The sequence below is a fragment of the Shimia ponticola genome, from assembly GCF_007995215.1.
GTDB lineage: Bacteria > Pseudomonadota > Alphaproteobacteria > Rhodobacterales > Rhodobacteraceae > Shimia_B > Shimia_B ponticola.
The window spans coordinates 576576-632913 of sequence record NZ_VCDK01000003.1 but is presented as its reverse complement, the minus strand read 5'-3'; the positions used below and the strand labels follow the sequence as shown (position 1 = coordinate 632913).

The following is a 56338-nucleotide window of genomic DNA, read 5'->3' as shown; positions in this document are numbered from 1 at the left end:
GGTGCCGTCGTTGCAGTTGTTGGTGTAGACGCAGATATTGTCGAAGCCGATCATGTGGTGATACGCGACCCACTCGATGAGGTTGTGACCCTCATCCTTCATCATCGAAAACAACGTGTACTTATGCTTGGGGGCCATACTGCCTCTCACTAGCGTCGGCGTCTAAAAACGATCCGCGCGATACTGCCTCTTGCTGATGCCGATCCGGTCACCGCTCTCACTTGCCTGGGTTTGTCGCATGTTGATGAACGTCAGGTGTCCGGTCGCGATCTACCCTGCCGCTATTTGTTGCGGCTTTGATGCCAATGATACCGATTTGGTGGGAATTGTCGAGAATCTATGGATCGTGGCTTCTGCCCTTGACGTTCTTTCGTCGCCATCAACATAAGCCTAGTATAACTTTTTGACGACAGGAGCCGCCCATGGCCTTCGAACTGCCCGATCTCCCTTATGCCCACGACGCGCTGGCTGACAAAGGGATGTCGAAAGAAACGCTCGAATATCACCACGATCTTCACCACAACGCCTACGTCACCAACGGCAATAAAGCGATTGAAGGCACCGAATGGGCCGACAAGTCGATGGAAGAGATCATCAAAGGCACCTACGACGCGAACGCTGTCGCCCAGAATGGTATCTTCAACAACATCAGCCAGCTTTGGAACCACAATCAATTCTGGGAAATGATGGGGCCAGGCGAAAGCAAGATGCCAGGCGAGTTGGAAAAGGCGCTGGTCGAAAACTTTGGTTCGGTCGACGAATTCAAATCGCAGTTCTCGGCTGCCGGTGCTGGTCAGTTCGGTTCTGGCTGGGCGTGGCTGGTCAAGAACGCTGACGGCTCGCTGGCTGTGACCAAAACCGAAAACGGTGTGAACCCACTGTGCTTTGACCAAACGGCACTGCTCGGCTGCGACGTGTGGGAGCATTCGTACTACATCGATTTCCGCAACGTGCGTCCAAAGTATCTGACGAACTTCCTCGACAACTTGGTGAACTGGGAAAACGTCGCTTCGCGTATGTAAGCGCAACGACATCAAACGATTGAAAGGGCTGCCCCAATGGGCGGCCCTTTTCCTTTTTCGGAACCCTCTGGCGGGGTTCGGGTTTTCCTTTTGCAAAGTAAAAAGGAGTTCCCAATGGTAGAGCGCCACCGAAGCAAAGACGGCACACGCGAAACCGATGACTTTATCGGCGACGATGCGACACCCGGTCAGCAGGGCCGCAGCGATGGCAATCTGGCCCGGCAGGTCGGCACCAAGGCTGCGCTGCGCCGCGTGGAAAAGGGTGAAGACGAGACCACCCGCGTCACAAAATCCGACAAGATTGCAGAAGGGGAGGACACGCAGCATGACTGATCTTGCACAAGGCACATGGGTTGTGGTTGCCGACGGTGAGAAGGCTTTGTTTCTCTTCAACAAAACCGACGGGCAAGACCCTTATCTTGAGGTGTTCCGCGAAGAAGAGCAGGACAATCCGAAGGACATCGACCAGTCCGCGAACCGTCCGGGCCGCATGCCCGATAACGGGCAAGGGCAAAGATCTGCCTTGGACGACACGGATTGGCATGAACTGGCCAAGGACCGCTTCGCCTCTGAACTGTCCGACATCCTGTACAAACAGGCACACAAAGGCCGCTTCGAAAAACTGGTGATTGCCGCCGCGCCTGCGACGCTCGGCGAATTGCGCAAGCAGCTTCATCAAGAAGTCTCAGACAAGTTGATCGGTGAGATTCCAAAGGTTCTCACGAACCACCCCGTCGATGAGATTGAAGACATCGTCAAAGAAGAATTGGCAGCATAACACGCTGGCCAGCCTGCGGTGGACCTTCTAGGTCGCCGCAGGCCTTCGTTGCTTATTGGGTGGCTTTTTGGTCCAGCATTGCAATGGCGTCGCGGCTGCTGTCGGCAACTGAGAATAGGGACATAACACTTTCGCCCGCAAACCCATGATCGACAGTGTGCTTGATGAGGTCGATCAACGGGTTCCAATAGCCACCGACATTCACCAGCACGATTGGTTTGTTGTGCAAACCAATCTGCGCCCAGGTCAAAACTTCGAAAAACTCGTCCAGCGACCCCGCTCCGCCGGGCAGCACAACAATGGCGTCGGCATTCATGAACATGACCTTTTTGCGTTCATGCATCGTTTCTGTCACGACGTATGAATCCAGATCGTACTTGCCAATCTCGCGCTCGACCAAGTGTTGGGGAATGACCCCAAAGGTTTGCGCGCCCGCGTCCTGAGCGGCCTTCGCCACCGTGCCCATGAGGCCAACATCGCCCGCGCCATAGACAAGCCGCCACCCTTGGCCACCCATAGCGGACCCAAAGTCCTTTGCGGCCTGTTCACACTCAGGGTCGCGTCCACTGCGTGAGCCACAAAAAACACAGACGGAAAAAGGTATTTGGGCCATGGGGGACTCACGATTGGGAAGCTTTGACCCTGCTTAGCGGACCCGCTAGGGTCGCCGCAACGATTGGGGCACGGGAATAAAAGCCCCGGCAAAGGGGAATTGCATGGCAAAACTTGCGCTTGGCGCTGGCACGACCGTCGCGGGGGCGGCAACGACTGTGGTCGCTGTCGTCGGAGGTGTGGCTTGGTTTGCAGTTCAGGAACCCAATGATTCCCCGGCAACGCCTGAGGTCATTGAAGCCGCGCAACCTGCGCCCATAGCGGAACCGGCCGAGACCGAAGCGGTAGCTGAAAGCACCGCAGAAGAAGAAACGGTTCTGCCAAACCCAACCTTTGATGTGGTGCAGGTGGAAAACGATGGTCAGACGCTTGTCGCCGGTGTGGCTGAACCAGGAGAAGCGGTCGACATCCTGATCGACGACGTGGTGGCTGGGACCGCGACAACCGATGGCACGGGGCGCTTTGTTGCATTTCTGTCTGTGGAGCCTTCTGACGACGCGCGTATCATGGAACTACGCGCCGGGAGAGGCGATGCCGCACGCCGGTCGGACCAGACAATCGTGATCTCGCCCTTTGCTGCGCCCGCCGACACGCAGGTGGCGGCACTTCCAGAGGCACCGGTCGTCGATGAGCCTTCGGTTCAACCAGAGACCGAGGTCGCTGAGGCGGAAGTTGTTGCGTCTGAAGAAGAAAGCCCAGAACCCGAGGCAGTGGCCGACCTGGCGCCAGCGCCTGAGGCGCCGCAACCCGAGCCAAACGTCCTGGAGACAGCTGAAGCTGAGCCTGTAGAAGACGCAGAGCCATCGGTCGATGGCGAACAGACTGTTGTGGAAGTGGCTGAAGCACCTGCTGCAAACGTGGATGCGCCGCAAGTGCCTAAGGCGGACCCCGTGGAAGAGGCTGAGGTCGCTGAAGCGCCTGTAGAAGACCCTGAAGCTGTTGAAGAAGTTGTTGAAGCCGCCACAGAAGAGGCCGAAGTGCCTGTGATTGTTGCAGAAGCCGCACCTGAACCAGAACCGGAAGTGGCGTCTGAACAAGAGGCAGCACCCGCTGCGCCATCCGTTCTATTGGCGGATAGCGAGGGCGTTCAAGTCCTGCAATCGTCGCAACCTTTGATCAGTGTCGCGTTGGATAGCATCACCTATGATCAAGCTGGCGAAGTGAGCCTTGGGGGCCGCAGCACAAGCGAAGGATTCGTGCGGGTCTATCTTGACGATCAGCCTGTGACCGTGTCGCGGATCAAACCCGACGGGCGTTGGCGCACTGATTTGCCTTCGGTTGATACGGGCGTCTACCAACTCCGCGTGGACGAACTCGATACCGATGGAAATGTCCTGTCGCGCATCGAAACGCCTTTCAAACGCGAAGAACCCGAACTCGTCGCAGAACTTCAGGCCGAGCAACTGGACACCGGCATTGTCACGCAGGATGTTTTGACCGTGCAGCCGGGGGCCACGCTTTGGGCAATCGCGCGCGAGCGCTATGGCGAAGGCACCTTATTTGTGAAAGTGTTCGAAGCTAACCGGGATCGCATTCGCGACCCTGACCTGATCTATCCCGGACAGGTCTTTGATTTGCCCAACTAAACTGCTGCCAAGGGGTGCGTTCTAAATCGTGAAATCGCTTGGCGACAATCCAGAGTCCGAAAACCATCAGGCCGAAATCAGGGTCATAGCCAAGGTCGCACCTTACCTTTGGCCAAAAGGACAGACATGGGTGAAACAGCGCGTGGTGATCGCTGTTGGCGCGCTTCTGCTGGCCAAGGTCATCGCCGTCGCCACCCCGTATTTCTACAAACTGGCTGTGGACACGCTGGCAGGCGAAGCCCCCGATGGGCCATCGTTATTCGTGATGGGCGCGGTCGGTTTGACCATCGCCTATGGCATGACCCGCTTTCTCAACATCCTGTTTCAACAATTGCGGGATGTCGTCTTTGCCAAGGTCGCACAGCGCGCGCTTCGAGTGATCGGTGTCGAAACCTTTGAACATATCCATAGGCTTTCGCTGCGCTATCACATCAGTCGCAAAACCGGCGGTCTTAGCCGGGTGATGGAGCGCGGAGTAAAGGGAGTGTCCTTCCTTCTCCGGTTTCTGCTCTTTTCTATCGGTCCGCTGATCCTTGAACTTGCATTGATCTCAGCGGCTTTGGTCGTGTTCTTTGACTGGCGCTATCTCGTCGTTATCGTCATCGCGATCATTGCCTATGTCTGGTTCACGACGGTCGTCACCGAGTGGCGCGTGAAAATCCGCAAGGAAATGAACGCACAGGACACCGACGCCAATCAAAAGGCCATCGACAGTCTGCTCAACTTTGAGACGGTCAAATACTTTGGCGCGGCGGGCCGCGAAGCGCGGCGCTATGACAGCGCCATGGAGGGGTATGAAGACGCAGCACTGCGCACGTCATATTCCTTGGGCTTCATTAATCTGGGACAGGCGCTGATAATCAACGGGGCATTGGTTGTCGTGATGGTGATGGCCGCCCGCGACGTCGCAGCGGGGACGCAAAGCGTGGGCGATTTCGTCATGGTCAACGCCTACATGATGCAGATCATGATGCCGCTGAACATGCTGGGCTTTGTGTACCGCGAAATCCGTCAGAGCCTTGTGGATATGGCGATGATGTTCTCGCTTCTGGAGGAAACCCCAGAGGTGCAAGATAAACCCGATGCCCCCGATTTGGATGTGACCGGCGGGCAGATCGAATTGGATGACGTTGTCTTTTCCTACGACACCGCCCGGCCCATTCTGAAAGGCATCGACCTTTGTGTCCGACCCGGCGAAACCGTCGCAATCGTGGGGCCATCCGGTTCTGGGAAGTCGACCATCGGGCGTTTGCTGTTCCGGTTCTATGACGTGTCTGACGGCGCCTTCCGCATCGACGGTCAGGATCTACGCGACGTGACCCAAGACAGCCTTCACGCCGCCATCGGCGTGGTTCCGCAGGACACGGTGCTGTTCAACGACACCATCTACTACAACATTGCCTACGGGCGCGAAGGCGCAACCCGGTCCGAGGTAGAGGCAGCGGCAAAGGCTGCTCAAATCCACGATTTCATCATGAGCCTGCCAGAGGCCTATGACACGACCGTCGGTGAAAGGGGTCTTAAACTCTCAGGCGGTGAAAAACAGCGCGTGGGTATTGCGCGCACCCTTCTCAAGAACCCGCCAATTCTGCTGCTCGATGAGGCGACAAGCGCACTCGACACGGAAACCGAGCGGGACATTCAGGATGCTTTGGCCCGCGCCTCCGAAGGGCGCACGGTGCTGACCATAGCGCACCGTTTGTCGACCGTTATCGACGCGGACCGGATCGTGGTGCTTGAGGCTGGCGTGATCGTCGAAGAGGGCACGCATGACGAATTGCTGCGGCGTGATGGACGCTATGCTCAGCTATGGCATCTGCAGCTTCATGATGAAGAGGCCGCCGCCTAGGCTCTCGTCTGCATGATGCAATGGCGTTTGCGCGTGTTAAGGTCGCCTATACACCCGTATTCGCGTTCTCCACGACCTTGAGAGGTGGCCGTCTCAAGCCGGAAAAAATCACGCCTATTTGGACCAAAGGAAAAGGCCCGGTCGTGAACCGGGCCTTTCCAATTATTCTGCGGGTGTCGCCGCTGGTGGCGGCGTGTCTTCCCAGATGATCTCTGGATTCTTCACCCTGCGGGCTTCGCGCTTCAGGGCGAAATCACGCGCAATGCGACTGGTCCGGCGTGATCCCATGCGACCGAGAAAGTTTGCGAACCAGATCACATAGGTCGTGGCCCAAACGCGCAGGGCGAGCATCGACGGCGTAAAGACCAGCGTCAGCATGGTCGCCACGCCCAGTCCCCAAACCACGGCAGTGGCCAACTGGATCCACCACAGAGATGTCGGGCTTTCGATGGTGTAACCACCCCCGATGAAATCGAGCGAGAGACCAAACATCATCGGCGCCAGCCCCGCCATCGTCGTGATCGTCGTCAACAGAACAGGACGAATACGGGCCTCGGCGGTGCGCACGATGGCTTCGATCCTTGGCATGTAGCGGCTGTATTCCTGGAAGGTGTCGATCAAAACGATGTTGTTGTTCACGACAATCCCCGCAAGCGCGACGATGCCTGTCCCGGTCATGATGATCGAAAACGGCTGGTTCATAACCAGCATCCCAATCAGGACCCCGGTCGTCGACAAGACCACGGCCAGCAAGACCAGCGTCGCATTGTAGAAGCTATTGAACTGCGCCAGCAGAATGATGAACATCAGGCCGAGGGCCCCGGCGAAGGCATTCTGCAGGAACGCGCCCGACTCTTCTTGGTCTTCCTGATCGCCGGTCCACTCGAATTCTATGCCAACGGGCAGCGGGTTCGTGGCAAGCCACTCGTTCAGGGTTTCGATACGTTCATTGGCTGTGACCGGGATCGCACCGACGCCAAAGTCATCAGGCAGGTTCGAAAGCCCCTCGGCGAAATCACGTGTGAACTGTTCGCGACTTGGCATGTCATTCAGCGCAGAGGGCAGGGTCTCTTCCACGTCTGCGATCAAGGTGTCATAGACCCGGTTCAGATCGGCGGGTTGCGAAGACGTCCCTTCAGAGATCAACCGATAGGTCTCACCCCGAAGCGTAAATTCCCCTGCTGGATCGGGCGTGCCGTATCCAAGAACAACACCATCCAGCGCGGTGAATTTGACCAGGTTTGGCGCTACGTCGGCCTTGAGATCATAGTAGCGTTTTTGATCGACGCGGTTGATCTGACCCAAGCGCGGGACAGGCTCGCGGCTGATAAAGTTCGACAGTGGAACCAACCCCTGTGGCGTGCGGACCTTCAAGGTGTCTAGCGTCGAAAGAACACGCGCATCTTCTGGAAAGCGGACGCGGATTTCGATTTCTTCGTCGGAACTGTCGACGCGCATCGTGTCCAAGAGGATGCCGCGCGTCACAAGCTGCACCATACCGCCCACGGTTGCCACGTCGGCGCCGTAACGGCCTGCCTGTTCCACATCCACGTCGATCTGCCAATCGATGCCGGGTAGGGGCAGGTTGTCTTCGATGTCGATCAATCCTGCGGTGGATTCAAACTTTGTCCGGGCCACCGACACGGCTTCTTCGATGACCGACAGACTGTCGCCCTTCATGCGCAAATGAACGGGTTTGCCGCTGGCCGGACCCATGGCGAGGTTCAGGATTTCGACCTGAATGCCCGGGATCATGCGCAGTTCGGTTTCCAATTCGTTCAAAACGCGGTCGCCATCAAACCGTGGGTCAACCTGAGCGGTCTCGAATGGCACAACACCCAACAGTCGGGTGATCTCTGTGTCCACGGGACGGTTTTCCCAAGGGATCAATTCGATCTGAGCCTGACCAATCGTGTCCAATGGCCCTGAGGCACCGCCTGTGTTCGAGTTCAGGCCGCCTGCGCCCGCAAAGGAGAAGGTCGAGTCCACCGCCGGATGGGCAACAATGACCTCTTCTGCCTGACGCAGCAGACGATCCTTTTCTTCAAGCGACAGGTTCCCGCGTGCCCGCACGTAGACGATGGCTTGCTCGGGTTCAGTCGCCACAAAGAATTCGACACCGTTATTGTTCTCGCCAAAGTAGGAGAACACGTTGATGACGATCATCACGACGCCGACCAAGACCACAATCGGCATGATCGGATTGCCCGCGATGAACTTGATGAACATCCCGAACCCGGTCCGGCGGTGGCCCGAATAGACGCGCCTTTCCCGACGACGGATTTCTGCGGCGCCCATGACGATAGACGTCAGGATGCAGCCCAGAACGAATAGGACCGCTCCGGCAAGATAGCCGGTGGCACCTGCATCCGGACCCATCAGGTAGGATGGGTTGATGGTCTGCATCGCGCCGATGAACATCACCATGATGGCCGGTGGCACCAAAAGCACGCGGATCACCCACGGCAGGGCACGGCGCAATGCTTCGGAAATGTTCACAATGGTGCGGCTGACACGTCCTGTCACGCCGCCCAGAACCGGCAGATAAACCAGCGCGACGACCAAAGACGCGGACAAAACAAAGATCAATGTGACAGGCAACATCCCCATGAACTCACCTGGCACGCCCGGCCAGAACAACATGGGCAGAAATGCACAAAGGGTTGTCGCCGTGGACGACACGATGGGCCAGAACATGCGTTTTGCGGCGTCGGTATAGGCCTCCATCGGGCCGGCCCCTTCGCGGATACGCTTGTCGGCGTATTCGACAACAACAATGGCCCCATCCACCAACATACCAACCGCAAGGATCAGGCCGAACATCACGATGTTAGAAATCGTGATCCCCATGACGGCGAGGAAGGCAAAGCAGAGCAGGAACGACGTCGGGATCGCAAAACCCACAAGCAGGGCAGGGCGGGTGCCAAGCGCAGCGAGCACCACGATCATCACAAGCGCGATGGCTGTCAGCACCGAGCCTTCAAGCTGGCTGACCATGGACGCCACAACGCGGCTTTGGTCGTTGGAAATCGTCACATCAACGCTGTCGCGCAACTCTTGCGGCCACGTTTCCTGTACAGATTCGACCAAGGTGCGGACCTCGGCGGAGGTGTCGATCAGGTTAAAGCCTTTACGTTTGACGACCTGAAGCGCGACCGTGTTGACAGTATCAAACCGGGCGGTGCCTTCGCGGTCCTGAAACGTCAGGCGTATGTCGGCAATATCACCGAGCGTGACGACCCGGTCGCCATTCGTTTTGACCGGCAGATCGAAGACGTCTGTAGGCTCATCAAAGGAGGATGGAATTTTGACGGCAAAAGAAGACGTGTCGGTATCCACCGCACCAGCCGGGATCAGCTGGTTGTTGTTGACTACGACGTTGATCAATTCGCCCGCGGTGACGTTGTAGGCCTCAAGCTTGAGCGGGTCGATGATCACCTCAAGCATCTCGTCGCGGTGGCCCGCAAGCGACGCCTCAAGCACGGCATCCATGCTTTCAATCCGGTCCTGCAGGTCCTTGGCGACACGCAAAAGCGTGCGCTCCGGCACGGCCCCGGACAGGGATACAATCAGGATTGGGAATTCGGAAAAGTTGATCTCTTCGATGGTGTAGGCATCGCCACCGCTTGGGAAATTCGCTTCGGCCTTTTGCATCGCGTCGCGCACATCAGCGAGCGTTTGAGATTTGTCCCACCCGAATTCGAATTCGAGCACGATATTGGCGTAGCCGTCCACGGCGGTGGAGCTCATGCTTTCAAGCCCGTCGAGCGAGGCAAGCTCTGCCTCCATCGGCTTGACCAGTAGTTTTTCACTGTCTTCAGCGGAAATGCCTTGGAATGGCATCGACACGACGACAGCCGGGATATCGATATCCGGTTCGCCTTCTTTGGGCAGCGACACATAGGCAAACCCGCCGACCACAAGGGACAGCAGGATGAATGCCATGACCATACGGGCGCGTGATGCGGCCCAATCGACGATACCCGTCATGTTATTGCGCCTCCTCAAGCGTCACATCGACGGGAACGCCGTCCGTGACGTATTCCTGACCCACGGTGATGACGCGCGCGGTCTCGGGCAGGCCGCTGACCAAGACGCCATCGGGCGTATCGCGCAGCAATGTGACAGGCACAAATTGTGCCAAATCATCTGTATCGGCGATCCGAACGCCCAGATTGCCCCCATCATCCAGCGTCAATGCAGACCCCGGCAGCTTATGTGCCTTGGTGCCTTCGGCGGCGATCAGGATTTCGACCGTCTGACCATCGCGGATCGACAGATCATCGTTTTGGACCTCGACCTCGACGCGGAAAGTGCGGGTGGTTTCATCTGCCGAGCGGGACAGGAAAGTCACTTCGCCCTGAACCTGACGGCCAGAAACCAATTGTGCGCCGGCGCGTGCGCCGACTTCGACCCGGTCGACATCGATCTCGGGGATGAACCCAACCAGCTTGATTGGATCAAGCTGGATGATCGTGGCACAAAGAGCGCCTGTTTGCAGAAGCGCACCCAATTCGGCTGTGTCGCTTTCCAAGAGACCACCGAACGGCGCGTGCATTTCCAGACGCTCGATTTCCTTTTCGGCAGCAGCCACAGACGCAGCCGCGCTTTCGATCCCGGCTTGCGTTGAGCTTAGCCCGGATTGCGCGGATTGCAGCGCTGCACGTGCGGATTGCACCGTGGCCTTGGTCGACGCCACGCGGGTTTCCGAAGCAAAACCACCTTCGGACAAGCGGGATGCCGCGTTGTCATTGATCAGGGCTTCTTCCAGCCGGGCTTGCGCTTCGATCACGCGCGCCTCGCTTTCAGGAACGCGGGCACGGGCCTCGGATAGGCGCGCGCGGGCTTCGGCCAATGAAGCAGAGCGCGTGCCAGGGTCGAGTTCGCACAACAATTGGTCTTGCGAGACGATCGCGCCGCGCCGAAGCGGCTCGGACGTGACGAGGCCGGTTGTCTCGGCGCGCACGTCCACCTGCCGCGCGGCTTCTGTCCGGCCACGGACCTTGACTGCGTTGTCGATATCCTGAGCGGTCGAATTCACGGCGACGACGCGGACACGCGGGGTATCCGAAATCTCAGTTGCTTCGGTGGCGACTTCATCCGCGCCGGGTTCTGCCGTCGGCTCGGCCATCGCCGCCTCAGCGGGGCTGGAGCCCAGATTGCGGAGCGTCTCACGCTCGAAAACCAGCATGTAGAGAAATCCACAAACCAGAACGGCGGTCAGGATCGGAAGGAGGCGCATGACCGGGAAACCTTTTGTCATAAATTCTTCTGCGGAGCAGCTGCCCTGTGAAAAGGGCGCACTAAACCGATGAGTTCAGAATAGGGCGTACACCAAAGCGCTTCAAGGTTTCGCGAGGGAATGTTGACATCAAAGCGCAGGTTACAGCCATCTGCGCCTAATTTGATGCATTTCGGGGTGTCTTGCCCTCCTTTGGAAAGTCGCTGTATCAAGCCGCAACTGGTGTGGAGGCCCCAATGAGCAATACCGACAGCTTCATCAGCGAGGTTGATGAGGAACTGCGCCGCGACCGCATGAAAGACGCCCTGCGCAAGTACGGGTGGATCGCGGCATTGGTCGTGGCAGGCATCGTGGGTGGCACCGCCTATAATGAATACCGCAAGGCCACGACCGCAGCCGCAGCCCAAGCCAAGGGCGATGCAATTACGGCCGCGCTTGAGGTATCTGACCCGGCTGAAAGCGCGCAGACCCTCGCCGCGATTTCTGGTCCCGAAAGCGTCGTGACTGGCCTGTTGGCAGCGGCCCAATTCGAAGCAGCAGAAGATGTCGCTGCGGCCGTCGAGACCCTGCAGGCGATTGCGGAAAACGCAGAGAACGATGCGATCTACGCCGATCTCGCCTCTATCAAGGCGCTTTTGATCGGGCCTTCAGATGACCCCGACCGCGCGCTGACCTTGCAATTCCTGTCCCGGCCCGGTGGCCCATACCGGACGGTGGCTCTGGAAATGATTGCGCTGGACAAGATTGCGACCGAAGGCACCGACGCTGCCGTGGCCGATTTGCAAGCGCTGCTGCAGGATGCGGAAACAAGCGGTGTGCAACGCCAAAGGCTGGTTCAGTTGATCACCGCACTTGGCGCGACGCCCGAGTTGGCAAATCTGCCGTTCGATGCTAACGATTTGGCCAACGGCCAATAATAAGCAGGCGGATCAAGCGGTGGCAACGTATCTGGATGGGCTAAAGAAGCTGGGCCATCGTACTGGTCTGATACTGGGATTGGCGGGTTTGCTCGCTGCCTGTGCCGAACAGGACCCTGCACTGGTCGGTCCGCGCGAAGAGGTGCGCATCGGTCCTTCGAAAGATGCCATCATTGCCGAGCAAGCTGCTCAGGTTGCCGCAACGCCCGTGCGTTTGCCCAGTGTCACCCAAAATGCCAATTGGACCCATCGCGCTGGATCAGCCTCGCACTTGATGCCACATGCGGCGTTGTCGAAAACTCCGGCCCAGGTCTGGTCAACGCGCATCGGAGACGGCGACAGTCGCCGCAACCGCATCACGGCGGAGCCAATTATTGCCGGTGGCCTGATCTACACCATGGACAGCACCAGCACCGTTTCTGCGACCAACACTGCGGGTGAGCGGATTTGGTCCGTTGATCTCACACCGTCTATAGAACGCGCCGCGCAAGGTGGCGGCGGCGGTCTGGCCTTTGGCAATGACATGGTTTTTGCCACCACCGGTTTTGGTGAGGTTGTCGCGCTCGACCCGGCCAGCGGCGGTGAAATCTGGACACAGGACCTCGATGCCTTCGGCGGTGCTGCGCCAACCTATTTCGATGGCCGCGTCTATCTTGCCGCCCGCGACAGCATCGCATGGGCGATCAATGCCGATAGCGGTCGGATTGATTGGCAGGTGATCGGAACCCCCAGCGGATCGAATCTCTTGGGCGGACCGGGCGTGGCGGTCAACGACACGATGGCTGTATTCCCGTTCCCGTCTGCCGAATTGGTCGGCACATTCCGTCAGGGCGGCGTGCGCCTTTGGAATGCGGCCGTGCTCGGCAGCCGTAAAGGCACGGCTCTTGGCCAGATCAGCGATATCGCCTCCGACCCTGTGATCGCAGGCGAGACCGTCTACACGGCGAACCCGTCGGGGCGCATGGTCGCTCTTGATCTACGCACAGGCGAGCGGCGCTGGACTGCGAATATCGGTGCATATGGCGTGCCTGTCGTTGCCGGAACCGCGCTCTTTGCAGTCAGCGATGACAATAAACTGACGCGTCTGGACCGCGACACCGGGGCGATTGCTTGGCAGCGTGAGTTGCCGTTCTTCACCTCTGATCGAGACCGCAGGAAGCGCGCCATCTTTGCGCATTACGGCCCCGTCTTGGCCGGTGGTCAGTTGTGGCTGGCTTCGACGGACGGGCTTTTGCGGGCTTTTGATCCGGCAAGTGGCAGTCTCGTACAGACCCTGCCAATTCAGGGCGGGGCGGCCTCTGCACCTGCTGTGGCTGGTGGCACGCTTTATGTGGTTTCCAAGCGTGGACAACTCTTGGCTTTCCGTTGAGCCTTTGATGATGTAACGGAGCCGGTCTATCCGTTCCGAGGACACCCATGACCTTTTCGCTGGCCATTGTGGGCAGGCCCAATGTGGGCAAATCCACACTTTTCAACCGCCTCATCGGGCGCAAGCAGGCGCTGGTTGATGACCAGCCCGGCGTGACGCGTGACCTGCGCGAAGGTCAGGCGCGGCTTGGCCACCTGAAATTCACCGTAATCGACACCGCCGGTCTCGAAGACGCGACCGACGACAGCCTGCAGGGACGCATGCGCCGCCTGACAGAGCGCGCCGTCGATATGGCAGACGTTTGCCTGTTCATGGTGGACGCACGCGCCGGCATCACGGCCTCGGACGAAATGTTTGCCGATATCCTGCGCAAGCGCGCCGAGCACGTGATCCTTGTCACAAACAAGGCCGAAGGCCATGCGGGAGAAGAGGGTATGCTGGAGGCCTACTCTCTGGGTCTTGGCGAGCCCGTACCAATTTCCGCCGAACATGGTGAAGGGATGGCTGACCTTGCCGCTGCTCTGACCCCATTCGAGGACCTCTTCAAAGGTCGCGATGAGGAAGAAGCGCCTGTCATCGACGCTGACCTTGAAGAAGAGGCATCTCTGGTCACTCGCGGACGGCCGCTTCAGGTGGCTGTCATCGGACGGCCCAATGCGGGCAAATCGACGCTTATCAACAAGATGCTCGGCGAAGACCGTTTGTTGACCGGACCAGAGGCTGGAATCACGCGTGACGCGATCTCATTGACCATGGAATGGGCCTCTGACGAGGGCAACATCCCGGTCCGCATTTTCGACACCGCTGGCATGCGCAAGCGGGCCAAGGTGCAGGAAAAGCTTGAGAAGCTGTCGGTCAGTGACGGCCTGCGTGCCGTGAAATTTGCAGAGGTTGTGATTGTCCTGCTCGATGCGGCGATCCCGTTTGAGCAACAGGATCTGCGCATTGCGGACCTAGCCGAACGCGAAGGACGCGCCGTCGTGGTGGCCGTCAACAAATGGGACGTCGAACCCCACAAACAGGAAAAGCTCCGCGATTTGAAAGAGGCCTTTGACAGGCTTCTGCCGCAGCTGCGCGGCGCGCCGTTGATCACAGTGTCAGCCAAAACCGGGCGGGGTCTCGACCGTCTGCAGGCGGCTGTGATCCGGGCCTATGATGTTTGGAACCGCCGTGTGCCGACGGCTGCCTTGAACCGCTGGCTTACTGCCATGATCGAAGCGCACCCGCCGCCTGCGCCTGCGGGCCGCCGGATCAAATTGCGCTATGCCACGCAGGCCAAAACGCGCCCGCCGGGGTTTGTCGTGATGTGTTCGGCGCCCGACAAGATGCCGGACAGCTACAACCGCTACCTGATCAACGGGCTGCGCGATGACTTTGACATGCCGGGGACCCCGATCCGGTTGACGATGCGCGGGCAGGGGGATGCCAATCCCTACAAGGACAAAAAGAAATCGACCCCATCGCGTTTGCGCAAACATATCAAGGGGCGTGGCAACCCGCCGGGCCAATAGGGGCTCCTTGGCTTAGGGTGTGGGCCGGATTTAGGGCGCCTTTCGGAAATTGTCTTGATTTATCAGTGTGCTGACGGCTAGCTTTTGGTCGTCAGTTTATTGATACACATTTCTTTTTCCGGGACACTTATGACTATCAGAGAGTTTTGCAGGCAATATACAGATCGCGACGATCGGATCGCGACGATTGAGTTGGTTTGGACCGTCGCGGCCTATTGCGCCGCCGTATACGGCGCGATCGCATTTGCGCCAAATTGGTGGATCACCGCTCCACTGATGCTGGTGATCGCGGCAACCGGCGTGCGGATTTACATGCTGCAACACGACTGCATTCACGGAACGCTGTTTTCCAGTCGTCGGTTGAATGATGTCGTCGGCACCCTGTTATCACCCATTGCGTTGACGCCTTATCAGGCCACGAAATACGCCCATAATCGGCACCACGCCTACGTGAGTGATCTAGATCATCGTGACGCCTTTGAAATCCATGTGATGACGGTGGCCGAATATGAGACCGCGCCGCTTTGGAAAAAGCTGCAGTACCGTCTGTATCGCAGCGCCTTCACGTTGGTCTTTACCGGGCCGTTCCTGATGTACATGGTGCTGCGCCGGTTCCCGAAACACGCCTTCAAGACGGGCATTTGGGACGTTATCCTGCACGATCTTATGATCGCGGCGTATTTCTTTGGCGTGTATCTATGGGCCGGTTGGCTCGGGCTTGGTGTGCTTCTTGGCGCGATTTATATCGGCTGCACGCTGGGCGTGTTGATCCCCTACGTGGTGCATAATTTCGAGCATATCGAATGGGGTCGTCGGCCCGATATGGATTTTGAGACCGCCGCTTTGAAAGGGTCTTCTGTCCTCAACTTCGGTTGGTTCTTTGACTTCATGACGTTCAACATCGCGTATCACGACCTGCACCACCTGAACGCCAACATTCCCAGCTATCATATTAAGCGCTGCCATCAGGACCTCGAAGCGGCAGGTCTAATCGAGAGCACCAAGATCGGTTTGTGGGAGGCGATCAAATGCCTGCGATGGAAGCTTTATGATGAGCCGAACAGCCGGATGGTGCCTTTCCCACCGTTGATGCAGGACATGCGCAGCGCGAGCGGTGTGGTGCCTGCTGAGTAAATGAACACCGACGCAGTGGATCGCGGGGCCGGAGGCGATGCGCAGGCAGCTAGAGCAGCTGTTCCGCGCGGATAAGCCTAGCCCCCATCACTCCAACGCGTCCGGTACAAATCCGTCCGTCTGTCGCGCAGGTTCCGCACCGACCCGTGCGCCCGCGCCCAATGGATCTGCGACAGGTCCAGATCGGCCACGGTGATCATCTCGACATTCTCGCTCGCTTCGGCGGCGATTCCATCTCGTGCAAAGGGGAAATCGCAGGGGGTGAGGATGGCGGAGTGCGCATATTGGATGTCGATGTTTGATACATTGTCGAGGTTGCCAACCATTCCCGCGGTGACCACGTACATCTGGTTTTCAATCGCGCGCGCCTGGGCGCAATACCTTACACGCAGATGCCCATGCCGCGTGTCCGTGTTGTAAGGCACGAACAGGATGCGCGCGCCCTCGTCGGCAAGCCTGCGCACGACCTCCGGGAACTCACAGTCATAACAGATCGTCACGCCAATCGGGCCGCAATCGGTGTCGATCACGTCGATGACATCGCCGCCCGTGATGGCCCATGCGCTGCGCTCGTCAGGCGTTGGATGCAGCTTTTCCTGAGCATGCACCGCGCCATCGCGTAGGAACACGTAGCAGGTGTTGCGCATATCACCGTCCGGCGTCTGGGTCGGGTGCGAGCCACCGATGATGTTGATATTGCGAGATATCGCCATTTGTTTCAGGCGCTTGGTGAACTCGTCGGTATGCTCGACCATCCTTTGGATCGCATCCGACGGCGCGCGCGGCTTTTCGCAGGACAAAAGCTGCAGTGACACATATTCCGGGAAAACCACGAAGTCTGCGCCATAGTCGGATGCCACGCGCGCGAAGTAGTCGACACTGTGGTAAAACTCTTCCGGTTTGGTGATCGTACGGGCGTCCATTTGGACCGCTGCGACCCGGACCGTCACCGGGTCAGGGCGCGTCACGGGTTGGTCTTCGATGATCTCGGCATAGTTCGGGTTGCGCCAGGCCATCAGCGCGGCATGCCCACCGGATGGCAGGTCATCGGGCGCATAGCCGGGCAGGGCGCGTATGACCTCGAACCCTTGTTTCATCTGGAAACTCAGCACCGGGTCACGTAGGTCGCCGGATTTCACGGCCTCAACATAGGCGTCAGCCGTGGGGAACTTCGCGCGATTGCGGCGGAAGCCGGGGATGCGGCCCCCAAACGCAATGCCCTTGAGGCCCAGATCGGTGCAAAGCCGCTCACGCGCCTGATAAAGACGGTTGCCGATCCGGAGACGACGGCGCGCCGGGTCGACCATGACCTCAACCCCATAAAGCCAATCTCCATTGGCATTGTGCAAGCTGCCGTAGCCACCACCGGTCACGGTATTCCATGTATGCAGGGCCATGACCGTGGCTTCGCGAAGCACCGTCGAGGCGGCATAGCCGACGATCTCGCCATCATAAAGCACGACGAAATTCCCGCCGGGAAACGCGTTGACCTGTCCAGAGATCATGCCTGCGGTGTAAGGTGGTTCCTCGGTATAGACGCGCTTGGACAAGGCGACGATGCCGGGGATGTCTTGTCGGTTCGCGGCGCGGACTTCGAGTGTGGGTTTGGGTGATGTGGCCATGGGATCAGGACGCGATGGCAGGGCGACGGCTGCGCAGAAACGCAGCAATCGCAAGGAGTGCTGCACTGCCACCGGCAAGGGCCGCGACGGTGATAAGATCATCCGCGTTTTTGACTGTGATCGCGACCAGCGCCCAGATCACAGCGGCGGCGTAGGGGATAGACCCTGTGGCCCAGAGCGCACTCAGTGCCACAATAGCGGCCACGGGAATGCCGATCATGGCCCATGTCGTGGCGTCCGGCCCGATCCCATAGCCCGCCAGCAAGACCGCCAGCGCGACGAATGAGGCAGCAGTCAGCCATCCGGCATAAAGGCCGATCGGCCACGCAAACCAAGGGCCGTCAGACTTGGGCGCGCGGTACAATGCCCAAAGCGCGGTTATCAACATGCCCCAGATGAAAACGGTCGCCCAGATCACCGAGTTCTGCGCGATCCAGAGCCATGGTGTTCCGAAGGCGAGCGAGGCGATCAGCGCAGGGCGCGCGGCGTCCCATGCTGGGTCTTCGCGGCGTTTCCAGACGCCAAAGGAGGCAGACACCACCAGCCAGATGTAAATCACGCCCCAAATCGAAAACGCATAGCCCGCAGGCTGAATCGGCGGGTTGGTTTGTTCAATGGGGGTCTGCCCGGCTGAAAACCCGGAAAACGACCCCGACCAAAAGGGCGAGGTCACGAAGGCGAGGGTGGCAAGAGCCGTCAAATATGCGCGCATGTATGGGAAACCCCGGCGTTACGCCAAGGTTCCCTCGGCGGTGATCATTGTCTTGCCACCAAGATAAGGCGCAAGCGTTGCGGGCAAGGTGACGGAGCCGTCCTCGTGCTGACCGTTTTCCAAAACGGCGATGAGGCAACGCCCGACGGCAAGGCCCGATCCGTTCAACGTATGGACAAATTGCGGCTTGCCGCCCTCGGTCGGTTTGAAGCGAGCATTCATGCGGCGGGCCTGAAAATCACCTGTCGTCGAGACCGAGCTGATTTCGCGGAAGGTGTCTTGGCCAGGCAACCAGGCTTCGATGTCATAGGTGCGGCGTGCGCCAAAGCCCATGTCGCCCGTGCACAGAACGACGGTTCTGTAAGGGATTTCAAGCCGTTCCAGGATGTCCTCGGCGCAGCGCAGCATGCGTTTCTGTTCGGCCTCGGAATGATCCGGATGGGTGATCGACACCATCTCGACTTTTTCGAACTGGTGCTGGCGCAGCATGCCAGAGGTATCGCGACCCGCGGAGCCGGCTTCGGACCGGAAACACAGAGAATGCGCGGTGTAGCGGCGGGGCAGGTAGCTTTCCTCGATCACGTGGTTTGCGGCGATATAGGTCAGCGGCACCTCAGAGGTTGGGATCAGCCACATGCCCTCTTCGGTGCGGTAGCTGTCTTCACCAAATTTCGGCAGCTTATCCGTGCCATACATCGCCTCGTCCCGGACGAGCACGGGTGGGTTCACTTCGGTCATGCCGTTGTCGGTCACGTGGGTGTCGAGCATGAACTGCGCCAAGGCGCGGTGGACGCGGGCGACAGCACCGGACAAAAGGACAAAGCGGCTGCCAGAGATTTTGGCGGCGGTTTCAAAGTCCATGGACGCGGCGACGCCTGCGATGTCGAAATGCTCTTTGGGTGTGAATCCGAAGTCGCGCGGCGTGCCCCAGCGATTGACTTCGACGTTATCGTTTTCGTCTGCACCCTCGGGGACATCGTCATAAGGCAGGTTCGCGATCCGGGCGAGCGCATCGGTCAGCTTGGCATCCAGTGCCTTGGCCTCATCATTCAGCGCGGCGATTTCCGCTTTCTTTTCAGAGACAAGCGCGCGGAGGCGTTGGAATTCATCCTCATCCCCACGCCCCTTGGCGGCACCGACTTCCTTGGCGGCCTTGTTGGCATCCGCCTGCGCGGTTTCAGCGGCAAGGATCGCCGCTCGGCGCGCTTCATCCATGGCCAAAAGGTCCGACGACACAGGCGCATCCCCACGGCGAGACAGTGCTGCGTCGAACGCAGCCGGGTTGTCGCGGATCAGTTTGATGTCGTGCATCTTGGCCTCCTTTGATGTTGCGCGGAGCGATAGCGGATTGGTGCGCAGGGGGGAAGGGGCGGTGTGTTAACCTGTGGGGTGATGGTGCGCAGTGCGCACCCTACGGTGGGGGCGCAAGTGATGCACAACCCATGCACAGTCCATACATACACGACTGGCGCACATGGGGGTGCGGGGTTTGCTTAATTTGTGCGGTCGTTTTCCATGCCTGGCAAGCTTTCGCTAACTTCTACGGGGCTAGCCGCCATTGTCATGTCCGTCCCATCTGTGAATAGACCCTGGACAGATGCACCTGCGAAATGTGCAAGTGTCACATCACAGTGCGAAATGCGCGCGTTGGACAAGTCGGACTGACCAAAAACAGAGCCGAACAAGTAACATGAATGAAACGATGACCGCGCGAGGTTCGATTTATAGAACGATGCGTAGCAAAGGTTACTGCCAAGAAAGCTCGCTCCTTCGAAGTTCCCCAGGCTGAAATCAAGGTTGCCCAGATACGAGTAACTTAGATCGAGGTAAAACGATTGAACCCGCTCAGTTTCAATCTGTTGAGGACTCCGACGCCCCATTACTCTAACGGCCGTTTGGATGTCTGGTCTTGATGGTGGACTGTCCGAGGCGTTCTTTGTGTCGGGTAAGGATGCATTGGACCGTACATACGCACTGATCATTTCCATGATTTGAACGTGGTCTCTTAGGCTATCTTTGGCTATCCGCTCCAAGGAGAACAATGATCCGATCCGCACTTCTAGGTTAGGTACGCTCATTTCAGCCGCCGGTTGTTCTTGGCCATCTTGCGTCCGAGCTACCTTGATTGTTTTCTCCGCACCAAGCCCCTCTACAGCTTTGTTAATGCGGTCAGTAATCATTCCTTGTTCGGCAGTTTGGGCACTTCGTTCGTTTAGCCACAGGCGAATTGGTTGGAAAAATAGAGTTGCGGACGCAGCGAGAACGCCGACGAAAGCCGCGATGCCGTAGGCGTAGTTGCGGAAGTCTTCGGGTTCGATTTCACCGTCAGCGATCTCGTCTCCCAAGATGTTTACTGCGCGACCTACGATTAGGCCCATCTCGAAGAGGTAGAACGTGGTGGCGGCGGCGAGGAGGGTGGCGACGGCTCCGAACACGACGAAGGGGTAGTTTTTGCCGAGCCAGTTGGCGTCGATGACTTTGCGCCGGGGTGTTGGTTTGACCGATTGCAGGATCAGGAGCGTGAGCCCGAAGAGGGCGGCGAAGCCTGCCATGATCCAGAGGGAGGGTGTGTTTGCCCAGGACGTGAGCCAATCGTTAAACGAATCCATGCACTCAGCCTACGCGTGTGGGTGGGGTCGGCAAGTGGTGGTGTGTGGGGTGTGAGGTCCCGGATCGGGGTCCGGGACTGCGGTGGGTTTTGTGTTGCGTTTGTTCGGGTGTCTTGCCCGGTGGGGACCACCGGGCCGCGCCCGAACCGGCCCTCTCTTGTGAGTTGGCGCTTTGCCCTCGCTTCGATCAAGCGCACCGCGCGATGGGAACCATCGCGCAGCCCCCGACCGCCCCCACGGGCGGGGGCTTCACCCCCACCCTCGGTCGGGGCCTGCGTTCAGCGCTTCAAACAACCCAAAAACCCACCTTTTCCCCCACCATTCCTTGCCTTCGCCGCCCCCCATCGTTAACTGCCATCCAAACCAAGACCCCGACCTAGACGAGGACGCCCAATGGAAGCCTTTGGACAGCTGCTGTTTCCAATCCTGATCATCGCGATTTTCTATCTGCTGGTGTTCCGCCCGCAGCAGCAAAAGATGAAAGCCCATGCCAAGATGGTCGAAGAACTGCGCCGGGGCGATCAGGTGGTCACTCAGGGTGGGCTGATTGGCAAGGTCGCCAAGGTGAAAGAGGACAATGAGATCGAGGTCGAACTGGCCGAAGGTGTCAAAGTGCGAGTCGTGCAAAACACTATCGCGCAGGTCCTGAACAAAACCGAACCCGCGAAGGGCAAGTAATGCTTCAGATCCCCGCCTGGAAACGGGTCCTGATCTGGGCCGCCTGTGCGCTGGGTCTGATCCTGGCTTTGCCGAATGGGTTTTACGACCGCGTCGAGCGCTCGAACGATGCCGAGGCGCGGATCGAGGCGGGGTTTGTGACCGATGAAAACACCGCGGATGCGGGGCTTTGGCCATCGTACCTGCCGTCTAGCCTCGTGAACCTTGGTCTTGACCTGCGGGGCGGGGCGCATCTGCTGGCTGAGGTGAAGCTCGAAGAGGTTTACGAGACGCGGCTCGAAGGCTTCTGGCCCGAGTTGCGCGATGCGTTGCGGCCTGAGCGGGACACCATTGGCACCATTCGGTTGCAGCCCTCCAGCGGGAATGAGCTGCGCGTGCGGATTTCGCAGCCGGAGAACATGGCGCGGGCCATGGAGGTTGCGCGCGGGTTGGCCAATCCTGTGCAATCGCTGACGGGTGCCTTGGAAAACGACATTGAAGTGACAAGCGACGGGACCGACCTGATCGTGTCTCTGTCCGAGGCGGAACGTCAGGCGACCGACCAGCGCACCATGGCGCAGACGCTGGAAATCGTACGCCGCCGGATTGATGAGGCGGGCACGCGCGAACCCACCATTCAGCGCCAAGGCGCGGATCGGGTTTTGATCCAGGTGCCGGGTATTGGGTCGGCGCAAGAGGTCAAGGAACTGATCGGGAAACCTGCGCTTTTGACCTTCCAACCCGTTGTCACGCGCACCGAGAATGGCGAAACAAACCCCGGACCGGGCAATGAGATTTTGCCGTCGATTGACGGGTTTTCGGCGTTCTACGTGCTGGAGCGAACGCCTGTCGTGACAGGCGAGGACCTTGTGAACGCGCAGCCGTCGTTTGACCAAAACGGACGGCCTGCGGTGGATTTCCGTTTCAACACGTCAGGCGCGCGCAAGTTTGGCGATTACACGGCTGAGAATGTCGGATCACCCTTTGCCATCGTGCTGGACGGTGAGGTGATCAGCGCGCCCGTCATCCAGACCGCCATTCGCGGCGGGTCGGGGCAGATCACCGGTGACTTTGACGTGGTCGAAAGTACCAACTTGTCGATCCTGCTGCGGGCGGGGTCGCTGCCTGCGGGGCTGGAGTTCCTTGAGGAACGGACAATTGGTCCAGACCTAGGGCAAGACAGCATCGACGCAGGGACCATTGCCTGTATCGTGGCCTTTGCGGCGATCCTCGTGTTTATGGCGTTGAGCTATGGCCTGTTCGGGATCTTCGCGAACATTGCGCTGATCATCAACGTCGGTTTGATTTTTGGCTTGCTCAGCCTTGTCGGCGCGACGCTGACACTGCCGGGGATCGCGGGGATCGTTCTGACGATTGGTATGGCGGTGGATGCCAACGTGCTGGTGTTCGAACGCATCCGCGAAGAGCTGAAGACAGCCAAAGGCCCGGCGCGGGCGATTGATCTGGGCTATGAAAAGGCGCTGAGCGCCATTGTCGACGCCAACATCACCACGTTCATCACGGCGCTGATCCTCTATGCGATGGGCTCGGGTCCAGTGCGCGGGTTTGCGATTACTCTGGGGCTGGGGATCATCACGTCTGTCTTCACGGCGATCTTCGTGACGCGTGTGATGGTCGTGATGTGGTTCGAGCGCAAACGCCCGAAAACGATTGAGGTCTGATCCATGCGACTGAGACTGGTTCCCAAACAGACGTCGATTGATTTCTTTGCCAAGTGGAAGCTGTGGCTGGGCATTTCGGCTTTGCTGATGGTCGTCGCCTTTGCGTCCTTCCTCTTTCAAGGGCTGAACTTCGGCATCGACTTCCGCGGTGGGACGACCATCCGGACCGAAAGCACGCAGCCTGTCGATGTGGCCGCCTATCGCGAGGCGCTGGCGGCGCTTGAGTTGGGCGATGTGGCGATCTCTGAGGTATTCGATCCGACCTTCGGCCCGGATCAGAACGTCGCCCAAATCCGTATTCAAGCCCAAGAAGGCGGCGAGGCTGTGTCGCCCGCTGTCATCAATGACGTGGCAGATGCTTTGGCAGCCGTTGATCCGGGCCTCAAGCTGCCCTTTCCCAGCGTGGAAAGCGTTGGGCCGAAGGTATCAGGCGAGCTGATCCAGACGGCGGCGCTGGCGGTGGTTTTGGCCATCGGCGCGGTTCTTATCTACATCTGGTTGCGGTTTGAGTGGCAGTTTGCGCTGGGTGCGGTGGCCGCGTTGGTTCACGACGTGATCCTGACTATCGGCATCTTCAGCGAATTGCAGATCAAGTTCGACCTCGCCATCATCGCGGCGCTTTTGACCATCGTGGGCTATTCGCTTAACGACACGGTGGTTGTGTTCGACCGGGTCCGTGAGAACCTGCGTAAGTACAAGAAAAAGCCGCTGAACGAAGTTCTGAACATCTCGATCAACGAGACGCTGAGCCGGACGATGATGACCTCGGTCACGACGCTCTTGGCGTTGATTTCGCTCTTTGTGCTGGGCGGTGACGTGATCCGCGGGTTCGTCTTTGCGATGATCTGGGGTGTGATTGTCGGGACCTATTCGTCGATCTTTGTGGCGTCTGCGATCCTGCTCTTTTTGGGCGTGAAGCGTGATTGGTCCAAGAAAGACCCAAGCGCAGGCACACGGTTTGGCGACATCGATGCCTGACGGGCTTGCCACGGCGCTGATGGTGCCGGGGCTCGTCTGGGTGGTGCTGGTCACGTTTGTTGCCGGTGTGGTCTATGGCTTTGCGGGCTTTGGAGCGGCGCTGATATTCATGCCGGTCGCGGTGGTTTTTCTGGAGCCACCGCTGGCTGTCGCGGCGTTTTCGGTTTCGGCTGTGATTTCTCTTTTTACCGTGGTGCCAAGGGCGTGGCGTGAATGCGACCGGCCTGCGACTGTACAGCTGATTATTGCGGCCTCTGTAACTGCCTCGATTGGGCTCTACGGACTGGCCAATTTTGATGTGACGCTTGTGCGTTGGTTGGTGCTTGGGGTGACAACCGTCACGCTCCTGGCCTTGATCGCAGGCTGGCGCAGGCAAACGGACGCAACGACCCCTGCTAGGTTGGGGATTGGTGCGGCGACCGGGCTGGTTGGGGGGCTGACCGGCTTGATGGGGCCGATTGTGGTGCTCTTTCAACTGTCATCGGCGGATGGTGCAGGGCGCAGCCGAGCGAATACGATTGTCTTTCTCACCGTGACCAGCATCCTTTTGCTGCCGCTTATGGCCTTGCAGGGCGTTTTGACCGGGGCGGCGATCTGGCTGGGTATGATCCTGCTGCCGGCCTATGGGTTGGGAACAGTTCTGGGTCAAAAACTGTTCACTCCGGGCAGCGAACGGGTATACCGCACGGTAGCCTATGGGATCATAGCGGCGGCCATCGCGCTGGGCCTGCCGATTTGGGAGTAGACAGATGCAGTTCAACGAAGTGACCAGCTATTCCAGCCCCCATGTCGAGGGTTATGGCGACGGTTTTTTCCGCGTCGCAGGAGAGGTCGTTCAAGGTCCGATGCTGCTGTTGCCATCTGGGGCGACTGCTTGGGGCGGGACGGATGACCTTGAGCTTATTCTGGCGGCCGCTGACGATATCGACGTGCTGTTTCTGGGAACCGGACCAGAGATAGCCTATGCGCCTGCGCCTTTGCGTGCAGCCTTGGAAGACGCCGGGATAGGGGTTGAGGTCATGGCAACTCCAACGGCTTGCCGCACATTCAACGTGCTATTGGGTGAAGGTCGCCGGATCGGCTTGGCCGTGTTGCCGGTCTAAGTCTCTTGGACGCTGTTGCCATCACCAATCTGACCGTTGCCCGCGGGGGTGTGCCGTTGTTGCATGGTGTGTCTCTGAGTGTCGCACCGGGTCAGGCGGTGGCACTGAGCGGGCCGAATGGGTTGGGCAAGACCACGTTGCTGCGCACCGTTGCTGGCTTGCAGCCCTCTCTGGGCGGGCAGGGCTTGCCTGATCCCGAGATAGTTGCCTATGCGGCGCATTCTGATGGGGTGAAGGCGACTCTGAGCGTCGAAGAAAACCTGCGGTTCTGGGCGCGGGTCTATCGTGGACGGGATGTTGAGGACGCGATCGAGGCGTTTGATTTGGGCGGTCTGCGGGGGCGGCTTGGTGGAACGCTCAGCGCCGGACAAAAACGTCGCTGTGGCCTCGCACGGCTGGTCTTGTCCGGTCGACCCCTGTGGCTTTTGGACGAACCCACTGTGTCACTGGATAGCACCGCGCAGGGGATGCTGGCGGATGCGGTCGCCGCACATCTCAAACAGGGTGGCATGGCGATCCTGACGTCGCATGTGCCGTTGCCGATGGAGACCGGGCGGCTGGATTTAACGCCATTCCGGGCCACCGCAGAGGTAGCGACCCTTGAAGCCTTTGGCGAGGCGCTGGAATGATTGCGGTGTTGCGGCGGGACCTTGCGCTTGCGCTGCGATCGGGCGGAGGCTTTGGCCTTGGCCTCGCGTTTTTCTTTGTTGTTGTCGTGTTGACCCCGTTCGCGGTTGGACCTGATCAGGGTAAGTTGCAGATCGTGGCAGTGGGCATCCTTTGGATTGGAGCGCTTCTGGCGGCGCTGCTGACACTGGACCGCGTCTTTGCGCTGGATTGGGAAGATGGCACGCTGGAGCAACTGGCGCTATCTGGCCTGCCGCTGGAAAGTGTTGTGATGGCCAAGGCGGCGGTGCATTGGATCACCACAGGGGCGGTTCTGACAGTATTGGCCCCGGCTCTGGGTGTATTGCTCAATCTTGCGCCCGGTGGGTATTGGCCGCTCGGCCTGTCGCTGCTTTTGGGCACGCCTGCGCTGTCGCTGATCGGGACATTTGGTGCGGCGCTGACCGTGGGGATCAAGAGAGGTGGTTTGCTCTTGTCGCTGCTGGTGTTGCCGCTCTACGTGCCGACGTTGATCTTGGGGGCGGAAGCTGCGCGGCGCGGGGCGGCAGGGTTGGCCTATGAAACGCCGCTGATCCTGCTGGCGGCACTCAGCCTCGGCGCGATTGCAGCGCTACCATTTGCAGGCGCTGCGGCGCTAAAGGTCACACTTCGGTAAGCCCCCTTTTCTGTTTCGCGAAGCGCGGTTACATCGGACACATGTCAATTTGGGAATATGCAAATCCGCGCGCCTTCATGGGCTGGACCGGCAAGGCGCTGCCATTGATCTGGGGCCTTGGGATCGGTTTGACGGTTCTGGGTCTGGTCTGGGGATATTTCTTTACCGGTGACGATTTCCGCATGGGATCGACGGTTAAGATCATATACCTGCACGTGCCGTCGGCGCTGATGGCGATCAACGGGTATTTCCTCATGTTTGTGGCCTCGCTGATCTGGCTGATCCGGCGGCATCACGTCAGCGCGCTGGTGGCCAAGGCGGCGGCGCCTATTGGTCTGACCATGACGCTGATTGCGTTGGCGACGGGCGCGATTTGGGGGCAGCCGATGTGGGGGACCTGGTGGGTCTGGGACCCGCGTCTGACATCGTTCCTGATCCTGTGCCTGTTCTACATGGGCTACATTGCCCTGTGGGAGTCTGTGTCTGATCAGGACCTAGCTGCCGACCTGACATCCATTCTGGCCATGGTCGGATCGGTCTTTGCGGTGCTGAGCCGTTACGCCGTTCAGTTTTGGAACCAAGGCTTGCACCAGGGCACGTCGGTTCCTGTGGTAACGGGCGAACGGTCTGTGGATGATATCTATTTCATCCCGCTGGCGGTCTCGATGGCCGGGTTCTTTTTCCTGTTTCTGGCGCTGACGCTGGTGCGGGCGCGGGCAGAAGTTCGGGCGAGGCGTCTGGGTGTGCTGATCCGGCGGGAGCAGATGGCATGATGCCTGAACTTGGGAAATACGCGGTCGAGGTGACGGCGGCTTACGCAGTGTCGCTGCTTCTGCTCGCTGTGATCATCCTGTGGACTGTGATGCGCGCGCGGCGGGTGAAAGCCGAACTGGACGCGGCCGAAGCGCGCGCAGGCAAGGAGGCTATGGATGCGTAACTGGCTGATGGTTGCGCCGCCGATCATTTTCGCGACGCTGGCGGTCACGTTCTACATGGGTATGCAGCGGGAAAACCCGAATGACCTGCCCTCGGTCATGGTCGGGCAACCTGCCCCGCCTGTGGCGCTGACACCTTTGTCTGGTAAGGTTCCGTTCACCGACGCGGTGTTTGCGGATGGCGAGGTCAAGCTGGTCAACTACTGGGCCAGCTGGTGTGCGCCGTGCCGGGTCGAACACCCGAATTTGCAAGCGCTGGCCGATGCGGGCGTGCCAATCTACGGCATCAATTACAAGGATGCCCCTGACAAGGCGTTGGCGTTTCTGGATGAACTGGGCGATCCCTATGAGGCGATTGCGCAGGATGACACCGGTCGCGTCGCTCTCGATTGGGGCGTGTACGGCGTGCCTGAGACCTATGTGCTTGACGGAGACGGAACCGTTCTGGCCCGTGTCGCCGGACCAGTGACGGTGCGCACCTATGAGGCGCAGATTAAGCCGGTTCTCGAAGAAGCCGGTGTCCAGCTGCCGTTTTAGCAGGACACCGATCCCAAAGCTTGATTTACCTGCGAGGTGGGAGTGGGGGCCAGCCCCCACACCCCCGAAGTTATTGCAGCAAGAAGAATATGCGGCCTATTCCGCCGCCACAGGCTCTTTCGCCAGATTGCGCAGCACGTAGTGCAGGACGCCGCCGTTTTCGATGTAGTCGACTTCAACGCCCGTATCGATCCGGCATTTGAGGGTGATCTCTTCGGTCGTGCCGTCGGTACGGGTTATGGTGGCGGGGACCTCTTGCAGAGGCTGGACGCCTTCTAGCCCGTGGATATCTACGGTTTCCGACCCATCAAGGCCCAGAGTTTTGCGGGTGACGCCGCCGGTGAATTCAAATGGGATCACGCCCATGCCGACAAGGTTTGAGCGGTGAATGCGCTCAAATGACTCTGCAATGACGGCCTTCACGCCAAGGAGTGCTGTGCCTTTGGCTGCCCAGTCACGCGACGAGCCTGCGCCGTATTGCTCTCCGCCGATGACAACAAGCGGCGTACCTTGTTCCTGAAACGCCATAGCCGCTTCGTAGATCGAGGTCTGTTCCCCGTCAGGGCCAAGCGTGTAGCCCCCTTCGACGCCATCCAACATCTCGTTCTTGATGCGAATATTGGCGAAGGTGCCGCGCATCATGATCTCATGGTTGCCGCGGCGCGACCCGTAGCTGTTGAATTCGCGCGGCGGCACCTGCCGTTCAGTGAGGTAGCGACCTGCTGGGGTGCTTTCCTTGAACGATCCCGCAGGGCTGATGTGGTCGGTGGTGATCATGTCACCCAGCAGGGCCATAATCCGCGCGCCTTTGATATCTTCGATCTCTTTTGTGTCCATGGTCATGCCTTGGAAGTAAGGCGGGTTCTGGACGTAGGTCGAGGTCGCGGGCCAGTCGTAGGTTTCCTGTTGAGGAACCATGACGTCTTGCCATTTCTCGTCACCGGTAAAGACCTCGGCATATTTTTCGAGGAAGGCGGCACGCGTCACGGTCTTTTCGACCAGTTCCGCGATTTCCTGTTGCGAGGGCCAGATGTCCTTGAGGTAGACGTCTTTGCCGTCCGGGGTTTGGGCCAGCGGTTCGGTTGTCAGGTCTATATCCATCGTGCCTGCGAGCGCATATGCCACGACCAATGGCGGCGACGCGAGATAGTTCGCGCGCACGTCGGGCGAGATGCGACCTTCGAAGTTGCGGTTCCCCGACAAGACCGAGGTTGCGACCAGATCACCTTCTGCGATGGCGTCTGACAGTTCCTTTTGAATCGGGCCCGAGTTGCCGATGCAGGTCGTGCAGCCATAGCCCACAAGGTTGAAGCCGATGGCGTCGAGGTCATCCTGAAGATCTGCGGCCTCAAGATAGGCGCTGACGACCTGAGAGCCGGGAGCGAGCGAGGTTTTGACCCAAGGTTTGCGGTTGAGGCCCAACTCGCGGGCTTTCCGCGCCACAAGGCCTGCGCCGATCATCACGTAGGGGTTTGAGGTGTTGGTGCAGGAGGTGATGGATGCGATGACGACGTCGCCGGAGGACAGGGTGTAATCCTCGCCCGCAACGGCGACCTCTTTGTCCATCGGACGTTTGAAGGTTTCTGCCATTTCGCGGGTGAACGCCGATTTGGCATCTGTGAGGGCGACGAAATCCTGCGGGCGTTTGGGGCCCGAGATGGCTGGCACGATTGTGCCCATGTCGAGGTGAAGCGTGTCGGTATAGATCGGCGCGTAATCGTCGCCGCGCCAGAAGCCGTTTTCCTTGGCATAGGCTTCGACCAATGCGATGCGGTCTTCGTCCCGGCCGGTTTGGCGCAGGTAGCGAAGGGTCTCATTGTCGATGGGGAAGAAGCCGCAGGTCGCTCCGTATTCCGGGGCCATATTGGCGATGGTTGCCCGGTCGGCGAGTGGCAGGGTGTCGAGACCAGCGCCGTAGAATTCGACGAATTTGCCGACAACGCCGCGTTCGCGCAACATTTCCACGACCTTTAGCACAAGGTCGGTGCCGGTCGTGCCTTCGACCATCTTGCCGGTGAGCTCAAAGCCGACGACTTCGGGGATCAGCATCGAAATGGGCTGGCCCAGCATCGCGGCCTCGGCCTCGATCCCGCCGACGCCCCATCCGAGGACGGCTGCGCCGTTGACCATGGTCGTGTGGCTGTCGGTCCCGACAAGCGTGTCAGGATAGGCGACCATTTCGCCGCTCTGATCCTGATCTGTCCACACGGTTTGCGAGAGGTATTCGAGGTTCACTTGATGGCAGATGCCGGTGCCGGGCGGCACGACACGGAAGTTGTTGAACGCGGATTGGCCCCATTTCAGGAACGTGTAGCGTTCCATGTTGCGTTCATATTCGCGATCCACGTTCATCTGGAACGCACGCGGATTTCCGAATTCGTCGATCATGACCGAGTGGTCGATCACAAGGTCAACAGGGTTCAGCGGATTGATCTTCTGCGGGTCGCCGCCCAATGCCTTGATGCCGTCCCGCATCGCGGCGAGGTCCACCACGGCGGGTACGCCGGTAAAGTCCTGCATCAGCACGCGGGCGGGGCGATAGGCGATCTCACGCGGGTTCTGGCCGCCTTTGTCCGCCCACTCGGCGAAAGCCTTGATGTCGTCCACGCTGACCGTGCGGCCGCCATCCTCAAACCGGAGCATGTTTTCCAGAACAACCTTAAGCGCGGCTGGCAGGCGGGAGAAATCACCTAGCCCGGCCTCGGTCGCGGCTGGGATCGAATAATAGGCAAATGATGCGCCGCCTGCGGACAGTGTACGGCGCGTTTTGGCAGTATCAGAACCAACCTGAATGGTCATCGGGGTCTCCTTTGCTGCGAATGCGGATGGGTGGATCACTCAGATGTGCATGACGACTGCCCCACGTTCAAGGGGGCGCGCGGCTTTGACCTAGATGCGCCGGTGGCTGAATTTGAGGGATGTGTCAGTCAATTCATAGAGTTGCGCTGGGCGCGCCGTTGCCTTGCTGAGCTGACCGGGCAGGGGGGTTACGAAACCCGATTCCTCGATTTTGCGGCGGAAGGCGGCGTCATTCAGCGGCTGCCCAAGGACCTGTTCATAGGTGCTGCGCAATTCAGAGAGCGTAAAGGCAGCCGGCAAAAAGAAGGCGGGCAGGTTGCTATAGGCGCCCTTGCCGCGCAGCCGTTCAAGCGTTGCGGCAATCAGGCCATTATGATCGAACGCCAAAGGGCCGGGCGCAGCCGCCGGACGCCATTTGAGCGGGCTGTCTTTCGGAACAGCACCGCGCACCAAAGCATAATGCACCACCGTGGCTGACCATCCGCGCGGATCACGCTCTGGGCCCGAGATCGTGGCCAGTTGTTCGCAATAAACGTCTTGCAGCCCTGCCTTGTCGCGCGCCACCCGTCGTGCGGTGGCCGTCGTGTCAGCATCGGTGTCGGTGTGGATGTAGCCGCCAGGCAAGGCCCACTCGCCTTGGAACGGGTCCTTGTCACGCCGGGTCAGACCGACCTGAAGCGCGCCATCGCGCAACGACAACAGCACCACGTCGACTGTCAGGATGGGCAGGGGATGATCGTGCATGGATCAAGCCTTGACTTAGATGCAAGCAACATGCAACTTGCAAATTGCAATTTAGTGGAGTCGCGTTGAAAATTTGGAGGTCTCAATGACCCAATCTCCGTTCGTCGTGCTGTGGCGCGTGATGAATACCTGCAATCTGGCTTGCCCGTTTTGCGCCTATGACAAGCGTTTGGCCTTTCCCCGTTCCGTCGTGGATACGCAGGAGGTGGCGCGTATGATTGACCTGTTGGGGCAATGGCGGCCAGGGCGTCCTGTCGTACTGAGCTGGCTGGGCGGGGAGCCGACGATGTGGCAGGATTTTGAGACCATGACGGCGCGTGCGGCGCACGCCGGGCTGCGGCAAAGCCTTACGACCAATGGGACCACCTTGGGCTCACGAAGGATGCGGGCCACCTTGGCCGAACGGTTTGACGAAATCACGATCAGCGTGGACGCCATCGGCACCCGGCACGAAGAGTTGCGCGGCTGGCCCGGCGGATTTGCCAAACTGGCCCGCTGGGTGCCCGAACTGGTCAATGCGGCCCCTGATCTGATGGTGAGGGCCAATGTTGTTCTGATGCGCCAGACTGTGGATCAGTTTGAAACGCTGTGCGAGACACTGGCGGGTTGGGGGGTGCGGACGATCACCTTCAATCAGTTGGGTGGGCGTGATCGTCCGGAATTCTTTCCAGCACACCGCTTGCGCCCTCAGGATGCGGCGCGGCTGCGGGCCGCTTTGCCAGCGTTGCGCCAGCGGATGCACAAGCGGGGTGTCGCGATCCTTGGCGGAGATCCCTACGTGGATCGCATCCTGCAATCTGCTGAGGATGGGCAATTGCCGATCACATCCTGTCAGGTCGCGCGCGACTTTCTGTTCATAGACGAAGCGTGCCGCGTGGCACCGTGCGCCTTTGTCGAGGACCACTTTGGAATCCGGACCGACCAGTTGCTGTCAGTGCGCGACCTTGATGCCGTCAGCGGCAGGCTTTGCGCGGATCAGGCCAACCGCCCGCATGATGCCTGCGAAAACTGCATGAGCACGCAACAATTCTCAAAATTCGCAGCCTGAACTTGCGGCTTGCGGGTCACGGTCATGCGAGGTGTGACAGCTCCTCGCATATCCTTGATTGGTCTTTGAGTTGGGTGTCCACTAGGTCAGGGTGCGTAGAGAGAGGAACACCATTCATGCGCAAGCTTATCGCGACAGCTTTTTTTGCTGTGATGTCCATGGCGGCATCCGTTCAGGCTCAGACGACCACCGTGGTGGAGTTGTACACGAGCCAGGGCTGTTCAAGCTGTCCGCCTGCGGATGCGTTTCTGCATGAATTGGCGAAGCAGGACGATGTGATCGCGTTGGCACTTCATGTCGACTATTGGGATTACATCGGCTGGAAGGACGAGTTTGCCAGCCCGGCCTATACCGAGCGCCAAAAGGCGTATGCGCGTGTAGCGGGCTCGCGCACCGTCTACACGCCGCAGATGGTCATTGGCGGTGTGGATCACGTCGTCGGGACGCGGCCTGAACAAGTGGCGGCCAAGCTGACCGAGCATATGATGAAAGAAGCCTCCGTTGATCTCACCGCAACGCGCGATGGCGACAAAGCGACCGTCATGATTGGGGCTGTGCCGGGTGCGACCGAGGCGATGGTGGTTCAGCTTGTGACGTACAACCCATCAGCGACGGTCGATATCAAACGCGGTGAGAACGCAGGCAAGACGCTGACATATGCCAATGTTGTGACGTCATGGACGGCACTTGATGCATGGAACGGGAAATCTCCTCTGACGCTGACGGCTGACATTCCAAATGGTGAGCCAGCGGTGATCATCGTCCAACGGCAGGGCCCCGGCGCGATCATGGCAGCAGCCAAGGTCGAGTAAGGACAGAGACCTGACTGGCCCGTGATTTGGGCCCGTCGACATGTCATCTAGTAAGAGACCACGAACCGGACGTCGGCACGTGGTCTTTTCATATTCCTAACTGTGTAGCGCCGTGGTGATCGGAACGAAGTCCAGGTTCAGGCTTTCTGCCACCGCTGCGTTCGTGACCTGACCGTTCCAGACATTGAGGCCGTCGGCAAGATTGGCATCGTCACCGAGCGCTGCGCGCCAGCCTTTGTCGGCGATCGAAAGCACATGGGGCAGGGTGACATTGTTCAGCGCGTAGGTAGAGGTCCGTGCCACAGCCCCCGGCATGTTAGCCACGCAGTAATGCACCACATCATCAACCACAAAGGTCGGGTCAGAGTGGGTTGTCGGCTTTGAAGTCTCAAAACAACCGCCTTGGTCAATCGCTACATCGACCAGCACAGCACCCCGCTTCATCGTGCCGAGCATATCGCGTGTCACCAAACGCGGGGCTGCAGCGCCTGGAATAAGCACCGCGCCGATCACGACGTCTGATGTGCTGACGCAGTCCTGAATAGTGGTCGCGTTGGAAAACGGCGTTTTGGCCTGAACGCCAAAATGGCGCGACAAAGCTTCGAGCGCTCTGGGGCTTCTGTCCAGAATGGTGACGTCCGCGCCCATGCCGACGGCCATCTGTGCGGCATTGAAGCCCACAACACCGCCGCCGATCACCGTGACCCGCGCAGGCAGCACTCCGGGCACGCCCCCCATCAGGACACCACGCCCCGATTGTGCTTTTTCCAGGCAATGCGCCGCCGCCTGAATCGACATGCGCCCGGCTACCTGACTCATGGGTTTGAGAAGCGGTAATCCACCCGTGGCATCGGTGACGGTTTCATAGGCAATACAGATCGCCCCAGACGCCAACAGGTCGCGCGTCTGATCTGGGTCCGGTGCTAGATGCAAGTAAGTGAACAGGATCTGATCATCGCGAAGCAGGGCGCGTTCCGATGCCAGTGGTTCCTTGACCTTGACCACCATCTCGGCCTTGGAAAACACCTGGTCCGAGGTATCGACGATCTGGGCTCCGACCGCTCTGTAATCGTCGTCAGTGGCCCCGATCCCCAGACCAGCGCCGCTTTGAACCATGACTTCATGACCGTGGCGAACCACCTCTCCGGCGCTTTCCGGTGTCAGTCCGACGCGGTATTCGTGATCCTTGATTTCTGTGGGAACTCCAACACGCATGTTTGCCTCCCCTGAGTATGAGTCCTGTTCTCAGTATACCGAGCTGAGATTGGAGATCTCACGATAGTTAGGCGCAGGAAGGATGGATTTTAGAATTTTATTCGACAAAATTTGCGTAATCGTTCAGAACGTTCGCGATTTGACCATCATTGTGGGATTTATGCCTTCACCGCCGGGAGTTGCGGAAATGGCTGATCTCCCTCCCGCACTCTCTACGCGGTCTCGTACAGCCCCGGCACAAGGGACTCGGCGAGCGACTTGAGCTTTTGCGGCTCGGTCCCGCTCTCTTGGACCGGACCGTAGTGCACATCGTAGGTGCCGCCGAGTTTTGCAAACAGCTCTGACGGGTACCGCAGGGACGCCACACGACGCCCGAAGTCGTCATTTCCTCCGGCCAGCAACGCCGCGATTTGCCGTGTCCGGTAATAGTGCATGGAATTGCGCATTGCCGTTGACGCTGGAACGATGGGCGCGCTGCATTCAGCTGAGATCCGGGTGATGCCAGTCCGCCACGGTGGCTCGACCAGAAGCCCGCGTTTCATCTTGGGGACGCGGCCGGACCCAAAAACAATCAGCGCCCCACCGGTATGCAGATGTTCCCGCATTCCCTGCAATGTGTTCCGGGCTGTAAGGACCTTGTCCTTGCGGTCCAGATCGACGGGGATCATCAGGTCGGAGCCCAGAAAACGTTCGGATTCTCGCCCGGCAACGACCTTTATGTCAGGGCGATGGTCAAGCAATGCAGCGGCGTGCGCGATAAAATCAAAGGTTCCAATCGGATGCGTGGCACCGATGACGACTGGCCCGGTTTTCGGCACATGCTCCAACCCACGGGCGGTCACCTTTGTGCCGCCTTCCATCCCCAAAAGAGCGCTGACAAGATCAATCCCCGTCTTGCCATCCAGCGTGACCAGCATCTTGCGGCTTTCGCGGATGGCAAAGAACGCGCGTCCCGTGGTCAGGCGGCTGACGCTGTCAATGGCCTCAAGCAAGGCCAGCAAAGACCTGATCCGAAGGTCCGCCCCTGTGGGGATGCGCAAACGTGCGCGCAGTAGGACCTCCATGGGGTCTGTGGGGGATTGGCTGAGAATGGGTCGCATCCTTGGGCTGATTCTGCCGCGAAGGTCTCTTTGTCTGGCCGAACATGCAATCATTGACATCACGGCAGGTCGCACGTTGCATCAGAAATAAGGCCGAGGGGAGTGGTCCGGGAGGATAAATTCATGGGCGATACGAAATTGGCAGAGATCGACGCTGTGGTCCTGAATTTTTCGCCAGCCAGCATGATGGTGCTGAATGCCATTCTTGGCATTGTCATGTTTTCGATCGCGTTGGAGTTGCGCACCAGCGACTTTCAGCGTTTGGCGAAGTCTCCTAAGACCTTGCTGACCGGGCTCTTTTCGCAGTTTGTGCTGCTGCCCGCACTGACCTTTGGATTGGTGCTTGCCACACAGCCCAAGCCGTCGATTGCCCTTGGCCTCATGCTGGTCGCGGCCTGTCCCGGCGGCAACATCTCGAACTTCATCACGCATCGGGCGGGCGGAAATTCAGCGCTATCGGTGTCGATGACCGCCTGCGCGACGGTTCTGGCAATATTTCTGACGCCGCTCAATATCGCGTTCTGGGGCAGCCTTTACGGCCCGACCCGCGAAATTCTTCGCGCGACATCGATTGATCCGGTTTCCGTTGCGATCACCGTGGGCTGCATGCTGGTGCTGCCGCTTGTCTTGGGGATTTACCTGAACACCAAACAACACGCGATTGCCGAACGATTGCGAGGGCCGCTGCAATACCTGTCGATGGGGATTTTCATCACGTTCGTTGTGCTGGCGCTGGCATCAAACTGGGCCCTGTTCCTGCAATATGCCTCTGCGGTGGCGGCGTTGGTTTTGCTGCACAACGCGATGGCTCTGGGGGCGGGTTATACCTTGGCCAGCATGATGGGTTTGTCAGCCTTTGACCGACGCGCCATCACGATCGAGACGGGCATTCAGAACTCTGGCCTCGGATTGGTTCTGATCTTTGGCTTTTTTGACGGGCTGGGCGGCATGGCCGTGGTCGCCGCGTTTTGGGGGATGTGGCACATCATTGCGGGAATGAGCCTTGCCGCCGTCATGGCGCGGACCAAGCTGGTGCCGCATACCTGATCAAGCCTTTTTCTTCTTTTTTCTCTTTTGTTTCCAACGCCGGTGGATCCAGTGCCATTGGGTCGGGTCCTGTTCGATCCGGCGTTCAAGGCGGCCGACCAGATCGCGCATCATGTCTTCCGGCGCGCCATGGGGGATCGGGGCTTCGAGTTCGAGCTTGAAGCTGATGCCATCGGGTTTGCGGGTGCCGAAATAGGGAACAAGCAACGCGTTGTAACGCAGGGCTAGTTCTGCGGGAGAAAACGTTTGCTTCACCGGGTGCCCGAGGAAGGTGAAGTCATGTCCCTTATCGAGGTGCACATCGTGCAGAAGAAACACCTGACCACCCTTTTTCAGGTGGCGGGCAAGCGCGACATTGCCGGCCTTGCCTTGCGGGATGAGCGGGCCAGAGACCTTGGCCAGTGTCTCGCGGTAATGCCGGTCGACATAGGCGTTTTTCATCGGGCGGAAGAAGGCCGCGACGTCGAACCCCGCCTGATCCAGCGCGGTGCGCGTGGCCTCGTGGTTTGAGTAGTGGCCCGAGGAAAAAATGATCGCTTGACCGTTTTCAAGCGCTTCGAGCGCTGGGGCGACGCCATCACCCTCGAGCGTGTGTCGCGCGATGGTGTCACGAAATTCAGGGCTGTAGTTTTCGATGACCGAGCGACCAAAGCTGTCGAGTGCGCCATCTGTGATGCGGCGGTGTTCGGACGCGGGAAGGTCTGGATAGATGCGCGCAAGGTTTTCCATCGCTCGGGATGAGTAGCCAGCAAGCGGGCCAAGGATGCGACGAGCGATCCAGCTCATCGCATTCAGGCGCGCGCGGTAGGGTAGCAGGCGCAAAACGCTGATCGCCGTGACCAGCGCGGCATTCTCGGCCCAGTGGCCAGCGTCAAAGGGAATTGGGTCTTGTTTCATCGGCGTCCTTGCGCCGGTGATCTAGGGCTTTGACAGCCCGGGTGCAATGTGGGGGCTGCGGGCCACATCGTGCGGCCCGCAACGTCATGCAATCAGTAGGAGTAGCCCACACCGCGCTCAATCGCCCATTCAAGCGATTTCTCGGCCCAGGTCTCGCGTCCGCCGCGCGCCTTGATTTCAACGAGCTGCGCCATGGCGAGGTCCTTGTCACCCGCAATCGCGTGCGCCTGACCCATGTAGGACCGTGCGAGGATGTTGTCGGGGTTCGTCGTGATGGCGTCGTTGTAATAGACCATGGCGAGGTCTGTGTTGCCCATCTTGCGATGGGTGAAGCCCCAGTATGTCAACGTGCGGTCATCGGCCTGATCCATGGCGGACAGCACGATCTGCGCGTCACCGTAACGGCCCGCATAGGCGAGCTCACGCACCGCGTCATAGCGGTTGTCATCGGTCAGGCTGCTTTCCTGCGGCGCCAAGCAAGAGCGGGTGTTGTCGTCGTAGACGTAACCCTGTTCACACACTTTGGTGGTGTTGGTCGACGTTGGCGGCGTCGAAGACCCGCCACCCGCCGCAAAGGCGAGCGTGGGCAGCAAAAGGGCGGGGACAAGAAGCGTACGAAGCATTGGATATTCCTTGATAAACTGAATGGGTTTCGTGCGTCTTGGTCGAAGGTAGAGTGAAGGCGGTTCAAGAAAAGTGGGGAGATGGGGATCACGAGGGTGTGAAGGGGGCGGCAGTTTGGGGCCGAGCAACCCTTCAATCGTCCCAGCACATTGTCCCCTGTCTCATATGGAAAGCGGAGGCCACGCAAGCAAACGGGCCCAAAGGCGTTCTAAGCTGGCTTGCCGATGGCAGTGGCAAAAACCTGATACCCATACAGTGTTCCGGCTAATGCCCGGCGCTTGTATTCAGCTACCAGACCGGAAAATAATTCCTGGCCGATCTCGCCCCTCTCAAGCATCCGCTTTGCCGGTTCTTCGACCCACGGTAGCATTTGATCGTTGTCAGCAATCGTTCGGCTCTGCACATCAAAATCGGTCACCTCGAAATCTGCAGCCATCATCAAAGAGCGCATTTTGGCCACGATGTGAGGGTCAGTTACAAACTCGTTGACGAAGGCGCGTGCGCAAGAGTCGAGAGGGTCGTTCGCGCTATTGCTCAAGCTGGCTTTTGAAAAGTCCGCATCGCAAACAACAAGGTTGCCGTCAGATTTCAAAACACGCCGCGCCTCTTGCAAGAGCGGGGCGGGGTCCACGACATGGGTCAGAACGGTATGCAAAATGAGGTTGCAAACCGAGCCGTCATCAAGTGGTAGATCAGTTCCGTCCGCCACTTCAAAGGTGATGTTGGCATACTGTTTCGCTCGATCCCTTGCCACTTTGACAAAGCCGGAGGATGGTTCAAAGCCTAGGACTTGTTCAGGTTTGGCATGAGCCGCGATCCGACGTGTCACGGCCCCAGCACCCGCTCCGACCTCGACGGTGACGCTTCCTTCCGCGAATTCTAACTTCGAGAGATAGCTCGCAACGATGCTCTCCATCTGTGGGTCTGATTGTCGGGCGTCCATCGAGTCGGCGAATGCTGCAATGAATTCTTCGCCTGCTGAATCTACGTTCTGAAAGGGATCGGCCATCTACGAATGCTCCTTTTTATTCAATAAAATAAGGATAGCAGGCTTTCTTGATCGGCGCAGCATCATGCACTTTGGGTATCAACCAGCCATGCGCTGCGATGCGCAAGAGCGTTCGAAATCGTCTGCCATCAAACCCTTTCCAACACGCCCTCCGTGACCGCCTTCGTCCCCATATCGCCGCCGAACTCCATCGGCCTGAGCGCGTTGGCGGCGAAGCCTGCGTCAACGGCGGCTTCGATGCGGCCTGCCGCATCAGCATACCGCTCATCCCCTGACTTCTCAGCTAGATACTCCAGCATCAGTGCGCCGCTGAGGATGGCGGCGAGGGGGTTGGCTTTGTCCTGGCCCATGATGTCGGGGGCGCTGCCGTGGGCGGGTTGGAAGAGGCCGTGGTCATCGCCGATTTCGGCGCAGGCGGCCATGCCCATGCCGCCGACGAGGCCCCCGGCGAGGTCAGACAGGATATCGCCGAACATGTTTTCCATGACCATGACGTCATAATCCCATGGCTGGCGGATCAGGTTCAGGGCCTGCGCGTCGACATAGGCGTAGTCGGTCTGGATGTCCGGAAATTCAGCCGCGATTTGGTCATAGATGCTGCGGAAGAAGGCCATGGAGGCAAAGACGTTGGCCTTGTCCACGCATGTGAGTTTGCCTTGTTTGCCGCGGGACTTGCGGCGTTGGGCGAGGCGGAAGCCGAAGCGGTGTAGTTTTTCAGTCGTCGCGCGGGTGATGCGGAGGGTGTCGCGGACTTCATCCTCGCGGATGTCGCTGCGCCCGTGGGCGGCGGCGGAGTAGAACAGACCCTCGGTGCTTTCACGCAGGATGATCATGTCGATCCCGGCAGCGCGCGGGTCGGCAAGGCGTTGGGGCGCGTTGGGATAGGCTTTCACCGGGCGGACACCTGCATAGAGACCAAATCGATCGCGCAGGCGCAGGTGGGGGGAGATTTCTGTGCCGTCTGCGTGGCGGATGCTGGGCAGGCCAATGGCCCCGAGGAAGATCGCATCAGCACCTGCACAGCGGTCTTCGCCGCCCGGTTCAATGTCTTGGCCGGTTTCAGCGAAGTAGCCTGCGCCTGCGTTCACGGGGTCATAGGTAAGGGCCGGGGCCCCGGTGGCGGCAATTGCGGCATCGACACAGGCCAGCGCCGCGTCGGTCACGTCCACACCGATCCCGTCGCCTTTGATCACCGCGATTTTCATGCTGCCGCTCCTCTTAATTCATGGGCGTACAATCTGACAACTGATCAATGAATGCAACAACGTATACGTTATTTCAGCCTTGGCAGTGCCGCACCGGATCGGGATGCTAAGGCAGGAAGGAAAGGCGGAACACGTGGTGCAGGGTTTGTTTGATTTGGCGGGGCGGGTGATCCTTGTCACCGGCGCAACCGGCGGGATCGGGTCCGAGGTTGCCTTGGCGCTTGCCGCGCATGGGGCGCGCGTTGTCCTGCACGGCCGAGACGCGGCGCGTCTGGAGGCGCTGGCCGCGCGTGTACCCGGCAGTGTGCCGGTGCAGTTTGATGTGACCGACCATGCCGCTGTGGCGTCGTCTGTCGACACGCTGATCGCCCGATTCGGTCGGATCGACGGTCTGTTCTGCATCGCCGCCGCGCGTGACAGGCGGCCCCTGGCAGAGTTGGATACAGATAGCTATGCGCGTCTGGTCGCAGCGAACCTGATTGCGCCCTATCATCTGGCGCGCTGTGTGGCGCCGCATATGCAGGCCGCCGGATGGGGGCGGATCGTGATGATGACGTCACTGGCGCAGGACATGGCGATGCCGGGCGATGCGGGTTATCCGAGCACGAAGGCAGGACTGGCCGGGCTTGTGCGGTCACTGGCTGTCGAACTGGGCAAGGACGGCATCACGGTCAACGGCGTGTCGCCCGGACCGATCGCAACCGAGGTCAACCTGCCACTGGGGGACGACCCCAAGTGGGCCGCGATGATCAACAGGACCATCCCGCTGAAACGCTGGGGCCGCCCGGACGAGATGTCCGGCGTCTGCGTGTTCCTTGCGTCAGAGGCCAGCAGCTACATGACAGGGCAAATCCTCACGCTGGACGGCGGTGCAAGCGTCAGGATGTTTCCGATGGATTAGGGCACAGTGTGGATGTCGCCATACACATGACCATTGGGCCACGTGCCGACAAACAGATATCTTTGTGAATGTGTTAGTTGCGCAAGTGTCATGGCCATCGTGTCCGCATTCAACCAAAGGTCGATGCGTTTCAACGTGGGTTGATACCGTGGCGCGCGGATCTGGTCAGGCGGTACGAAATAGACAACGGCGCTTTCGACATCGCTGCTGGGGGATGGTCGGCCCGAGATCCGAAGGTAGTTTCCGGAACCCGGCTTTGCGCCTGTCCGTTCCACGAAGCCCGAAGAGTGGTGGATGACGCTGTCGATAAACAGGATTTGTCGGTCGGATTTTTTCGGTTCTGTTCCAAACACTCCAAGCGCGACGAGGTCGTTTTCAAAGGCATCGAAGTCCGGGGAAACACTGGTCATAATCAATCCGTTTTCTGCTGAATGAAGAAACCGTAGTCACCAGGATCCGTTGATTCAATGGATTTGACGTCAGATTGCTAGACTTCTGGCCTGCCTGACGGCAGGCCCCAATTTGTACCTAGTCGTCGCCGAAGACCCGGGCAAAGATCGTGTCGACGTGTTTGGTGTGGTAGCCCAAGTCGAATTTCTCGTTGATCTCTTCCTCGCTCAGTGCTGCGCGGACCTCTTCGTCCGCCAGCAGCTCTTCGCGGAAGTCGGAACGGGTGTCCCAGACTTTGAGCGCGTTGCGCTGGACGAGGCGGTAGGCATCCTCGCGGCTCACACCTGCTTGGGTGAGGGCCAGTAGCACACGTTGCGACATCACGAGGCCCGGAAACTTGTTCATGTTTTCCAACATGTTTTCAGGGTAGACGAGCAGCTTGTCGATGACGCCGGTGAGGCGCGACAGGGCGAAGTCCAGAGTGATCGTGCTGTCGGGGCCGATATTCCGCTCAACCGAGGAATGCGAAATGTCGCGTTCGTGCCAGAGCGCCACGTTTTCCATCGCAGGCACCACCGCCATGCGCACAAGGCGGGCGAGGCCGGTCAGGTTTTCGGTCAGGACCGGGTTCTTCTTGTGCGGCATCGCGCTTGAGCCTTTTTGGCCCATTGAGAAGAACTCGGCGGCCTCCAATACCTCGGTGCGTTGCATGTGGCGGATCTCAACCGCGATGTTTTCGATGGAGGACGCGATGACACCCAGCGTCGCAAAGAACGCCGCGTGGCGGTCGCGCGGAATGACCTGTGTGCTGATCGGCTCTGGGACGAGGCCGAGCTGATCGCAGACATGTTCTTCGACGGCCGGGTCGATATTGGCAAAGGTGCCGACTGCGCCAGAGATAGCGCCGGTGGCAATCTCGGCACGCGCGTCGCGCATCCGCGACAGGTTGCGGTCCATTTCGGCGTAGAAGCGTGCAAAGGTCAGGCCCATCGTTGTGGGTTCAGCGTGGATGCCGTGGCTGCGACCGATGCGGATGGTGTTCTTGTGCTCGTAGGCGCGCTTCTTGAGCGCGGCAAGCAGACCTTCGATATCCCTGATCAGGATGTCGGACGCGCGGACCAGCTGGATGTTGAAGCAGGTATCGAGCACGTCAGAGGACGTCATGCCCTGATGCACGAACCGCGCCTCTTCGCTGCCGACATGTTCGGCCAGATGGGTCAGAAACGCGATCACGTCATGCTTGGTGACGGCTTCGATCTCGTCGATCCGTGCGACGTCGAATTCGACATCCTTGGCTTTCCACACCGCATCCGCATTTTCCTGTGGGATTACGCCGAGTTTTGCCATCGCGTCACAGGCATGGGCCTCAATCTCGTACCAGATGCGGAACTTGGTCTCTGGGCTCCAGATGGCGACCATATCGGGGCGAGAGTAGCGAGGGATCATGTCACGGCCTTTTTGGGTGGGCTTACTGTTGCGGGCCTCTTAGACTTTGCGTCAGGGAAGAACAACGCGCAGGACTGACGCATGGATGATCCAAGGGGTTGGGCCACACAGGCGGTGTCTGGGATGGCGGGCTCTGGCGCGATGCGCCTGATGGGCCAATGTAGCTTGTTCAGGCTGAGGGCTGTTGCGCATTGTGCCGGGATTGCATTGGTATTGGCGGCTGCGCCCGTAGGCGCGCAGCAGTTTGAGCCATTGAGTGGGGCAGAGATTACTGCCGCTTTGGATGATGTCACCTTGGTTTACGATGGCGGCGCAGTGCAGACGTTCTATGCCTCTGGGCGGACGCTGTATGACGCGGGCCAAGAGAGTTGGGGATCCTGGCGGGTGCAAGGCGACCAGTATTGCAGCGAATGGCCGCCGAATGCCGGTTGGGATTGCTATGATATGGATAGCGACGGCACCGTGCTTCGGTTTATCTCCGACCGAGGGCATATCACGGTAGGGCGCGTGCAGGCCGAATGAGACACGCTGATTTTCAACGGAGATGGCGCATTGCGCGTGTGATTAGTCATGCTGACGGATCAGAGGCGCAGTTTGCCGGGACCGCCAGCATTGGGGCCGATTGGGTCTATGAGGAGATTGGAACCCTCAGCATGGGGGGGCAATCCTTTGAGGCGACGCGCACATACCTTTGGCACCCGGTTGAAGGCGGATTTGATATCCGTTTTGACGACGGGCGCGCGTTTCACCGCTTGCGGTTTGACGACATGGTTGCAGATCATTGGTGTGATCCCGATACATATCGCGTGAGCTATGATCTGCGTGCTTTCCCTGACTGGTCGGCTACGTGGCGCGTGACAGGGCCACGAAAGGACTATTCCATGATCACGCGTTACGCCCCATTCGTCGGTATGTAAGCGCTATCATGGGCCAAGGCCCTTGCAGGTGCAGCATAAAGGGCGGTATGCCCGAAAAAACGGATATGGAAGGGACGCCCATGACGACCGCAACCTATGACAAGGTTCTGACCGAAACCTTTGGCCCGACTGAAGGTGCCGCGAAGCTGCTGAAACAAGCCGTGCTTGTGATTGTGGGCATTGCTGCGCTGGCCATCTTTGCAAAGATCAAAGTGCCGATGTGGCCCGTTCCGATCACCATGGGCACATTCGCGGTGCTGACAATCGGCGCGGCCTACGGCCCGCGTCTGGGCCTTACGACGATCATGGGTTACATGATTGTTGGCGCGCTGGGCTATGACGTCTTTGCCGGCTCGTCGGCTGAGAAGTTCGGCATCGAATACATGCTTGGCGGCACGGGCGGCTATCTCGTGGGCTATGTCCTTGCGACGCTGGCGCTGGGCTATTTCGCGCGTCAGGGCTGGGACCGCTCGATGGGCAAAATGGCTTTGGCGATGCTGATCGGTAACGCGCTGATCTACATCCCCGGTCTGGTTTGGCTGGGTCAACTTTACGGCTGGGACCAGCCGATCCTGCAATGGGGCCTGACGCCGTTCCTCGTTGGCGACGCGATCAAGCTGGTTCTTGCTGCTCTGCTGGTTCCCGCAGTCTGGAAGCTGGTGGGCAACGCTCGCGGCTAAGCGAAGCAAAAGCGATTTTCGAAAGGGCGTCCGGTTCGGACGCCCTTTTTGTTTGGCAATTCTGGGTGAGTTCAGGCGACGTCTTTGCTGGCCTCATCCACCAGCTTGGTTTTGACGCTGGCACCCCCTTCAAGCGTGCGATGGACAGGGCAGCGATCTGCGATGTCGAGCAGTTTCGAACGCTGGTCGGCCGTAAGAGGGCCTGCCAGGAAGATGTGGCGTACGAATTGATCGACCTTCTGTGCGGCACCCGGCTCGGCATCCTGCCCGTGAACCTTGTCATGGGTCACGTCGACATAGACATGCTCGAGCGGCCAGCCCTTACGCCGGGCATACATCCGGATAGTCATGGATGTGCAGGCACCCAATCCTGCCGACAGAAAGCCGTAAGGTGACATGCCCTGATTGGTGCCGCCATAGGCGATGGGTTCGTCCGCCAACGCATGATGCGTAGGACCATGGGTCACGTCCTGCAGGAACCCGTTTTTGTCCGCCTCGGCAACGCGCACAACACCTTCAGGCGCGCCGATCGGGGCGGCGAGCTTGGGCAGTTTCAGGTAGCGGTTCGACCATGCGGCGATGACCTCGGCGGCATATTCGGCGTCGTTGCCGTCGGTCATCAGGTGGTCTGCATTATCCAGTGTGACAAAGCTCTTGGGGTGTTTGGCTGCCTTAAAGATCGCCTCCGCATTTTCGATCCCAACAGTGGCGTCCCGTGGGGCGTGCATGACCAAGAGCGCACCGCCGAGGTTGCGGATCGGTTCGGCGAGGTTTTCGGCTTTGACGTCTTCGACAAAGTCCCGCGTGATGGTGAATGGGCGTCCGCCCAGATTGACCAAAGCGCGCCCGTCACGGGCGATATCGTCCAGCGACTGTCCGAAGTTATGAGTGACATGTTCGGGATCAAACGGTGCGCCGATGGTCACGACGGCGCGGACGCTATCCATACCCTCGGAGGCTTTGAGCACTGCTGCACCGCCCAGCGAATGTCCGATCAGAAGCCCTGGGGACATGCCGCGTTGATCCAGATAGGCGCACGCGGCGCGCAGATCAGCCACGTTTGAGGTGAAGGTGGTGTTTGCAAACTCTCCTTCAGAGTGGCCAAGACCGGTGAAGTCGAACCGCAGCACAGCTATGCCCGAGGCCGCGAGCCGGGACGCAATGCGCCGCGCGGCGGGGATATCCTTTGAACAGGTGAAGCAATGCGCAAAGAGCGCTGTGCCAAGATGAGGACCGTCCGGCAGGTCCAGTCGAGCCGCAAGTGTCGAGCCGTCATGACCTGAAAATGTGATCCGTTCTGTCGGCATTGTGGCAGCTCCTTTGGTCCGAGCCAATCGCAGGGTCTGCGGCGGCGTCGTCCTAGGATGGGGCCAAGTGCGCAGCGACGAAAGGGGTGTTACAGCCGGGGAACAGAGGTGTGAGCGGTGTTGCAGGCCGCAGACCCCTAAAAGACGAAATCCTCTACATCGATTTCGTCTGCGTCTGTGTTCTCAAGCAAAACAGATCCTTTGCCCCAGCCGATGCGGGTGTGATCGTCTTCTTGCGTGATCATCAGGCTGGACAGGTCGCCATCAAACCCTGCGAACGACAACTGGTCTTCGCCTTGTGTGAAATCGGTGATCGTGTCGTGACCAAAGCGGCCGCCGAATTGAAACAGATCGCTATGCTTGCCGCCTGTCAGCGTATCGTCGCCGCGCCCACCGATCAGCGTGTCGGCGTCTTTTCCGCCATCAAGAACATCGTTGCCGCGTCCGCCGTGGAGCAGGTCGTTGCCTTTGTCACCGCGGAGAACATCGTCGCCGTGTTTGCCATATAGGCTGTCATCACCGTGCCAACCTTCCAACAGGTCGTCGCCTTTACCGGCGTTCAGCATATCGTTGCCTGCGCCGCCTGAGAGCATGTCGGCGCCGTGGCCGCCAAACAATGTATCATCGCCGTCTTGGCCATAGAGTGTGTCGTCGCCCGCACCGCCGCGCAGCGTATCTTGGCCGTCGCCACCGCGCAGAAAATCATCTCCGCCGTCACCATCGAGATAATCGTCACCGCCCGCGCCGCGCATGTTGTCGTCGCCGCGACCGCCGTGCATTTCGTCGTCGCCATTCCCGCCGCGCAGACGGTCGTCTCCGCCAAAGCCATGCATGACGGTGTCGACGTCATCGGCGCGGAATTGTTCGCTGCGCCCGGTTCCGGCCATGTGATGTTTGGTCAGGCCTTCAACGTCATGGACGTCATCCTGAGGTGGGGCGTCCGCGACAAAGCTGATGTGGACACCGACCTGACCGGTTTCCGAGAACTGCAGTTCTATGCCCGAAACGGGATCAATTTCATCGATGGCGAAGGACTTATCTTTGATGACGGTCAGGTTTTCGTCGACAACAACCATGGAATAGGCCGCCTTGGCCCCTTGGGGCGGCGCGACGCTGCGATCTTCGAAGGCCATAACCACGCGATCCTCGGCAAGATACATGAAGTCCGCGTTTGCATAGTGGCCACCGTCGATCAGCGATTGCATCTGAGCTGTCAAGGCTCCGAGCGTATCGCTTTGCCCATCTGAAGGCACGTCGATGAGGTCTGGGATGTGAGGGATCACCGGGGAGGACAACGCATTTTGGCCGCCCGGAGGGGCGGCATTCACGACATCATGTGATCTTGGCATCTGTGCCATGGATGACTCCACACAGCGGTGAAACAATGACGCCGTTGTCGCCGTGAATTGTGCTCAAATCGGGACCAATTCTGGAAAGTTTGACGAAATTGTTCGTCCTGCGGCGTCTGTGACCAAGGGGCCGCGCACAAGGTTTCGGTGTCAGCGTTTAAGCCTGCCTATTGGTATTTGTCGCTAAACTGTCATATTTCACGAAGCCCGAACACAGCGATCCGCCAAGGCAGGTGAAAAGGTCATGAGCGACACGGCATTTCAGTCGACCCAACACAACGCAGCACGTGAGGCGATGATCCAGTTGCGCCCAGAGGATGTGGTCGCGCAAGGCGGTGAGCGGACGGTTTATGTGCATCCTGACCGCGACGATCGGCTGATTAAGGTAATCCGCTTACGGCACGCGCACGAGTTTCCGGGCTGGTCGTTTGGCCATATCACGCAGCGCTATTTTCCAAGCGCCCGATATCGTCCCCTGATCAAGCAGTATTCTGAATACACCCGCCTGCATTTCGCCCATATCTTTGACGCGGATTTCGAAAGTCCGGTGTCGCACCTATACGGGTTCACCCAGACCAATCTGGGCCTTGGCTGCCTGACCGAACGGGTGACCGACCAAGATGGGCAAAATGCGCCGACGCTGGCGCGTTTGGTCAAACGCGGGCAATTGACGGACGACTTGCTAAACAGCTTCAATGCCTTTGTTCGACGGCTTTACGACGTCAGCGTGTGTGTCGGCGATGCGAACCCCAACAATTTTGTCTATGGTCAACGCCATATCGGACGCCATGGAAAAACCTCCGCGCCGCAATGGGTCCTGGTCGACGGGTTCGGCGACCGGTTCGCGATCCCGCTGCGAACGTTCTCGCGTCGCGTACGCACGCTGGGCCTGGACGACGCATTCCGGCGGCGAAACTTCCCAAAGGGCATCCGCTGGAACAACGACGAACGGCGGTTCGATCGAGAGTGAGTTTCTTAGCGCAGCGGGGACTGCGGTTTAGGGGCTGTTCATACACGGTCTATGCCCAGCCAACTGGCTTGGCCTTGAGGCACCCCTGATTGGCTTTGGCGCAGGCGCCATTCTCGCGCGCAACAAGAGCTATGCAATGAATAGACTTTCGTCAGGGCTTTGATCCAATTCCGAGGACAATAGATGGACGCCGCTATGAATTCCCCATCAGTCGGGCGTCGTGCGGATAAAAGGTCAGATTTTCAAATCCGTCCTCAGTCACCAGCACCTGATCCTCAAGCTTGATGCAGAAATCGCCGTCTTCTTCGCCGATCAGGGCCTCGACACAAAGCGTCATTCCGGGTTCGAGGTCGTGGTCAAACGCACCGGGAACCATTTTGTCGGGGTAGGCGACAAGGGGCCATTCATCGCAAAGCCCGACGCCATGGGCGAGGCATGAGTATTTGCGCGCCTGATATTTGTCAGGCAGCCGGTGGCTTTGCATGATCCAGTCTTCGATATTGAGGCCGGGTTTGATCATCGACTTGTTGGTTTCGACATGTTCGACGGCAAATCGGTAGGCGTCGATCATATCCTGACGCGGCGTCATATCGCCCACCCACCATGTGCGGCTGATGTCGATGCAGATGCCATAGCTGCCGATCAGATCGGTATCAAACGCAAGGATCTCGTTGCGCTGCGGAATGCGTGGGCCACATTCTTGAAACCATGGGTTTGTCCGGGGGCCGGTTGCCAACAGCCGGGTTTCGATCCATTCGCCACCGCGTTTGATGTTCTCGGCGTGGAGAACCGCCCAGATGTCATCCTCGGAGGTTTTGCCGTCGCCCATGTTCGCGCGCGCGAAATCCTCCATCGCGCGGACCGAGACTTCGCAGGCATGGGAGGCGCAGCGCATGGCTTTGATCTCGTCAGGGCCTTTGACGGCGCGGGCGTGTTCGGTAACCTCTTCACCTTCCATCACCTCGACCCCGCGTGCTGTGAACGCGCGGTATCCGGCGACCATGATCTTATCCACGGCCAGACGCATGTTGCCGCCGGAATGCTCACGCAAAAGGTCGATGACCTCTGGCACGAATTCATTGGCGGCGTGTTCGGTTTTGTCGCCATTGGCGAAGTAGAACATCGACGCGCCGCTGCGTTGTTCACGGACCAGCGGGTTGAATTCCGACAGGAAGGGCGAGTTTTTGTAATCCCACATCACCATGTAACCGTCGGCACAGACAAGGCAGGCCCGGAACGGGTTGTGGGTGTTCCACAACTGCATGTTGGTGCTGTCGGTCGCGTAGCGGATGTTGAGAGGGTCGAACATAAGCACCCCGCCATAGCCGCGCTCGACGATCTTGTCGGTCAGGCGTTTCAGGCGGAAGGCGCGCATCGCCTGCAAATCGGGAAGCTCCAATCCAGCCTCGGCCCATTCCTCAAACGCAAGCTGCGTAGGGCCAATTTCGATCCTGTCGTTGTCATTCGGGGTGTTGTCGCCCAAGAGCGCTCCCCGGTTCGGATCGATTTTGCGCGTGTCACGGAAATGCTGATTCATGGTGTGCCCTCCCTTGATATTCCATGATTGGGCTGCAGTGGGCTGTGCTGTCAGGGATAATTGCGACCCAAAAGGTCGATTCTGGGCTGAGTTACGGGGTTCGGAAGCGTGGGAAGAGAAGATCGGGCGGCCACTGACGGCGATCCATGATCCGGTCAGTGAATACACATCCGATACTGCGCGTCGGGTGCAACGGCTCTTTGACGGTGTGAAGGTCGGGCGGCCTTTGTGGCGGTATAATCAGCTTTGGTATCAAGACCCGACCCTGTCTCAGCCAAGGTCTTCCGTCGAACCACGGTCCAAACCGGATAGGGCGGCGCTGCACTTTCGGACGGAAAAGCAGTGTATGGTGAGGCTGCCCAAGAGCCGGGCAGTGGTGTTTTCGATCCATACATGGGTTTTGAAGAGAACGAGCGTGATAAGCGAACTGCAGTCTTGGGCTTGATCCGGGGCTGCGCTCTTCGATGCATCTTTACCCTGGCCAACATGTAGGTTGTTGCCCTTGTGCTTCTTGGGCACGGCCGATGGCGCGCCGGGTTTTGAAGCCGACAAGGCCGTCTATCCCGCCCACGTCATAGCCCGCGTTCACGAGGCGTCGTTGTAAATCGACGATCTGGCCACGGGTCAACCGGGGAGGGGCGGCCCAACGGCCCGAGAACGGACCGACGTTGAAGGCGATTTTATCGCCCAGGTGACCGACATAAAGGGCGTAAAGGTCGCTCTCGTTGTATTCTTTAAAGACAAAAAAGTTGGGCGTGACGAGGAAGGCCGGGCCGCTGGTGCCTGCAGGTAGCAAAAGAGAGGCGGATTGATTGCGCTCGTTTGAGGGAAATGGGCGGCCCGAAACCCGTGTGATACCCAAGGCCTCCCAATCCCTGATCGAACGTGCCTGATCGGGACCGGCGAGTGTGCAGCGGACTGAGGAGGGCAAGGTCACCTCGAACCCCCAATCACGGCCTTTCACCCATCCACTTTGCTTGAGGTAGTTCGCGATCGAGGCCAGCGTGTCTGCCTCGGATCCCCAAATGTCTGCGGTGCCATTGCCATCCCCGTCGCGCGCGAAGCGGCGGACAGAGGACGGCATGAACTGCGGCTGGCCCAAAGCGCCCGCCCAGGAACTGCGCATCCGCTCACGCGGGACGCCGCGTTGGATCAGGTCCAGCGCGGCGATGAATTCAGCGGTGAAGTAGTCGGGGCGGCGGCTGAGATAACCTTTGGTCGCTAACGTGCGCAGGGCGTCATGGGGCAGGGCGGCCCGGCCGTAGGCGCTTTCGCGCGACCATACGGCGAGGAGAAAGTGACCCGGCACGCCGGTTTGACGTTCGATGCGGGTCAGAGTGTTGGCATGCTTTTGCGCGAGACTGCGACCCGCGCGCGTGGCTGCCGAGAGGTTGGACTGATTGAAATAGCGTTCCGGGCTGCGAAATTCGGCCTGGGATTGGTGTGTTGGCGCGGATTGGCCGGGCATGACCAATTCCGGTATCTCATAGTCCGGCGTGAGGCCCGAGACGTAGCTATTCCACGTCGCGCGAGTGATTCCGGCGCGGCGGGCCTCGGGCCAGACTGTTTCGTTCAGCCAAATCCCGAACCCTTGCGTCACCTCGGACCGGGTCTGAGCAGCCAATGGGGTGGCGAGGGCAAGCAAGACAATCAGAACCAAACGCATGTGGGAACACTGCGCGGAGCGCTTTGATGCGTCAATCGAACAGCTGAGCGGTGCTGCAGAGAAGCCTTTTTCTGCCGAGCCGCCCTTATGTGCGACGCAGCATCCGGCGGAACACGTGGTCTGCCACCTGCCGACCGGCTGCCTGACCTTCGGTGTCGTCAGCCTCCCAATGGATGCCGCCATATTCGCGGGAATGGCCCCCTTCGGCGGCAGCCTGACTGAGAGATGTCCATGACCGCGTGACCCCGGTGAGCTGAGTTGGCCAGTTGATCAGGTCGGGGGCCTGCCCGGAGAAGCGAACACGGTCGGTGCCGATAATGCGTTTAAGCATTTGCGCTGATGTTGCCGAGAACGTGGAATGCCCAGATGTGTAGGCCGGGAAGTTCGGCGTCGGGATCAACGTCATCCAATTGCGGTCGATCATGTGGTCGTGCAACCCGCCTGGCACGCCGACGCGAATGGCCGTTTCCGGACGCAGGATGTCCTGTTCGAATTTGCAGTCCCACGTTGCGATGGCCGCATCGGCTTGTGCCATCGACAAAAGCGCCATGGCGCGGGCTTGTTCCAGACCGTCCATACCGCGGTTTTGCAGGACTTGCATTGCGATAATCTGCCAGTGACCGGGGGGTGTGACACCGCGTGGACCGTCTTCCCAGAAGAACGCAACCTCGGACTGATCGTCGGTGCGGATGGTTGAGTTATGGCTGCCCAGGGCTTTGATCTTGTCCAATTGCCGTGCGAATTCGCGGCTTGAGGCGGATGGGAATTGGCTTGGTCGCATCGTGGTGATGTCACCCATGGACCATGGTGTAAGATATCCCCAACCGGGCAACAATGCGTCCGCGTATTGGCGGAACTTTGGTCCGTTGGGCGCGCCGAAATGGGGGCCTGTGGGTTGCCACGCCAGTTCATCTTTGCGGGGCTCAAAAACGGCGCTTTCGCGGTATTTGTACCCGTCGTCACGGCGCGCATGGGTCAACGCGCGTGCCGCGTATTCGCCCCATGTGACGCCTCGGCCTTTAGCTTCGCCGTCTGGATAGGCGCTCAGAAACTGGTTCAAGGCACCGCGTGTATCGACCCCGGTCACATTGCGGATCGCAGTCGCAACCGCGGCGCCGTATGCGACATCTGGATCCGCACCAGCAGGAGCTTCGGCCAGACGGTAGCCTTGGGCGTAGCGCCCGGGTTCAAGCGCCGCACGTGCAAGAAAGCCTGCCATGTGTCCGGTTGCCAAAAGTCGTGTCGCAGGCGGCGGGGCTATAGCCCGGTCGCGCACGGTCTGAAGCATGGCATCCGTCCATTGCCAGACCGAGGTCATGTTGCCCCGGCTGACAACACCGGCAATGTAAGAACGGCTGGCCTGCGCCGTGGCGGGCGACCCGACAATCGACAAACCCGCCGGCAAGACAGCAGCAGAGGCGGCCGAGGCCGCAAGGCTGCGCAGGATGGCGCGCCGTGTGAACTTTGGGTTTGACCCGCTTCCGGTGTTTGAGATCAGGTGCATGGGGCAGCTCCCACCAAATGGCTTCACGAATAGGTGAAGAGCCTGCCGGGGCGTTAACCACGAGTAAAGATAATTCCAAAAAAGCCATTCCATGGAATGACTTAAGGGCCTTATTGTTTCTGGCCGCGACACAATATGAACGGTGTTGCTCGATTAAGTCGATCCGCGGTCATGGCGTCATAAGGGGCCATCGGACGGGCAAGCCTGCGTTTGGTAGAAAAGGAATCGCCGATTTCTTTGGCGGGCAGGTAGGCGAGGCTCGCCCAAAACCAATCCAGTTGCTACGCTCGGCATCGTGCTAACCCAGGCCTGTTCGAGGGCAAGATGACAACGACTTTCGCTGTTTTGTTCCAAGAGAACCCGGCCACCGATAAGAGCGTACGGACCGAAGTCTTTCCGGAGCATTTGGCGTTTCTCAAGGAAAACGCAGACCGGGTCCGCGACGCGGGGACTTTGTTTTTCGGTGACACATCGCGCTTTGGCGGGATGTGGATTGTCGAGGCGCAGACGCGTGACGAGGTTGAAGCTTTGGTGCACGCTGATCCGTTTTGGCCCACGGGCCTGCGGCTATCCTATGATATTCTGGAGTGGCGCAAAGTTCTGGAAGCCGGAGCGCCGGTTTGACCCGCGTCGTCTTCCAACTCGAACAGAGAGCGCAGCCATCACCGATTAGGTCAGAGACCAAGAACTCTCAGCCTGTTTTGCAATCGCGGGAAAGCAAGGGGCATGGTTCCGAGACCCACGAAAAAGGGCGTCCCGAAGGACGCCCTTTGATGCAAATCACAGGGAGAGGTGATTAGCAGCTGTAGTACAACTGGAACTCGACCGGGTGAGGCGTGTGCTCGTATGCGGTGACCTCTTCCATCTTGAGCTCGATGTAGCCCTCGATCTGGTCTTTGGTGAACACGTCGCCTTCCGTCAGGAAGTCCATGTCGGCTTGTAGCTCTTCCAGAGCTTCACGCAGCGAACCACAGACCGTTGGGATCTCTGCCAGTTCTTCTGGTGGCAGGTCGTACAGGTCTTTGTCCGACGCTTCGCCTGGGTGGATCTTGTTCTTGATCCCGTCGAGGCCAGCCATCAGCAGAGCTGCGAAGCACAGATATGGGTTTGCTGCTGGGTCTGGGAAGCGTGCTTCGACGCGTTTCGCTTTTGGCGATTCTGCCCATGGGATACGCACACAACCCGACCGGTTACGTGCCGAGTAGGCGCGCAGAACAGGCGCTTCAAAGCCTGGGATCAGACGCTTGTAGGAGTTCGTCGATGGGTTGGTGAATGCGTTCAGCGCTTTCGCGTGCTTCAGGACACCACCGATGAAGTACAGAGCTTCCATCGACAGGTCAGCATATTGGTCGCCAGCAAACAAAGGCTTGCCGTCTTTCCAGATCGACATGTTCACGTGCATGCCGGTGCCGTTGTCGCCCGCGATTGGCTTTGGCATGAAGGTTGCCGACTTGCCGTAGGCAGCCGCCACGTTGTGGATGACGTACTTGTATTTCTGCAATTCGTCAGCCTGTTTGGTCAGGCTGTCAAAGATCAGACCCAGCTCGTGCTGGCACGATGCCACTTCGTGGTGGTGTTTGTCGACTTTCATGCCCATGCGCTTCATGGTCGACAGCATTTCGGAACGGATGTCCTGACCGTCGTCCACTGGTGGCACTGGGAAGTAGCCGCCTTTGACACCAGGGCGGTGGCCCATGTTGCCCATTTCGTATTCAGTGTCGGTGTTCCACGAAGCGTCGATGGCGTCGACTTCGTAGGACACTTTGTTGATGGCGGTGCTGTAGCGCACGTTGTCGAACAGGAAGAATTCAGCTTCTGGACCCATGAAGGCCTGATCGCCGATGCCGGAAGCTTTCAGATAGGCTTCTGCGCGTTCTGCGGTGCCGCGTGGGTCACGCTCGTAGCTTTCGCCGGTGTCTGGCTCGACGACGGTACAGTGGATGCAGATGGTCTTTTCCGCAAAGAAAGGATCGACATAGGCCGAAGTCGTGTCCGGCATTAGTTTCATGTCGGATTCATCGATGGATTTCCAACCCGCGATCGAGGAGCCGTCGAACATAAAGCCTTCTTCGAGGAAGTCTTCGTCAACCTGGTCGGCCATGACCGTCACGTGCTGCAGCTTGCCGCGCGGGTCAGTGAAACGGATGTCGACGTATTCTGCGCCTTCGTCGGCGATCAGCTTGAGAACTGCGTCATTGCTCATGTGGTTTGGTCCCCTTTTGGAGCGTTCGGAGTAGATATGATTTACAGCGCGTCTTCGCCGGTTTCGCCGGTCCGGATGCGCAAGGCGGCTTCGACGGTCGAAACGAAGATCTTGCCGTCGCCGATCTTGTCGGTCTTGGCCGCGTCAACAATGGCTTCGATTGCGCCGTCAACCTGATCGTCGGCGAGCACGACCTCGATTTTGACCTTTGGGAGAAAGTCGACGATGTATTCGGCACCGCGATACAGCTCGGTGTGGCCCTTTTGACGACCAAAACCCTTCACTTCGATGACGGATAGGCCCTGAACACCAACATCCTGAAGCGCTTCTTTGACTTCATCGAGTTTGAAAGGCTTGATGATCGCTTCGATCTTTTTCATGTCCCGCTCTCCCACTTTGCGGTTATTTCTAGCCGGACAGACCATGTTCCTACCCGGTGCTCAATTCGACACCGAACCTGTGCAGACATTGGGGGGATGGTGATGCAGTGATTGCCTAAATTTTAGGCATAATGCCCGCGTTCTGGGCTGAATTGAATCGGGATGCGAAGAAAATGACCGAAGTTTTGACCGCTGCACAAATGCGCGCCATTGAAGTGCTGGCGATGGATTCTGGCGCGGTCACAGGGCTTGAGTTGATGGAGCGCGCCGGACGTGGCGTTGTGGCCGCCATTTTCGACCACTGGCCCGATTTCGCGCCAAATGAGTGGAAGGCTTGCACGAGAAAGCGAGGGGCCAGCCCCTCGCGCTCCCCGGAGTTGTTTGCGAAAGATGAAGAGCGAGACGTTGCGCCGGGGCGGATGGCCACCGTGCTATGCGGGCCTGGGAACAA

General features: G+C 59.1%; 55 protein-coding genes (2 of these 55 only partly in view). 30 read left to right on the top strand and 25 right to left on the bottom strand.

The window, feature by feature from the left end:
* On the bottom strand, positions 1-138 hold the beginning of the coding sequence (locus tag FE702_RS06430) for a glycosyltransferase family 2 protein (protein ID WP_147125430.1). The gene continues 1149 nt to the left of window position 1, outside the view; the window shows 138 of its 1287 coding nt (coding positions 1-138); it begins with the start codon at positions 136-138; the stop codon falls past the left edge of the window.
* A 284-nt stretch (positions 139-422) separates the two neighbouring features.
* Here FE702_RS06430 and FE702_RS06425 point away from each other — a divergent pair, with 284 nt between their 5' ends.
* From FE702_RS06425 to FE702_RS06415, 3 genes are all read left to right on the top strand, one after another.
* Positions 423-1022 carry a superoxide dismutase gene (locus tag FE702_RS06425; RefSeq protein WP_147125429.1) on the top strand — a complete coding sequence of 200 codons (600 nt, stop codon included), beginning with the start codon at positions 423-425 and terminating at the stop codon, positions 1020-1022.
* 114 nt (positions 1023-1136) lie between these two features.
* Entirely contained in the window at positions 1137-1355 is a 219-nt protein-coding gene (locus FE702_RS06420; RefSeq protein WP_147125428.1) for a hypothetical protein, read from the top strand.
* On the top strand, positions 1348-1800 hold the full coding sequence (locus FE702_RS06415; protein ID WP_147125427.1) for a host attachment family protein: 453 nt from the start codon (positions 1348-1350) through the stop codon (positions 1798-1800). The genes FE702_RS06420 and FE702_RS06415 overlap by 8 nt, the downstream gene beginning before the upstream one ends.
* A 52-nt stretch (positions 1801-1852) precedes the next feature.
* Here FE702_RS06415 and FE702_RS06410 read toward each other — a convergent pair whose 3' ends face one another.
* The gene (locus tag FE702_RS06410) at positions 1853-2413 is read right to left on the bottom strand and encodes an LOG family protein (protein WP_147125426.1); all 561 of its coding nucleotides are present in this window, start codon (positions 2411-2413) and stop codon (positions 1853-1855) included.
* A 103-nt stretch (positions 2414-2516) separates the two neighbouring features.
* Between FE702_RS06410 and FE702_RS06405 the strand changes: the two genes are divergently transcribed.
* Complete coding sequence (locus FE702_RS06405; protein ID WP_147125425.1) at positions 2517-3998, top strand: LysM peptidoglycan-binding domain-containing protein; 1482 nt, start codon at positions 2517-2519, stop codon at positions 3996-3998.
* Between the two features lie 28 nt (positions 3999-4026).
* Positions 4027-5847, top strand: a complete 1821-nt coding sequence (locus FE702_RS06400; RefSeq protein WP_255449603.1) for an ABCB family ABC transporter ATP-binding protein/permease — start codon at positions 4027-4029, stop codon at positions 5845-5847.
* Between the two features lie 162 nt (positions 5848-6009).
* On the opposite strand, the gene FE702_RS06395 is transcribed toward FE702_RS06400, so the two are convergent.
* Together FE702_RS06395 and FE702_RS06390 are read right to left on the bottom strand one after the other, a co-directional pair.
* Positions 6010-9837, bottom strand: a complete 3828-nt coding sequence (locus tag FE702_RS06395; RefSeq protein WP_147125423.1) for an efflux RND transporter permease subunit — start codon at positions 9835-9837, stop codon at positions 6010-6012.
* A gap of 1 nt (position 9838) precedes the next feature.
* Positions 9839-11089, bottom strand: coding sequence for an efflux RND transporter periplasmic adaptor subunit (locus tag FE702_RS06390; protein WP_147126145.1), 1251 nt, complete (start codon positions 11087-11089; stop codon positions 9839-9841).
* 236 nt (positions 11090-11325) lie between these two features.
* Here FE702_RS06390 and FE702_RS06385 point away from each other — a divergent pair, with 236 nt between their 5' ends.
* From FE702_RS06385 to FE702_RS06370, 4 genes are all read left to right on the top strand, one after another.
* Complete coding sequence (locus tag FE702_RS06385; RefSeq protein ID WP_147125422.1) at positions 11326-12006, top strand: hypothetical protein; 681 nt, start codon at positions 11326-11328, stop codon at positions 12004-12006.
* Positions 11978-13375, top strand: coding sequence for a PQQ-like beta-propeller repeat protein (locus FE702_RS06380; RefSeq protein WP_147125421.1), 1398 nt, complete (start codon positions 11978-11980; stop codon positions 13373-13375). The genes FE702_RS06385 and FE702_RS06380 overlap by 29 nt, the downstream gene beginning before the upstream one ends.
* 47 nt (positions 13376-13422) lie before the next feature.
* On the top strand, positions 13423-14886 hold the full coding sequence (gene der, locus FE702_RS06375) for a ribosome biogenesis GTPase Der (protein WP_147125420.1): 1464 nt from the start codon (positions 13423-13425) through the stop codon (positions 14884-14886).
* Between the two features lie 129 nt (positions 14887-15015).
* A complete protein-coding gene (locus FE702_RS06370) occupies positions 15016-16020 on the top strand; it encodes a fatty acid desaturase (RefSeq protein WP_147125419.1) in 1005 nt (334 codons plus the stop codon).
* 77 nt (positions 16021-16097) lie between these two features.
* Here FE702_RS06370 and FE702_RS06365 read toward each other — a convergent pair whose 3' ends face one another.
* From FE702_RS06365 to FE702_RS06350, 4 genes are all read right to left on the bottom strand, one after another.
* Positions 16098-17642 carry a GNAT family N-acetyltransferase gene (locus FE702_RS06365; protein ID WP_147125418.1) on the bottom strand — a complete coding sequence of 515 codons (1545 nt, stop codon included), beginning with the start codon at positions 17640-17642 and terminating at the stop codon, positions 16098-16100.
* Between the two features lie 4 nt (positions 17643-17646).
* On the bottom strand, positions 17647-18354 hold the full coding sequence (locus FE702_RS06360; protein ID WP_147125417.1) for a tryptophan-rich sensory protein: 708 nt from the start codon (positions 18352-18354) through the stop codon (positions 17647-17649).
* An 18-nt stretch (positions 18355-18372) separates the two neighbouring features.
* Positions 18373-19665, bottom strand: coding sequence for a serine--tRNA ligase (serS, locus tag FE702_RS06355; RefSeq protein ID WP_147125416.1), 1293 nt, complete (start codon positions 19663-19665; stop codon positions 18373-18375).
* 182 nt (positions 19666-19847) lie between these two features.
* Positions 19848-20963, bottom strand: a complete 1116-nt coding sequence (locus tag FE702_RS06350) for a pentapeptide repeat-containing protein (RefSeq protein WP_147125415.1) — start codon at positions 20961-20963, stop codon at positions 19848-19850.
* 393 nt (positions 20964-21356) lie between these two features.
* Between FE702_RS06350 and yajC the strand changes: the two genes are divergently transcribed.
* The 10 genes from yajC to FE702_RS06305 are packed head-to-tail and all read left to right on the top strand — an operon-like array spanning position 21357 to position 28137.
* On the top strand, positions 21357-21641 hold the full coding sequence (gene yajC / locus FE702_RS06345) for a preprotein translocase subunit YajC (protein WP_147125414.1): 285 nt from the start codon (positions 21357-21359) through the stop codon (positions 21639-21641).
* On the top strand, positions 21641-23302 hold the full coding sequence (secD, locus tag FE702_RS18870; RefSeq protein WP_255449601.1) for a protein translocase subunit SecD: 1662 nt from the start codon (positions 21641-21643) through the stop codon (positions 23300-23302). The genes yajC and secD overlap by 1 nt, the downstream gene beginning before the upstream one ends.
* Before the next feature lie 3 nt (positions 23303-23305).
* Positions 23306-24280, top strand: coding sequence for a protein translocase subunit SecF (gene secF / locus FE702_RS18865; protein ID WP_255449600.1), 975 nt, complete (start codon positions 23306-23308; stop codon positions 24278-24280).
* A complete protein-coding gene (locus FE702_RS06335; RefSeq protein ID WP_147125413.1) occupies positions 24273-25025 on the top strand; it encodes a sulfite exporter TauE/SafE family protein in 753 nt (250 codons plus the stop codon). Before secF ends, FE702_RS06335 begins: the two co-directional genes overlap by 8 nt.
* Positions 25026-25029: 4 nt before the next feature.
* Positions 25030-25383, top strand: coding sequence for an Mth938-like domain-containing protein (locus FE702_RS06330; RefSeq protein ID WP_147125412.1), 354 nt, complete (start codon positions 25030-25032; stop codon positions 25381-25383).
* Positions 25384-25388: 5 nt separating this feature from the next.
* Positions 25389-26012, top strand: coding sequence for a heme ABC exporter ATP-binding protein CcmA (gene ccmA, locus FE702_RS06325; RefSeq protein WP_147125411.1), 624 nt, complete (start codon positions 25389-25391; stop codon positions 26010-26012).
* Positions 26009-26665, top strand: a complete 657-nt coding sequence (gene ccmB, locus FE702_RS06320) for a heme exporter protein CcmB (RefSeq protein WP_147125410.1) — start codon at positions 26009-26011, stop codon at positions 26663-26665. Before ccmA ends, ccmB begins: the two co-directional genes overlap by 4 nt.
* Positions 26666-26706: 41 nt before the next feature.
* On the top strand, positions 26707-27438 hold the full coding sequence (ccmC, locus tag FE702_RS06315; protein WP_147125409.1) for a heme ABC transporter permease CcmC: 732 nt from the start codon (positions 26707-26709) through the stop codon (positions 27436-27438).
* Entirely contained in the window at positions 27435-27602 is a 168-nt protein-coding gene (gene ccmD / locus FE702_RS06310; RefSeq protein WP_186827000.1) for a heme exporter protein CcmD, read from the top strand. The genes ccmC and ccmD overlap by 4 nt, the downstream gene beginning before the upstream one ends.
* Positions 27595-28137, top strand: coding sequence for a DsbE family thiol:disulfide interchange protein (locus tag FE702_RS06305; RefSeq protein ID WP_147125408.1), 543 nt, complete (start codon positions 27595-27597; stop codon positions 28135-28137). Before ccmD ends, FE702_RS06305 begins: the two co-directional genes overlap by 8 nt.
* Positions 28138-28233: 96 nt before the next feature.
* Here the strand turns inward: FE702_RS06305 and acnA are convergent, their stop codons facing one another.
* On the bottom strand, positions 28234-30936 hold the full coding sequence (gene acnA, locus FE702_RS06300; RefSeq protein WP_147125407.1) for an aconitate hydratase AcnA: 2703 nt from the start codon (positions 30934-30936) through the stop codon (positions 28234-28236).
* A gap of 90 nt (positions 30937-31026) precedes the next feature.
* Positions 31027-31680 carry an NUDIX hydrolase gene (locus FE702_RS06295; protein WP_147125406.1) on the bottom strand — a complete coding sequence of 218 codons (654 nt, stop codon included), beginning with the start codon at positions 31678-31680 and terminating at the stop codon, positions 31027-31029.
* 85 nt (positions 31681-31765) lie between these two features.
* Between FE702_RS06295 and FE702_RS06290 the strand changes: the two genes are divergently transcribed.
* Both FE702_RS06290 and FE702_RS06285 read left to right on the top strand, forming a co-directional pair.
* Complete coding sequence (locus FE702_RS06290) at positions 31766-32728, top strand: radical SAM protein (protein WP_147125405.1); 963 nt, start codon at positions 31766-31768, stop codon at positions 32726-32728.
* A 116-nt stretch (positions 32729-32844) separates the two neighbouring features.
* Positions 32845-33540, top strand: coding sequence for a DUF1223 domain-containing protein (locus tag FE702_RS06285; protein ID WP_147125404.1), 696 nt, complete (start codon positions 32845-32847; stop codon positions 33538-33540).
* A 96-nt stretch (positions 33541-33636) separates the two neighbouring features.
* Here the strand turns inward: FE702_RS06285 and ald are convergent, their stop codons facing one another.
* Both ald and FE702_RS06275 read right to left on the bottom strand, forming a co-directional pair.
* On the bottom strand, positions 33637-34755 hold the full coding sequence (gene ald, locus FE702_RS06280) for an alanine dehydrogenase (protein WP_147125403.1): 1119 nt from the start codon (positions 34753-34755) through the stop codon (positions 33637-33639).
* Between the two features lie 212 nt (positions 34756-34967).
* The gene (locus FE702_RS06275; protein WP_186826999.1) at positions 34968-35819 is read right to left on the bottom strand and encodes a 1-acyl-sn-glycerol-3-phosphate acyltransferase; all 852 of its coding nucleotides are present in this window, start codon (positions 35817-35819) and stop codon (positions 34968-34970) included.
* 159 nt (positions 35820-35978) lie between these two features.
* Between FE702_RS06275 and FE702_RS06270 the strand changes: the two genes are divergently transcribed.
* Positions 35979-36902, top strand: coding sequence for a bile acid:sodium symporter family protein (locus FE702_RS06270; protein WP_255449599.1), 924 nt, complete (start codon positions 35979-35981; stop codon positions 36900-36902).
* On the opposite strand, the gene FE702_RS06265 is transcribed toward FE702_RS06270, so the two are convergent.
* From FE702_RS06265 to FE702_RS06250, 4 genes are all read right to left on the bottom strand, one after another.
* Entirely contained in the window at positions 36903-37799 is an 897-nt protein-coding gene (locus tag FE702_RS06265; RefSeq protein WP_147125401.1) for a lysophospholipid acyltransferase family protein, read from the bottom strand.
* Positions 37800-37891: 92 nt separating this feature from the next.
* A complete protein-coding gene (locus FE702_RS06260) occupies positions 37892-38422 on the bottom strand; it encodes a tetratricopeptide repeat protein (protein WP_147125400.1) in 531 nt (176 codons plus the stop codon).
* Positions 38423-38631: 209 nt separating this feature from the next.
* Positions 38632-39432, bottom strand: coding sequence for a class I SAM-dependent methyltransferase (locus tag FE702_RS06255; protein ID WP_147125399.1), 801 nt, complete (start codon positions 39430-39432; stop codon positions 38632-38634).
* Between the two features lie 128 nt (positions 39433-39560).
* Positions 39561-40637 carry an isocitrate/isopropylmalate dehydrogenase family protein gene (locus FE702_RS06250; RefSeq protein ID WP_147125398.1) on the bottom strand — a complete coding sequence of 359 codons (1077 nt, stop codon included), beginning with the start codon at positions 40635-40637 and terminating at the stop codon, positions 39561-39563.
* A 136-nt stretch (positions 40638-40773) separates the two neighbouring features.
* Between FE702_RS06250 and FE702_RS06245 the strand changes: the two genes are divergently transcribed.
* The gene (locus FE702_RS06245) at positions 40774-41538 is read left to right on the top strand and encodes an SDR family NAD(P)-dependent oxidoreductase (RefSeq protein ID WP_186826998.1); all 765 of its coding nucleotides are present in this window, start codon (positions 40774-40776) and stop codon (positions 41536-41538) included.
* On the opposite strand, the gene FE702_RS06240 is transcribed toward FE702_RS06245, so the two are convergent.
* On the bottom strand, positions 41535-41948 hold the full coding sequence (locus FE702_RS06240) for a hypothetical protein (protein ID WP_147125396.1): 414 nt from the start codon (positions 41946-41948) through the stop codon (positions 41535-41537). The two genes, FE702_RS06245 and FE702_RS06240, sit on opposite strands and share 4 nt — an antisense overlap.
* Before the next feature lie 118 nt (positions 41949-42066).
* Positions 42067-43374 carry an adenylosuccinate lyase gene (purB, locus tag FE702_RS06235; protein ID WP_147125395.1) on the bottom strand — a complete coding sequence of 436 codons (1308 nt, stop codon included), beginning with the start codon at positions 43372-43374 and terminating at the stop codon, positions 42067-42069.
* 81 nt (positions 43375-43455) lie between these two features.
* Between purB and FE702_RS06230 the strand changes: the two genes are divergently transcribed.
* From FE702_RS06230 to FE702_RS06220, 3 genes are all read left to right on the top strand, one after another.
* The gene (locus FE702_RS06230; protein WP_147125394.1) at positions 43456-43896 is read left to right on the top strand and encodes a hypothetical protein; all 441 of its coding nucleotides are present in this window, start codon (positions 43456-43458) and stop codon (positions 43894-43896) included.
* On the top strand, positions 43893-44291 hold the full coding sequence (locus tag FE702_RS06225) for a DUF6314 family protein (RefSeq protein WP_147125393.1): 399 nt from the start codon (positions 43893-43895) through the stop codon (positions 44289-44291). The genes FE702_RS06230 and FE702_RS06225 overlap by 4 nt, the downstream gene beginning before the upstream one ends.
* 80 nt (positions 44292-44371) lie before the next feature.
* Positions 44372-44971, top strand: coding sequence for a biotin transporter BioY (locus tag FE702_RS06220; RefSeq protein WP_255449598.1), 600 nt, complete (start codon positions 44372-44374; stop codon positions 44969-44971).
* Positions 44972-45042: 71 nt separating this feature from the next.
* Here FE702_RS06220 and FE702_RS06215 read toward each other — a convergent pair whose 3' ends face one another.
* Together FE702_RS06215 and FE702_RS18770 are read right to left on the bottom strand one after the other, a co-directional pair.
* Complete coding sequence (locus tag FE702_RS06215) at positions 45043-46278, bottom strand: bifunctional alpha/beta hydrolase/OsmC family protein (RefSeq protein WP_147125392.1); 1236 nt, start codon at positions 46276-46278, stop codon at positions 45043-45045.
* Between the two features lie 137 nt (positions 46279-46415).
* Positions 46416-47636 carry a calcium-binding protein gene (locus FE702_RS18770; RefSeq protein ID WP_222611790.1) on the bottom strand — a complete coding sequence of 407 codons (1221 nt, stop codon included), beginning with the start codon at positions 47634-47636 and terminating at the stop codon, positions 46416-46418.
* 235 nt (positions 47637-47871) lie between these two features.
* Here FE702_RS18770 and FE702_RS06205 point away from each other — a divergent pair, with 235 nt between their 5' ends.
* Entirely contained in the window at positions 47872-48597 is a 726-nt protein-coding gene (locus tag FE702_RS06205; RefSeq protein WP_147125391.1) for a YrbL family protein, read from the top strand.
* Between the two features lie 193 nt (positions 48598-48790).
* On the opposite strand, the gene dddP is transcribed toward FE702_RS06205, so the two are convergent.
* Entirely contained in the window at positions 48791-50134 is a 1344-nt protein-coding gene (gene dddP / locus FE702_RS06200; protein ID WP_147125390.1) for a dimethylsulfonioproprionate lyase DddP, read from the bottom strand.
* Between dddP and FE702_RS06195 the strand changes: the two genes are divergently transcribed.
* Entirely contained in the window at positions 50133-50579 is a 447-nt protein-coding gene (locus FE702_RS06195; RefSeq protein WP_147125389.1) for a heme-dependent oxidative N-demethylase subunit alpha family protein, read from the top strand. The genes dddP and FE702_RS06195 overlap by 2 nt on opposite strands.
* 27 nt (positions 50580-50606) lie before the next feature.
* On the opposite strand, the gene FE702_RS06190 is transcribed toward FE702_RS06195, so the two are convergent.
* Both FE702_RS06190 and FE702_RS06185 read right to left on the bottom strand, forming a co-directional pair.
* Positions 50607-51800 carry a lytic murein transglycosylase gene (locus FE702_RS06190; RefSeq protein WP_147125388.1) on the bottom strand — a complete coding sequence of 398 codons (1194 nt, stop codon included), beginning with the start codon at positions 51798-51800 and terminating at the stop codon, positions 50607-50609.
* An 85-nt stretch (positions 51801-51885) separates the two neighbouring features.
* A complete protein-coding gene (locus FE702_RS06185) occupies positions 51886-53304 on the bottom strand; it encodes a vanadium-dependent haloperoxidase (protein ID WP_186826997.1) in 1419 nt (472 codons plus the stop codon).
* 324 nt (positions 53305-53628) lie between these two features.
* Between FE702_RS06185 and FE702_RS06180 the strand changes: the two genes are divergently transcribed.
* Positions 53629-53928 (top strand): YciI family protein, encoded by a 300-nt coding sequence (locus tag FE702_RS06180; protein ID WP_147125386.1) that lies wholly within the window; start codon positions 53629-53631, stop codon positions 53926-53928.
* Positions 53929-54100: 172 nt separating this feature from the next.
* Here the strand turns inward: FE702_RS06180 and glnA are convergent, their stop codons facing one another.
* Positions 54101-55507 (bottom strand): type I glutamate--ammonia ligase, encoded by a 1407-nt coding sequence (gene glnA, locus FE702_RS06175; protein WP_147125385.1) that lies wholly within the window; start codon positions 55505-55507, stop codon positions 54101-54103.
* A 41-nt stretch (positions 55508-55548) separates the two neighbouring features.
* On the bottom strand, positions 55549-55887 hold the full coding sequence (locus FE702_RS06170; RefSeq protein WP_147125384.1) for a P-II family nitrogen regulator: 339 nt from the start codon (positions 55885-55887) through the stop codon (positions 55549-55551).
* A gap of 173 nt (positions 55888-56060) precedes the next feature.
* Here FE702_RS06170 and FE702_RS06165 point away from each other — a divergent pair, with 173 nt between their 5' ends.
* Positions 56061-56338, top strand: the 5' end (the start) of a protein-coding gene (locus FE702_RS06165; RefSeq protein ID WP_147125383.1) for an NAD(P)H-hydrate dehydratase. It continues 1354 nt past the right edge of the window; only the first 278 of its 1632 coding nucleotides appear in the window; it begins with the start codon at positions 56061-56063; the stop codon falls past the right edge of the window.

Bases quoted from the DNA above. Each gene is read 5' to 3' on its own strand.
- FE702_RS06385 (WP_147125422.1), top strand. From the start codon at position 11,326: ATGAGCAATACCGACAGCTTCATCAGCGAGGTTGATGAGGAACTGCGC.
- ccmB (WP_147125410.1), top strand. From the start codon at position 26,009: ATGATTGCGGTGTTGCGGCGGGACCTTGCGCTTGCGCTGCGATCGGGC.
- FE702_RS06415 (WP_147125427.1), top strand. From the start codon at position 1,348: ATGACTGATCTTGCACAAGGCACATGGGTTGTGGTTGCCGACGGTGAG.
- FE702_RS06255 (WP_147125399.1), bottom strand. From the start codon at position 39,432: ATGGCCGATCCCTTTCAGAACGTAGATTCAGCAGGCGAAGAATTCATT.
- FE702_RS06350 (WP_147125415.1), bottom strand. From the start codon at position 20,963: ATGGATTCGTTTAACGATTGGCTCACGTCCTGGGCAAACACACCCTCC.
- FE702_RS06285 (WP_147125404.1), top strand. From the start codon at position 32,845: ATGCGCAAGCTTATCGCGACAGCTTTTTTTGCTGTGATGTCCATGGCG.
- ald (WP_147125403.1), bottom strand. From the start codon at position 34,755: ATGCGTGTTGGAGTTCCCACAGAAATCAAGGATCACGAATACCGCGTC.
- acnA (WP_147125407.1), bottom strand. From the start codon at position 30,936: ATGACCATTCAGGTTGGTTCTGATACTGCCAAAACGCGCCGTACACTG.
- glnA (WP_147125385.1), bottom strand. From the start codon at position 55,507: ATGAGCAATGACGCAGTTCTCAAGCTGATCGCCGACGAAGGCGCAGAA.
- FE702_RS18770 (WP_222611790.1), bottom strand. From the start codon at position 47,636: ATGGCACAGATGCCAAGATCACATGATGTCGTGAATGCCGCCCCTCCG.
- FE702_RS06225 (WP_147125393.1), top strand. From the start codon at position 43,893: ATGAGACACGCTGATTTTCAACGGAGATGGCGCATTGCGCGTGTGATT.
- FE702_RS06170 (WP_147125384.1), bottom strand. From the start codon at position 55,887: ATGAAAAAGATCGAAGCGATCATCAAGCCTTTCAAACTCGATGAAGTC.
- FE702_RS06305 (WP_147125408.1), top strand. From the start codon at position 27,595: ATGCGTAACTGGCTGATGGTTGCGCCGCCGATCATTTTCGCGACGCTG.
- FE702_RS06270 (WP_255449599.1), top strand. From the start codon at position 35,979: ATGGGCGATACGAAATTGGCAGAGATCGACGCTGTGGTCCTGAATTTT.
- FE702_RS06390 (WP_147126145.1), bottom strand. From the start codon at position 11,089: ATGCGCCTCCTTCCGATCCTGACCGCCGTTCTGGTTTGTGGATTTCTC.
- dddP (WP_147125390.1), bottom strand. From the start codon at position 50,134: ATGAATCAGCATTTCCGTGACACGCGCAAAATCGATCCGAACCGGGGA.
- secF (WP_255449600.1), top strand. From the start codon at position 23,306: ATGCGACTGAGACTGGTTCCCAAACAGACGTCGATTGATTTCTTTGCC.
- FE702_RS06260 (WP_147125400.1), bottom strand. From the start codon at position 38,422: ATGCTTCGTACGCTTCTTGTCCCCGCCCTTTTGCTGCCCACGCTCGCC.
- FE702_RS06330 (WP_147125412.1), top strand. From the start codon at position 25,030: ATGCAGTTCAACGAAGTGACCAGCTATTCCAGCCCCCATGTCGAGGGT.
- FE702_RS06250 (WP_147125398.1), bottom strand. From the start codon at position 40,637: ATGAAAATCGCGGTGATCAAAGGCGACGGGATCGGTGTGGACGTGACC.
- FE702_RS06405 (WP_147125425.1), top strand. From the start codon at position 2,517: ATGGCAAAACTTGCGCTTGGCGCTGGCACGACCGTCGCGGGGGCGGCA.
- FE702_RS06230 (WP_147125394.1), top strand. From the start codon at position 43,456: ATGGATGATCCAAGGGGTTGGGCCACACAGGCGGTGTCTGGGATGGCG.
- FE702_RS06215 (WP_147125392.1), bottom strand. From the start codon at position 46,278: ATGCCGACAGAACGGATCACATTTTCAGGTCATGACGGCTCGACACTT.
- FE702_RS06425 (WP_147125429.1), top strand. From the start codon at position 423: ATGGCCTTCGAACTGCCCGATCTCCCTTATGCCCACGACGCGCTGGCT.
- FE702_RS06295 (WP_147125406.1), bottom strand. From the start codon at position 31,680: ATGCACGATCATCCCCTGCCCATCCTGACAGTCGACGTGGTGCTGTTG.
- FE702_RS06335 (WP_147125413.1), top strand. From the start codon at position 24,273: ATGCCTGACGGGCTTGCCACGGCGCTGATGGTGCCGGGGCTCGTCTGG.
- FE702_RS06365 (WP_147125418.1), bottom strand. From the start codon at position 17,642: ATGGCCACATCACCCAAACCCACACTCGAAGTCCGCGCCGCGAACCGA.
- purB (WP_147125395.1), bottom strand. From the start codon at position 43,374: ATGATCCCTCGCTACTCTCGCCCCGATATGGTCGCCATCTGGAGCCCA.
- FE702_RS06185 (WP_186826997.1), bottom strand. From the start codon at position 53,304: ATGCACCTGATCTCAAACACCGGAAGCGGGTCAAACCCAAAGTTCACA.
- FE702_RS06205 (WP_147125391.1), top strand. From the start codon at position 47,872: ATGAGCGACACGGCATTTCAGTCGACCCAACACAACGCAGCACGTGAG.
- ccmC (WP_147125409.1), top strand. From the start codon at position 26,707: ATGTCAATTTGGGAATATGCAAATCCGCGCGCCTTCATGGGCTGGACC.
- FE702_RS06240 (WP_147125396.1), bottom strand. From the start codon at position 41,948: ATGACCAGTGTTTCCCCGGACTTCGATGCCTTTGAAAACGACCTCGTC.
- FE702_RS06360 (WP_147125417.1), bottom strand. From the start codon at position 18,354: ATGCGCGCATATTTGACGGCTCTTGCCACCCTCGCCTTCGTGACCTCG.
- ccmD (WP_186827000.1), top strand. From the start codon at position 27,435: ATGATGCCTGAACTTGGGAAATACGCGGTCGAGGTGACGGCGGCTTAC.
- FE702_RS06420 (WP_147125428.1), top strand. From the start codon at position 1,137: ATGGTAGAGCGCCACCGAAGCAAAGACGGCACACGCGAAACCGATGAC.
- FE702_RS06220 (WP_255449598.1), top strand. From the start codon at position 44,372: ATGACGACCGCAACCTATGACAAGGTTCTGACCGAAACCTTTGGCCCG.
- FE702_RS06290 (WP_147125405.1), top strand. From the start codon at position 31,766: ATGACCCAATCTCCGTTCGTCGTGCTGTGGCGCGTGATGAATACCTGC.
- FE702_RS06370 (WP_147125419.1), top strand. From the start codon at position 15,016: ATGACTATCAGAGAGTTTTGCAGGCAATATACAGATCGCGACGATCGG.
- secD (WP_255449601.1), top strand. From the start codon at position 21,641: ATGCTTCAGATCCCCGCCTGGAAACGGGTCCTGATCTGGGCCGCCTGT.
- FE702_RS06410 (WP_147125426.1), bottom strand. From the start codon at position 2,413: ATGGCCCAAATACCTTTTTCCGTCTGTGTTTTTTGTGGCTCACGCAGT.
- FE702_RS06265 (WP_147125401.1), bottom strand. From the start codon at position 37,799: ATGAAACAAGACCCAATTCCCTTTGACGCTGGCCACTGGGCCGAGAAT.
- FE702_RS06195 (WP_147125389.1), top strand. From the start codon at position 50,133: ATGGTGTGCCCTCCCTTGATATTCCATGATTGGGCTGCAGTGGGCTGT.
- FE702_RS06190 (WP_147125388.1), bottom strand. From the start codon at position 51,800: ATGCGTTTGGTTCTGATTGTCTTGCTTGCCCTCGCCACCCCATTGGCT.
- yajC (WP_147125414.1), top strand. From the start codon at position 21,357: ATGGAAGCCTTTGGACAGCTGCTGTTTCCAATCCTGATCATCGCGATT.
- FE702_RS06395 (WP_147125423.1), bottom strand. From the start codon at position 9,837: ATGACGGGTATCGTCGATTGGGCCGCATCACGCGCCCGTATGGTCATG.
- FE702_RS06380 (WP_147125421.1), top strand. From the start codon at position 11,978: ATGCTAACGATTTGGCCAACGGCCAATAATAAGCAGGCGGATCAAGCG.
- FE702_RS06275 (WP_186826999.1), bottom strand. From the start codon at position 35,819: ATGGAGGTCCTACTGCGCGCACGTTTGCGCATCCCCACAGGGGCGGAC.
- der (WP_147125420.1), top strand. From the start codon at position 13,423: ATGACCTTTTCGCTGGCCATTGTGGGCAGGCCCAATGTGGGCAAATCC.
- serS (WP_147125416.1), bottom strand. From the start codon at position 19,665: ATGCACGACATCAAACTGATCCGCGACAACCCGGCTGCGTTCGACGCA.
- FE702_RS06180 (WP_147125386.1), top strand. From the start codon at position 53,629: ATGACAACGACTTTCGCTGTTTTGTTCCAAGAGAACCCGGCCACCGAT.